53 protein-coding genes and 1 tRNA gene (2 of these 54 running past the window's edge) are annotated in these 56121 nt (G+C 67.2%); 18 read left to right on the forward strand and 36 right to left on the reverse strand.

What is annotated here, in order from left to right:
* The 11 genes from C1878_RS12195 to C1878_RS12245 form a co-directional block, all read left to right on the forward strand.
* Nucleotides 1-625: the 3' portion of an aldo/keto reductase gene (locus C1878_RS12195; protein WP_114601901.1), read on the forward strand. It extends 518 nt beyond the left edge of the window; 625 of the gene's 1143 nt are visible here — the last part of the coding sequence; its start codon lies beyond the left edge, outside the window; it ends in the stop codon at nucleotides 623-625.
* Nucleotides 626-1525: 900 nt separating this feature from the next.
* Complete coding sequence (locus C1878_RS12200; protein WP_114601960.1) at nucleotides 1526-2305, forward strand: carboxymuconolactone decarboxylase family protein; 780 nt, start codon at nucleotides 1526-1528, stop codon at nucleotides 2303-2305.
* Nucleotides 2306-2585: 280 nt separating this feature from the next.
* On the forward strand, nucleotides 2586-3029 hold the full coding sequence (locus tag C1878_RS12205; protein ID WP_199519344.1) for a MarR family winged helix-turn-helix transcriptional regulator: 444 nt from the start codon (nucleotides 2586-2588) through the stop codon (nucleotides 3027-3029).
* Nucleotides 3026-3895, forward strand: a complete 870-nt coding sequence (locus tag C1878_RS12210) for a transporter substrate-binding domain-containing protein (RefSeq protein ID WP_114601902.1) — start codon at nucleotides 3026-3028, stop codon at nucleotides 3893-3895. Before C1878_RS12205 ends, C1878_RS12210 begins: the two co-directional genes overlap by 4 nt.
* A gap of 42 nt (nucleotides 3896-3937) precedes the next feature.
* On the forward strand, nucleotides 3938-4735 hold the full coding sequence (locus tag C1878_RS12215) for an amino acid ABC transporter permease (protein WP_199519345.1): 798 nt from the start codon (nucleotides 3938-3940) through the stop codon (nucleotides 4733-4735).
* A complete protein-coding gene (locus C1878_RS12220; protein WP_114601903.1) occupies nucleotides 4725-5459 on the forward strand; it encodes an amino acid ABC transporter ATP-binding protein in 735 nt (244 codons plus the stop codon). Before C1878_RS12215 ends, C1878_RS12220 begins: the two co-directional genes overlap by 11 nt.
* Nucleotides 5460-5544: 85 nt before the next feature.
* The gene (locus tag C1878_RS12225) at nucleotides 5545-6420 is read left to right on the forward strand and encodes a RimK family alpha-L-glutamate ligase (RefSeq protein ID WP_199519346.1); all 876 of its coding nucleotides are present in this window, start codon (nucleotides 5545-5547) and stop codon (nucleotides 6418-6420) included.
* Nucleotides 6421-6657: 237 nt separating this feature from the next.
* Nucleotides 6658-7344 (forward strand): 4Fe-4S dicluster domain-containing protein, encoded by a 687-nt coding sequence (locus C1878_RS12230; RefSeq protein WP_114601905.1) that lies wholly within the window; start codon nucleotides 6658-6660, stop codon nucleotides 7342-7344.
* Between the two features lie 273 nt (nucleotides 7345-7617).
* Nucleotides 7618-8157, forward strand: coding sequence for a CarD family transcriptional regulator (locus tag C1878_RS12235; RefSeq protein ID WP_114601906.1), 540 nt, complete (start codon nucleotides 7618-7620; stop codon nucleotides 8155-8157).
* 67 nt (nucleotides 8158-8224) lie between these two features.
* Nucleotides 8225-9055 (forward strand): DNA-formamidopyrimidine glycosylase family protein, encoded by an 831-nt coding sequence (locus tag C1878_RS12240; RefSeq protein WP_114601907.1) that lies wholly within the window; start codon nucleotides 8225-8227, stop codon nucleotides 9053-9055.
* A gap of 111 nt (nucleotides 9056-9166) precedes the next feature.
* Nucleotides 9167-9760, forward strand: coding sequence for a helix-turn-helix domain-containing protein (locus C1878_RS12245; RefSeq protein WP_114601908.1), 594 nt, complete (start codon nucleotides 9167-9169; stop codon nucleotides 9758-9760).
* Here C1878_RS12245 and C1878_RS12250 read toward each other — a convergent pair.
* The 3 genes from C1878_RS12250 to C1878_RS12260 all read right to left on the reverse strand — a co-directional run bounded on the left by C1878_RS12250 (nucleotide 9732) and on the right by C1878_RS12260 (nucleotide 11511).
* Nucleotides 9732-10319 (reverse strand): flavodoxin domain-containing protein, encoded by a 588-nt coding sequence (locus C1878_RS12250; RefSeq protein WP_114601909.1) that lies wholly within the window; start codon nucleotides 10317-10319, stop codon nucleotides 9732-9734. The two genes, C1878_RS12245 and C1878_RS12250, sit on opposite strands and share 29 nt — an antisense overlap.
* Nucleotides 10316-10990 (reverse strand): TetR/AcrR family transcriptional regulator, encoded by a 675-nt coding sequence (locus tag C1878_RS12255; RefSeq protein ID WP_114601910.1) that lies wholly within the window; start codon nucleotides 10988-10990, stop codon nucleotides 10316-10318. Before C1878_RS12255 ends, C1878_RS12250 begins: the two co-directional genes overlap by 4 nt.
* 98 nt (nucleotides 10991-11088) lie before the next feature.
* Nucleotides 11089-11511 (reverse strand): DUF488 domain-containing protein, encoded by a 423-nt coding sequence (locus C1878_RS12260; RefSeq protein WP_114601911.1) that lies wholly within the window; start codon nucleotides 11509-11511, stop codon nucleotides 11089-11091.
* A 289-nt stretch (nucleotides 11512-11800) separates the two neighbouring features.
* Here C1878_RS12260 and C1878_RS12265 point away from each other — a divergent pair, with 289 nt between their 5' ends.
* Nucleotides 11801-13486, forward strand: a complete 1686-nt coding sequence (locus tag C1878_RS12265) for a bifunctional diguanylate cyclase/phosphodiesterase (RefSeq protein WP_114601912.1) — start codon at nucleotides 11801-11803, stop codon at nucleotides 13484-13486.
* Between the two features lie 40 nt (nucleotides 13487-13526).
* Here C1878_RS12265 and C1878_RS12270 read toward each other — a convergent pair whose 3' ends face one another.
* A complete protein-coding gene (locus tag C1878_RS12270; RefSeq protein ID WP_199519347.1) occupies nucleotides 13527-14159 on the reverse strand; it encodes a hydrogenase maturation protease in 633 nt (210 codons plus the stop codon).
* A 5-nt stretch (nucleotides 14160-14164) separates the two neighbouring features.
* Nucleotides 14165-14593 (reverse strand): viscotoxin-A3, encoded by a 429-nt coding sequence (locus C1878_RS12275; RefSeq protein WP_114601913.1) that lies wholly within the window; start codon nucleotides 14591-14593, stop codon nucleotides 14165-14167.
* Nucleotides 14594-14768: 175 nt separating this feature from the next.
* Here C1878_RS12275 and C1878_RS12280 point away from each other — a divergent pair, with 175 nt between their 5' ends.
* Nucleotides 14769-15326: an NADPH-dependent FMN reductase gene (locus tag C1878_RS12280; protein ID WP_114601914.1), complete on the forward strand. Its 558-nt coding sequence runs from the start codon at nucleotides 14769-14771 to the stop codon at nucleotides 15324-15326.
* Here C1878_RS12280 and C1878_RS12285 read toward each other — a convergent pair.
* The 5 genes from C1878_RS12285 to C1878_RS12305 form a co-directional block, all read right to left on the reverse strand.
* A complete protein-coding gene (locus C1878_RS12285) occupies nucleotides 15307-16326 on the reverse strand; it encodes a DMT family transporter (protein ID WP_167510331.1) in 1020 nt (339 codons plus the stop codon). The genes C1878_RS12280 and C1878_RS12285 overlap by 20 nt on opposite strands.
* Nucleotides 16323-17153 (reverse strand): AraC family transcriptional regulator, encoded by an 831-nt coding sequence (locus C1878_RS12290; RefSeq protein ID WP_158539807.1) that lies wholly within the window; start codon nucleotides 17151-17153, stop codon nucleotides 16323-16325. Before C1878_RS12290 ends, C1878_RS12285 begins: the two co-directional genes overlap by 4 nt.
* Before the next feature lie 362 nt (nucleotides 17154-17515).
* Entirely contained in the window at nucleotides 17516-18211 is a 696-nt protein-coding gene (locus C1878_RS12295) for a cytochrome b/b6 domain-containing protein (RefSeq protein ID WP_114601917.1), read from the reverse strand.
* 1 nt (nucleotide 18212) lies between these two features.
* Complete coding sequence (locus C1878_RS12300) at nucleotides 18213-19859, reverse strand: nickel-dependent hydrogenase large subunit (RefSeq protein ID WP_114601918.1); 1647 nt, start codon at nucleotides 19857-19859, stop codon at nucleotides 18213-18215.
* Between the two features lie 6 nt (nucleotides 19860-19865).
* Nucleotides 19866-21149 (reverse strand): hydrogenase small subunit, encoded by a 1284-nt coding sequence (locus C1878_RS12305; protein ID WP_114601919.1) that lies wholly within the window; start codon nucleotides 21147-21149, stop codon nucleotides 19866-19868.
* Nucleotides 21150-21576: 427 nt separating this feature from the next.
* Here C1878_RS12305 and pheA point away from each other — a divergent pair, with 427 nt between their 5' ends.
* Nucleotides 21577-22428: a prephenate dehydratase gene (gene pheA, locus C1878_RS12310; protein WP_114601920.1), complete on the forward strand. Its 852-nt coding sequence runs from the start codon at nucleotides 21577-21579 to the stop codon at nucleotides 22426-22428.
* Between the two features lie 15 nt (nucleotides 22429-22443).
* Here the strand turns inward: pheA and C1878_RS12315 are convergent, their stop codons facing one another.
* The 8 genes from C1878_RS12315 to C1878_RS12355 all read right to left on the reverse strand — a co-directional run bounded on the left by C1878_RS12315 (nucleotide 22444) and on the right by C1878_RS12355 (nucleotide 32334).
* Nucleotides 22444-23022, reverse strand: coding sequence for a manganese efflux pump MntP family protein (locus C1878_RS12315; protein WP_114601921.1), 579 nt, complete (start codon nucleotides 23020-23022; stop codon nucleotides 22444-22446).
* 241 nt (nucleotides 23023-23263) lie between these two features.
* The gene (locus C1878_RS12320) at nucleotides 23264-24139 is read right to left on the reverse strand and encodes an adenine glycosylase (RefSeq protein WP_114601922.1); all 876 of its coding nucleotides are present in this window, start codon (nucleotides 24137-24139) and stop codon (nucleotides 23264-23266) included.
* On the reverse strand, nucleotides 24130-24681 hold the full coding sequence (locus tag C1878_RS12325; protein WP_114601923.1) for an Rrf2 family transcriptional regulator: 552 nt from the start codon (nucleotides 24679-24681) through the stop codon (nucleotides 24130-24132). Before C1878_RS12325 ends, C1878_RS12320 begins: the two co-directional genes overlap by 10 nt.
* 5 nt (nucleotides 24682-24686) lie before the next feature.
* Entirely contained in the window at nucleotides 24687-26330 is a 1644-nt protein-coding gene (locus tag C1878_RS12330) for a ribonucleotide reductase subunit alpha (protein WP_114601924.1), read from the reverse strand.
* A 543-nt stretch (nucleotides 26331-26873) separates the two neighbouring features.
* Entirely contained in the window at nucleotides 26874-27623 is a 750-nt protein-coding gene (locus tag C1878_RS12340) for an HAD family phosphatase (RefSeq protein WP_114601925.1), read from the reverse strand.
* Between the two features lie 90 nt (nucleotides 27624-27713).
* Nucleotides 27714-29588, reverse strand: coding sequence for an ABC transporter ATP-binding protein (locus C1878_RS12345; protein WP_114601926.1), 1875 nt, complete (start codon nucleotides 29586-29588; stop codon nucleotides 27714-27716).
* The gene (locus tag C1878_RS12350; protein ID WP_114601927.1) at nucleotides 29585-31747 is read right to left on the reverse strand and encodes an ABC transporter ATP-binding protein; all 2163 of its coding nucleotides are present in this window, start codon (nucleotides 31745-31747) and stop codon (nucleotides 29585-29587) included. Before C1878_RS12350 ends, C1878_RS12345 begins: the two co-directional genes overlap by 4 nt.
* Nucleotides 31738-32334: a MarR family winged helix-turn-helix transcriptional regulator gene (locus C1878_RS12355; RefSeq protein WP_114601928.1), complete on the reverse strand. Its 597-nt coding sequence runs from the start codon at nucleotides 32332-32334 to the stop codon at nucleotides 31738-31740. The genes C1878_RS12350 and C1878_RS12355 overlap by 10 nt, the downstream gene beginning before the upstream one ends.
* A 444-nt stretch (nucleotides 32335-32778) precedes the next feature.
* On the opposite strand from C1878_RS12355, the gene C1878_RS12360 reads away from it, so the two are divergent.
* A tRNA-Asp gene (locus tag C1878_RS12360) sits at nucleotides 32779-32855 on the forward strand.
* A 509-nt stretch (nucleotides 32856-33364) separates the two neighbouring features.
* Here the strand turns inward: C1878_RS12360 and C1878_RS12365 are convergent.
* The 3 genes from C1878_RS12365 to C1878_RS12375 form a co-directional block, all read right to left on the reverse strand.
* A complete protein-coding gene (locus tag C1878_RS12365; protein WP_114601929.1) occupies nucleotides 33365-33772 on the reverse strand; it encodes a pyridoxamine 5'-phosphate oxidase family protein in 408 nt (135 codons plus the stop codon).
* A gap of 104 nt (nucleotides 33773-33876) precedes the next feature.
* Nucleotides 33877-34329 carry an OsmC family protein gene (locus C1878_RS12370; protein WP_114601930.1) on the reverse strand — a complete coding sequence of 151 codons (453 nt, stop codon included), beginning with the start codon at nucleotides 34327-34329 and terminating at the stop codon, nucleotides 33877-33879.
* An 18-nt stretch (nucleotides 34330-34347) separates the two neighbouring features.
* Entirely contained in the window at nucleotides 34348-34638 is a 291-nt protein-coding gene (locus C1878_RS12375; RefSeq protein WP_114601931.1) for a hypothetical protein, read from the reverse strand.
* 183 nt (nucleotides 34639-34821) lie between these two features.
* On the opposite strand from C1878_RS12375, the gene C1878_RS12380 reads away from it, so the two are divergent.
* Nucleotides 34822-35199, forward strand: coding sequence for a helix-turn-helix domain-containing protein (locus C1878_RS12380; protein ID WP_114601932.1), 378 nt, complete (start codon nucleotides 34822-34824; stop codon nucleotides 35197-35199).
* A gap of 227 nt (nucleotides 35200-35426) precedes the next feature.
* On the forward strand, nucleotides 35427-35612 hold the full coding sequence (locus tag C1878_RS12385; RefSeq protein WP_114601933.1) for a hypothetical protein: 186 nt from the start codon (nucleotides 35427-35429) through the stop codon (nucleotides 35610-35612).
* A gap of 488 nt (nucleotides 35613-36100) precedes the next feature.
* On the opposite strand, the gene C1878_RS12390 is transcribed toward C1878_RS12385, so the two are convergent.
* From C1878_RS12390 to C1878_RS12430, 9 genes are all read right to left on the reverse strand, one after another.
* Nucleotides 36101-36823 carry a TIGR03936 family radical SAM-associated protein gene (locus C1878_RS12390; RefSeq protein ID WP_114601934.1) on the reverse strand — a complete coding sequence of 241 codons (723 nt, stop codon included), beginning with the start codon at nucleotides 36821-36823 and terminating at the stop codon, nucleotides 36101-36103.
* Nucleotides 36816-38720 (reverse strand): TIGR03960 family B12-binding radical SAM protein, encoded by a 1905-nt coding sequence (locus C1878_RS12395; protein WP_114601935.1) that lies wholly within the window; start codon nucleotides 38718-38720, stop codon nucleotides 36816-36818. The genes C1878_RS12390 and C1878_RS12395 overlap by 8 nt, the downstream gene beginning before the upstream one ends.
* Before the next feature lie 33 nt (nucleotides 38721-38753).
* Nucleotides 38754-40019 (reverse strand): hypothetical protein, encoded by a 1266-nt coding sequence (locus tag C1878_RS12400; RefSeq protein ID WP_241963728.1) that lies wholly within the window; start codon nucleotides 40017-40019, stop codon nucleotides 38754-38756.
* Nucleotides 40003-41226, reverse strand: a complete 1224-nt coding sequence (gene rodA / locus C1878_RS12405; protein ID WP_114601936.1) for a rod shape-determining protein RodA — start codon at nucleotides 41224-41226, stop codon at nucleotides 40003-40005. The genes C1878_RS12400 and rodA overlap by 17 nt, the downstream gene beginning before the upstream one ends.
* Before the next feature lie 12 nt (nucleotides 41227-41238).
* Nucleotides 41239-43416 carry a penicillin-binding protein 2 gene (gene mrdA, locus C1878_RS12410; protein ID WP_114601937.1) on the reverse strand — a complete coding sequence of 726 codons (2178 nt, stop codon included), beginning with the start codon at nucleotides 43414-43416 and terminating at the stop codon, nucleotides 41239-41241.
* A 10-nt stretch (nucleotides 43417-43426) separates the two neighbouring features.
* Nucleotides 43427-43951: a rod shape-determining protein MreD gene (gene mreD, locus C1878_RS12415; RefSeq protein WP_114601938.1), complete on the reverse strand. Its 525-nt coding sequence runs from the start codon at nucleotides 43949-43951 to the stop codon at nucleotides 43427-43429.
* Nucleotides 43948-44880, reverse strand: a complete 933-nt coding sequence (gene mreC / locus C1878_RS12420) for a rod shape-determining protein MreC (protein WP_114601939.1) — start codon at nucleotides 44878-44880, stop codon at nucleotides 43948-43950. The genes mreD and mreC overlap by 4 nt, the downstream gene beginning before the upstream one ends.
* Before the next feature lie 18 nt (nucleotides 44881-44898).
* The gene (locus C1878_RS12425) at nucleotides 44899-45954 is read right to left on the reverse strand and encodes a rod shape-determining protein (RefSeq protein ID WP_080142680.1); all 1056 of its coding nucleotides are present in this window, start codon (nucleotides 45952-45954) and stop codon (nucleotides 44899-44901) included.
* Between the two features lie 117 nt (nucleotides 45955-46071).
* Nucleotides 46072-47526 (reverse strand): helix-turn-helix transcriptional regulator, encoded by a 1455-nt coding sequence (locus tag C1878_RS12430; RefSeq protein WP_114601940.1) that lies wholly within the window; start codon nucleotides 47524-47526, stop codon nucleotides 46072-46074.
* A 289-nt stretch (nucleotides 47527-47815) separates the two neighbouring features.
* Between C1878_RS12430 and C1878_RS12435 the strand changes: the two genes are divergently transcribed.
* Nucleotides 47816-49693, forward strand: a complete 1878-nt coding sequence (locus tag C1878_RS12435; protein ID WP_114601941.1) for an FAD-binding protein — start codon at nucleotides 47816-47818, stop codon at nucleotides 49691-49693.
* Nucleotides 49694-50094: 401 nt separating this feature from the next.
* Here C1878_RS12435 and C1878_RS12440 read toward each other — a convergent pair whose 3' ends face one another.
* The 6 genes from C1878_RS12440 to C1878_RS12465 all read right to left on the reverse strand — a co-directional run.
* Complete coding sequence (locus C1878_RS12440; protein WP_114601942.1) at nucleotides 50095-51387, reverse strand: Ni/Fe hydrogenase subunit alpha; 1293 nt, start codon at nucleotides 51385-51387, stop codon at nucleotides 50095-50097.
* Nucleotides 51388-51397: 10 nt separating this feature from the next.
* Nucleotides 51398-52183, reverse strand: coding sequence for an NADH:ubiquinone oxidoreductase (locus C1878_RS12445; RefSeq protein WP_114601943.1), 786 nt, complete (start codon nucleotides 52181-52183; stop codon nucleotides 51398-51400).
* Between the two features lies 1 nt (nucleotide 52184).
* The gene (locus C1878_RS12450) at nucleotides 52185-53096 is read right to left on the reverse strand and encodes an FAD/NAD(P)-binding protein (RefSeq protein WP_114601944.1); all 912 of its coding nucleotides are present in this window, start codon (nucleotides 53094-53096) and stop codon (nucleotides 52185-52187) included.
* On the reverse strand, nucleotides 53086-54123 hold the full coding sequence (locus C1878_RS12455) for a 4Fe-4S dicluster domain-containing protein (protein WP_114601945.1): 1038 nt from the start codon (nucleotides 54121-54123) through the stop codon (nucleotides 53086-53088). The genes C1878_RS12450 and C1878_RS12455 overlap by 11 nt, the downstream gene beginning before the upstream one ends.
* 74 nt (nucleotides 54124-54197) lie before the next feature.
* Entirely contained in the window at nucleotides 54198-54602 is a 405-nt protein-coding gene (gene ndk, locus C1878_RS12460) for a nucleoside-diphosphate kinase (RefSeq protein ID WP_015539887.1), read from the reverse strand.
* Between the two features lie 258 nt (nucleotides 54603-54860).
* Nucleotides 54861-56121, reverse strand: the 3' portion of a protein-coding gene (locus C1878_RS12465; protein ID WP_114601946.1) for a tetratricopeptide repeat protein. The gene runs 104 nt beyond the window's last position; only the last 1261 of its 1365 coding nucleotides appear in the window; the start codon falls outside the window, past its right edge; the stop codon is at nucleotides 54861-54863.

The raw sequence follows: 56121 nt of genomic DNA on the forward strand, positions 1-56121 counted from the left end.
CGTGAACCCCGCCTTCGACCTGCTGCCCGCCACAGCCAGCCTGGACGACGCGTTCACGTTCGACTACGACGACTCGCTGGGAGGCATGGATCCCGCCCGCGCCGAGTTCTACGCGCTCTGCGAGCGCGAGGACGTGGGAATCACCGTCATGAAGGGCTACGCGGGCGGCCGCCTGTTCAACGCCGACGCGTCGCCGTTCGGCGTGGCGCTCACGCCCGTGCAGTGCGTCCACTACGCGCTCACCCGCCCCGCCGTCGCCAGCATCATGGCCGGCTTCGACACGGCGGCGCACGTGGCGGACGCCTGCGCTTACGAGACCGCGACCGACGAGGAGCGCGACTACGCCAGCACGCTGGCCGGCGCGCCGAAGCACGCCTACTTCGGCCAGTGCACGTACTGCGGCCACTGCGCGCCCTGCCCCTCCGGCATCGACATCGCCACGGTGAACAAGTTCTTAGACCTGGCGCTCATGCAGGACGAGGTGCCCGCCTCGGTGCGCGCCCACTACGAGGCGCTCGACGCGAACGCCGCCGACTGCCCCGGCTGCCAGTCGTGCGAGCCGCGCTGCCCCTTCGGCGTGCCCGTCGCGACCCGCATGGAGCAGGCGGCCGCGCTGTTCGCCTAACAATCGCTCGAGGGCCGCCCTGTCGAGCGCCCCTCTTCGTCGCCAGCAACGCAATGCATGGACGTCTGCGTCGCAGCATTTTTCGACAGGGTCGGGGTTGGACAGGGTCGGCATCCCATCATCGAGATACGTCTCCTCGAGTTCCGACAGGACGGTCTCGCCTACTCCAACGGCATCACCAACCGCCGACTCTTGAAAGCATATTGCTGAAGAGAGAGAAAAAAAAAAGGGGGGGGGGTCGAACCCACTTCGCTTTCAAGGAACCAATGGAAGCGACCCGCGCGGGCATATCCGCGCAGGTCGCTCAACGACGCGCGATGCTCATCGACCCCAGCCCGAAACCGAATCGTCGTCGGCCGGCATGCGGCAGCCCACGATACCGGTTCGAAGGTGGACATGCCGATCCGTGCCACAAAAACCGAGTTCAGGGAATGCCGGAGTCTTCATGAACAAGCCCCTTTTGACGATCGGACACGAAACCGCAGGTCACGTTTCTCAAACATTGCACGAAAGGACCCCGTGCCTCGACGACGATTACCTGAACTCGGTTTTCGTGCCAAAATGGGGGCCTCCGCCACGCCTTTGCCGAAACGCACAAAGCGGCAGCTAGCGGCTTTGGTATCGCACGATCACGAGGGGTCTGCGTCAACGACAGCCTTAACGCGTCATCCCGGCATGCCAGCGCCCTATAGATAGGAGTCTCCTCGCAAACCTCACGCGTGCAATTCGTTGTCGAAAGGATCGCTTTCGCCCCATTGGGCACAGCTTTTCCGAAAACTTCCCTGTTCGCCATATTCGGCCGGAAAACCTTGAGGAGATTCCGAGCAGTCCCTTGACTTGGAGCATGCTCCAAGGTGTTAACTGTAACCATAACGAACACGCAAGAGAATGGAGCACATCATGCAACCAGCCATCACTGACGCAGCCAAAGCCCGCCGCGAGAGGATGTCGCCCGGCTACGCCGCGTCGTCGTTCCTGGAAACCGACCCCGAGTTCGTCGAGCGCTTCGACAACTTCGCCTTCGACGAGGTGGTGAACACCGAGGGCGCCGGCGGCGACCTCGACGACCGCACGCGCTTCATGGCCATCCTCGCCACGCTGCTGGGCTGCCAGGGCATCGACGCCTTCCGCGGCTTTCTGCACGCGGCGCTCGAGATGGGCGTGACGCCCGTGGAAGCGAAGGAGATCGTGTACCAGGCCACGGCCTATCTGGGAATCGGACGCGTCCTGCCGTTCCTGCACGCCGCCAACGAGGTGCTGGCCGAGCGCGGCGTGGCGCTGCCGCTCGAGTCCCAGGCGAACACCACGCCGGACACCCGTCTCGAGGCCGGCATCCAGGCGCAGGTGGACATCTTCGGCGAGGGCATGCGCGACTTCTGGCAGAGCGGCCCGGAGGATCGCCGCCACATCAACCGCTGGCTCGCCGGCAACTGCTTCGGCGACTGGTACACCCGGGGCGGCCTGACGCTGCCCGAGCGCGAGATGGTCACGTTCTGCTTCCTGGCCGCGCAGGGCGGCTGCGAGCCGCAGCTCGCAAGCCACGCCGCCGCCAACATGCGGATGGGCAACGACCGGGCCTTCCTCGTGAAGGTGGTGTCGCAGTGCGTGCCCTACATCGGCTACCCGCGCAGCCTGAACGCCCTGCGCTGCGTCGACGAGGCAGCGAGCCAAGCGGAGTAACGCGCGAAAGAAGGCGGGGGAAGGCATCGCGCATACCCTCCCGCCTTCCCGGAAACCAGCAACTCCATCCTTGTTGTGCGAATGGGGCGACCGGCACCGCGACGACGGCCCCGACCACGCGGCCCCCAGCGACGATGCGCCCGTTCGACTTCGAGCGAGACGACCGCGGACGCGACCGGCCGATCGCGTCCGGCACCCCCCCCCCCGCGTCGCGGCCTTGACAATACTTTGATGTCAAAGTATGATGCCTGAGCATCCGGCGCATCGAAAGGAGCCCGCCTTGCGCGGCACCGTCAACCAATTGGCCCGCACCCTCGCCCTGGCGAACCGCTATCTGGTCGAGCAGCTCGAGCGGCAGGGGTTGAGCGGCATCGCGCCGTCGCACGGCGATATCTTCGTGCAGCTCTTCGCGCACGGCGAGCTGCCCATGAGCGAGCTGGCCCAGCGCATCGGTCGCGACCCGTCCACCGTCACCGCCCTGGTGAAGAAGCTCGCGGCAGGCGGCTACGTGGCCACCGCGAAGCAGGCCGACGACAAACGCGTGGTGCTGGTGAAGCTCACCGACCGGGGCCGCAGCCTCCAACCTGCGTTCGAATCCATCTCTAACGCCCTCGTCGACGTGCAGCATCGCGGCTTGAGCGGAGACGACCTGGAAGCGCTCGACCGCATGCTCCGCACGATGCAGGAGAACTTCGAAACCGCTCTGAAGGGAGAACCCGTATGAACCTCGAATCAGCCCGTCCCCGCCGCCTAGCGGCGGCCCTCGCCGCGCTCGCGCTCGCCGCGGCCGCGCTTTTCGCGCTCGCCGCCTGCTCGTCGCCGAGCGACGGTTCCGACACGCCCGCGAACAGCGGCAACGGCAAGGACAAGACCCTCACCGTGGCCATGGAGCTGGCCTATCCCCCGTTCGAGACGAAGGACGACGCCGGCGAGCCGAGCGGCGTTTCCGTCGACTTCATGAGGGACTTCGGCGATGCCTACGGCTACGACGTGGTCATCGAGAACACCGCGTTCGACGGCCTCATCCCCATGGTGCAGACCGGCAAGGCCGACTGCCTTATGTCGTCCATCACCATCACCGATGCGCGCAAGGAGTCGGTTGACTTCTCCGACCCGTACGCCCAGGCGCAGCTCGCCATCCTTGCGAACGCCCAATCGGGTATCGGCAGCATCGACGATTTGAACCAAGCGGGCAAGAAGGTGGCCGTGAAAACCGGCTCCACCGGCGACGTGTACGCCACGAAGAACCTGACAAACGCCGAGATCGTGCGCCTGGCCGACGAGAGCGCCTGCGTGACCGAAGTGGTGCAGGGCAAGGCCGACGGCTTCCTGTACGACCAGCTCACCATCTACCGCAACAACCAGAAGAACCCGGATACCACCGAAGCCGTGTTCATCCCGTTCCAAGACCCCGAGTCGTGGGGCATCGCCGTGGCCAAGGGCAACGACGAGCTGCTGGGGCAGCTGAACGAGTTCATCGCCCAGAGCAAGGAAAACGGCGAGTTCGACCGCCTGACCGAGAAGTACCTCTCCTCCGAGAAGGCCGCGTTCGACGAGCTGGGCTTCAAGTGGTTCTTCGAATTCGAGTAGTCCGCAGCCTCCCCGTTCGAACCGTTTGACGAAAGGCCCGCCGTGCACGTACCCTCCCTGCTGTCCCGCCCGTTCACGGCGGCGCCGAAGCAAGCGGCGCCGCCGGTCAAGGCCGCCGCGAACTACCTTCTGGTCTGCGTCGTCGTGATCGCCGTGTTCTGGCTGTCGCTCGGCATGGCCGGCATCACCCTCAACTTCGACTTCGTGGAGCAGTACCGCACGCGCATCGCGAGCGGGTTCCTGCTCACGGTGGAGCTGTCGGCGGCCAGCCTGGTCATCAGCATGCTCGTGGGCATCCCGGTGGCCGTCGGGCAAGGCTCGCGCGTGCTGCCGGTGCGCTACCTGTGCGACCTGTACGTGAAGCTCGTGCGCGGCACGCCCCTGCTCGTGCAGATCTACCTGTTCTACTACATCATCGGCACGGCGTGGGGCATCGACAACAAGGTGGTGGCCGGCGTCGTCATCCTGTCCGTGTTCGCCGGCGCCTACATCGCCGAGATCGTGCGCGGCAGCCTGCTCTCCATCGACGAGGGCCAGATGGAGGCCGCCCGCGCCGTGGGCTTCACGCGAGCGCAGACCGTGCGCCACGTGGTGCTGCCCCAGCTGGTGGCGCGCACGCTGCCGGCGCTCACGGGCCAGTTCGCCACCATCGTGAAGGACTCGTCGCTGCTGTCCGTCATCGCGGTCATCGAGCTCACGCAGACCGTCCGCGAGATCACGGCCACGAACTACAACTTCTTCGGCGGCTTCCTGCTGCTGGGCGGGCTGTACCTGTGCCTCACGCTGCCCATCATGTTCGTGAGCAAGCGCTTCGAGAAGAGGTTCGGCTATGCGCATTAGGATAGAGGGCTTAGCGAAGGAGTTCGACGGCGTCCCCGTGCTGCGCGGCATCGACTTCGACGACGACGTCACCACGCTCGCCGTCATCGGCCCTTCGGGCGGCGGGAAGTCCACGCTGTTGCGCATAGTGGGCGGCCTCATCGCGCCCACGGGCGGCACGGTGGAGGTGGACGGCGAGACGGTGGCCTACGACGAGCGCACGCTGCCGGCCTATCGCGCGCAGCTGGGCTTCGTGTTCCAGTCGAGCGGTTTGTTCCACCACCTGAACGCGCTCGAGAACGTGGCCCTGCCCCTGCGCGTGGTGCACGGCGTGCCCGAAGACGAGGCGCGCGAGCGCGCAGCCGACCTGCTTTCGCGCTTCGGGCTTGCCGCCGAAGAAGGCAAGCGGCCCGTGCAGCTCTCGGGCGGCCAGCAGCAGCGCGTGGCCATCGCGCGCGCCGTGGCGGCGCGCCCCAAAATGCTGCTGCTCGACGAGCCCACCAGCGCGCTCGACCCCGAGTACACCAACGACGTGCTCGACCTCATCCGCGACCTCAAGGATTCCGGCACGCGCTTCATCGTGGTCACGCACGAGATGGGCTTCGCGCGGCACGCCTGCGACAAGGCGGCGTTCCTGCACGACGGAACGCTGCTGGAGTACGGCACGAGCGCGCAGCTGTTCGACCACCCGGCCACCCCGGAGCTGCAGCGCTTCCTGAGCAAGCTTCTGGAATGGAGCATCTGATGACGGAAAGCCTGGCCGAGAACCGCGCGGAACGCGCAGCCGACCCATGCGGCCGAGCGCGCGCATGCGAGAACGGAGGTGCCCGATGATAGGCGTGCTGTACGAGTCCGACGAATGGTCCGACCGCAAGCTGGCGGCCGAGATCGAAGCGTTCGGCGCGCCCGTCCGTCTGGTGAACATGGAAGACGAAACCGCCGAGGAAGAAGCGCTCGCCTGCGAGATGCTGGTCAGCCGCGTGTTCGCCAGCGCCCAGTTCCGCGGGCACATGGCGTCGCTCGAGCGCATGCCCCGCGTGATCCGCGCAGCCGAGGAGCGCGGCATTCCGCTCGTGAACCCCGGACGCGCCCACTTCTTCGAAATCGACAAGCGCCTGGCAACCGAGACGCTGGCCGGGGCCGGCCTCGTCACGCCCGCCGTCCACGCCTGCGGCACGCCGGCGGACCTCGACCCGCAGGCCCTCTCCTACCCCTGCGTCGTCAAGCCGAATTGCGGCGGCCGCACCACCTGCACCGCCATCGCCCGCACCGCCGAAGAGGCCCGGGCGTTCCTGGCCGAGGCGCCCGCCATCGAGTTCATCGCGGAAGAGTACGTGGAACCCGCGCACGGCTTCCTCACGCGCGTCGAGGTGGTGGACGGCGCCTGCGCGCTCGTCGTCAAGCGCTCCGTCGCAAGCAACGGCCTGTCCGCCTACCGCTTCGGTTCGACGTACGCCAGCTACCCCGACGTCCCCCGCGCGGTCGCGGACGCTGCGGAGCGCGCTTCCGCCGCGCTCTCCATCGAGCTCGGCAGCTTCGACGTCATCGAGGGCGGCCGCGGCCCCTGCATCATCGACGCGAACTCCGTGTCGAACGTCTCGGAGGACTGCACCGAGCTGCTCGGCCTCGACCTCATGCGCGCCCACGCCGAAGCCATCGCCCGCCGCTGGCACGCGCTGCAAAAACCACGCCCCTTGTCATCCTGAGCGGAGCGCGCAGCGCGTAGTCGAAGGATCCCGTGCGACGTTAGCTGGGAATCTTATGGCTGGCGCCGCACGGGATCCTTCGACTCCGGCCTTCGGCTCGCCGCTTCGCGGTGCCTCCCTGCGCCCGCTCCGCGTGCTCGGGAGTTCGACAGTCCACTGGACTGTCGAATGCTCAAGATGACAATAGGGAGCCTTCGTCACCTCCGCTCATGACATACGAAAGAAAGGACTACGATCATGCTCACCATCCAAGACGTGTTCGACCGGTTCGACGAGATAGGCTGCTGCAGCTTCGCCACGCCCGACGGGCGCGGCGGCGTGGAGTCGCGCATCGCGCACTTCTTCGCCGCCGACGACGAGGGGCTCTACCTGCGCACCATGGACGTGAAGCCGTTCTACCGCCAGCTCAAGGAAAGCGGGCGCTTGGCCGTGTCGGGCGAGCGCACCGAGGCAAAAGTGGTGTTCGACGAGAACAACCTGCCCCTGTTCAAACCCGGCTACCAGATGCGCGTTTCGGGCGAGGTGCGCGAGCTGTCGATGGCCGAGGTGGAGGCGAAGGCCCCGCACGACCGCAACTTCAACGTGGCCGTGTACGACATCGCGAAGTACCCCGAGACGCGCGTGTTCGTGCTGCACCGCTTCCACGGCGAGCTGTACGACTACGACTACGCCATGGCGAACCGCGACCACAAGCTTTACCGCGAGCGCTTCGCCTTCGGCGGCGACTCCTACGAGGAGCCCGGCCTCTCCATAACGGACGACTGCATCGGATGCGGCTCCTGCCTGGAAACCTGCTCGTTCAAGGCCATCGTGCCCGGCGAGCCCTACGCCATCCTGGGCGAGCGCTGCGACGAGTGCGGCAACTGCTTCCACACCTGCCCCGCGCACGCCGTGGCGAGCAAGGGCGGCTCCCCGGCCGTCTAAGGCGCAACCAGCCGGGTTCCCTCGAGCCGCATGGCTCGCAGGAGCACGCGGTCGGCCCAAAAACACGGAATCGCCGCCGAAACCGTGTTTTTGGGTCGGCGGTGCACCGCATCGAGCCGACCGCTCTGCAACCGCGAAGAACGCGTCGCCGCTCGCCGAGCCGGAACGCGCGCGTTCTTCTTGCGAAGTGGTACAATTGAAAAGCTGATCTGCGACGTCACCGCGACGCGACGGAGCCGCACCCACCGTTCCCACCCAACATCGGAGGTTGCCATGTACGCATGCGGAGATACGGTCGTCTACCGCCATCATGTCTGCGAAGTCACCGCCCTGCGCGAGGGCTATTTCGAAGGCAAGGACTACCTCGAGCTGCACGCGCTGTTCGAGAACTCGCTCAAGCTATTTGTGGCCGTCGACGAGGCCGAGCCGCCCACGCTGCGCCCCGTCATGTCGCGCAAGGAGGCGCTCGCGCTCATCGACTCCATCGCCGACGCCGAGTCCATCGACGAGGAGGCGCTCAAGCCGGGCGCGAACACGCCGACGCTTCTCGAACGCCGGATCAAAGAGGAGTACGACAAATGCCTCAGGACGTTCGCGCCCCAGGACCTCGTCCCCATCATGAAGTCCGTCCGCGAGCGCACCGCGCGCCGCACCGACGCCGGCCGCCGCATCACCGCCACGGACAAGAAGTACTTCGATCTGGCCGAAGGTCTGTTGTGCGACGAGCTGTCCGTGTCGCTCGGCATCGAGCGCGACGACGTGCGCGACTTCCTCGTGGAGCGCGTGAAGAAGGCCGAGGCGCACCGCCGCTGAGCGTGCCTGCTATACTGGAGGCAGCGCGGCCGGATACGTCGTGCGGAACCCGAGCGAAGGAGCTCCCGTGATCGAGTTGCCCGAAGCCCTGACCCTTGCCCGCCAGATGTCGGACGCCCTGGTCGGCCGCATCGTCGTGGACGCCGTGGCGAACGCGTCCCCGCACAAGTTCGCGTTCTTCACGGGAGACCCCGCCACGTACGGCGCGCGCCTGGACGGCCGGCGCATCGAGGCCGCCAAGGCGACCGGCCCCTACGTGGAGCTTCCCCTGGACGACGGCATGACGCTGCTTCTGCGCGAAGGCGTGAACGCGCGCCTCCTCGCGCCGGGCGAGGCCGTCCCCGCCAAGCACCAGCTGCTGCTGGCGTTCGACGACGGGTCGCACCTGGCGTGCACGGCCTCCATGTACGGCCTGTTCCTCATAGCCGACACGGGCGCCGACGACGACGAGTACTACGTCGCCGCGCGCGACGCCGTTCCCGTGCTCTCGGACGCCTACGACGAGGCGGCGTTTCGCGCCCTCGCCGCGTCCGCGCCGTCGAGCGCGAGCGTGAAGGCCCTGCTCGCCACCGAGCAGCGCATCCCCGGCATCGGCAACGGCGTGCTGCAGGACATCCTGTTCAACGCCCGTTTGAACCCCAAAACCAAGGTGAGCGCGCTTTCCGACGACGACCTCGCGCGCCTGTTCCTCGCCATGAAGAGCACGCTGGCCGCCATGGCGGAGCAGGGCGGGCGCGACGTGGAGCGCGACCTGTACGGCCAACCGGGCGGCTACCGCTGCATCCTGTCGGCGAAAACCTGGAAGGACGGCTGCCCCGTCTGCCACGGCGAGATCGAGAAGAAGCCCTACCTGGGCGGCAACGTATACTACTGCCCCGCCTGCCAGCCTCTTCCCTAGGTAACCGCTTTCGCCAGCCGGCCAATCCCGACTCTACGGAGCGTTCATTGCGCGCGACGTCCGGGTCGCGTATCGTGGGCGTCACGCTGAAAACGAACGGGAGGAAGACCGATGGACACCAAGCGCACCGGAGCGCTCATACGATCCTTGCGCGAGGAGCGCGGGCTCACGCAGCTCCAGCTGGCCGCGCGCGTGGGCGTGGGCGACAAGGCGGTTTCGAAGTGGGAGCGGGGCGGCGGATGCCCCGACGTGTCGCTTCTGCCCGCGCTCGCCGACGAGCTGGGCACCACGGTCGAGACGCTGCTGGCCGGCGCCCTCTCCCCCGACGACCGTCAAGGAGGAACCATGAAGCGCACGGCCTTCCGCGTATGCCCTGCCTGCGGGAACGTCATCACCACCACGGGCGACGCCGAGGTGTCCTGCTGCGGCAGGAAGCTCGAGCCCCTCGAAGCGCGCCCCGCCGACGAGGCGCACGCCCTGCGCGCCCAGAGCGTGGAGGGCGACTGGTACGTCACGTTCGACCATCCCATGGAGAAAGGCCACCACCTGGGCTTCGTCGCCGTGGTGGGATACGACCGCCTGGCCGTCGAGAAGCTCTATCCCGAGCAGGGCGGCGAGGCGCTCCTTCCGCGCCTGCCCGGCGGCGTGCTGTACGCCTACTGCACCGAGCACGGCCTCACGAGGCATCCGGCCCCGGGACGCTAGCCGTTGGCGAACCGACCGCGCCGTCCTCTCCGGCCAGCTCGCGAACGCGCTCGATCACCGGCGCGACGGCCGCGCGGTCGGTGGCGTCGAAGCCGCCGCGCATGCCCTCGAGCATCTCGGCGGCGCGCGGGTCGGTGGCGGCCTGCTTCTCCTGCATCTTGAAGAACAACTTCATGGCCAGCTTGTTCGGCATGCTCAAACGCTCGTAGGCGAACCCGCCGCGCAGGTAGAACCGCGGCACCCCGTCGAACTCCGGCGAGGGGAATTCCCGCCCCATCGCCTCGTCCACCATGTCGGTCCACTCCGTCGGGGTCGCGCCCACCGCGAACGCGACGAACCGCGCGCCGGGATGCGCCTCGCGGGCGCGCTTGAGCCATTTCATGCCCACGAGCCCGCCCGCATGAAACCAGCCGCCGAACACGACGACCTCGAAAGCCCCTGCGTCCACCCCGTCGGCCTGCTCGACCGGCACGGCATCGCAGCCCAGCTCCTCGGCGATCCATTCCGCATAGCGCCGCGTGAAACCCGTCTGCGACGCGTACACCACTATCGCGCTCATCGCTCCTCCCCTTCCGTTGCAGCGTCCTCGGACGCCTTGATCGCATGCATGTCGAAGAACCGTCTCAGATGGGCGCGCACCAACGGCTCGGCCTCCGCCCACGAGGCGCCGGACGCCAGCAGCAGGAACACCGGGCCGTGGAACTCGCGCGCAAGCGCCTGGGCGTCGTCGAGCGCGAACCGGCCGCAGGCCATCAGGTGCTCGAACACCGTGCGCTGGATGGCCGTTGGCTGTTCGATGAAAACGAGGCGGTACGCGCTTGCGGCGCACCCGTCGTCGAACTGGCTCATGGTGAGAAAACGGCGCAAGCGGATCATCTCGTCATCCGCGAAGAAGTGGCGGAAGCCCGCCAGCACCCGCCGCTCCGTCTCTTCGAACGAGCCGGCGTAGCCCGTCGGATCGTCTGTCGGCTCCACCATGACGCCCTGGCTCTCGAACACGTCGCGCGTGCGCGCGAGGGCCTCGGCCACCACGGCGTCGAATATGGCGCGCTTCCCGGGAAAATGGTTGTAAAGCGACGCATCCTTGATGCCGACGGCCGCCGCGATGTCGCGCACCGGCACCGCATGGTAGCCCCGTTCCGCGAACAGCGCGAACGCCGCCGCGACGATGCGTTCGCGCGTCGCCGAGGCCCTGCCGCTCGCCGCCGCCCCGTTCGTCTTCTCCGTCATGCCCTCTCCTTAAACTAGCGAATGCTAGTATAATAGCTAGCAATCGCTAGTTTAGCAAGGGGCGCACAAGAAAGCCAAGGCCCGGGCCTTGGCGGAGCCTAGATCGCCTGGGACTCCTCGAGCATCTTTTGCAGCACCTCCACGTGGCTGCGGCGCTTGCGGGTGGCGGTGCCCAGCAGGCACACGCTCTCGTACTCGCCGTAGCGGTCGAAGAACTGCGGCACGGCCTCGCGCTCGCGCAGGGCGTCGCGATAGGCGTCGGCGTACGCGTCCCACCCGATGTTGCCGTGCAGGTAGCGCTCGAACAAAGTCGGAGCGGGGGCGAACAGCTTGTCGTGCACGTAGTCGGCGTGCAGCAGCTTCGGCACGAAGAACGCAAGGTCGTTCTTCTTCGTGAACCCGGCCAGTTGGTTCGTGTTCTTCAAGCGGGTGTCCAGCAGAAGATCGACGTCCCATGACGCCAAAGCTTCGAAGAACCGCTCGGCGGAGGTTTCGTAAGCGCTGATCGTGTTTATCCTCATGATGAAGAGCTCCTTCTTGACAGCCTCGCGGCCGCAGGCTGCGGCTTTTTCACCAAAGCTTACCCGCAGGCTTCACGCTGCGGGCTCCGTTCCGGCCCCTTGTGGCAAAACCGCAGGCGTTTCGTCACGCAATCATCATGGCCGCCCACCGCTTTGGCGCGGCGTTCGCCTCCACTCGAGCATCCGAGCATCGTCGGCTTCTGTTTTTCGCCCATTTCAGAACCCGTTTCCAGTACAATGTTCAACGGTAATTTGACGCGCTCGGTGAGTAGACACGAGGTAAGGCCGCATGGACACGCAGGAAGCGCTGAGTTCGTTCGATCTCGATCCACGCTTGTTCTACGACGCGGTCGCCTACAGCACGGACGACTACCTGTACATCATCGACATGCGAACGGACACGGCGCTCGTGTCCGAGAACATGCTGCGCGACTTCGACCTGCCCGACCGCCTGTTCGAGGGGCTTATCCCCCGCTGGCGCGAGCTCGTGGTGGAACGCGACCGGCCGAGCTTCGACGAGTCCATCGACGATCTGCTGTCCGGCGAGACCGACGAGCACGACCTGGAGTACCAGGTGGTCAACCGCAAGGGCGAGCATGTCTGGATCGTGTGCCGCGGCCTGTTGATGCGCGACGACCAGGGGAATCCCGTGCTGTTCTCGGGCGCCATCACGAACCTGGAGCGCAAAGGCAAGGTTGACGCCATAACCGGCCTGTTCATGCACGAGAAGTGCCTGCAGGTGCTCGACCGTCTGCTCTCGCGCTCGCATGCGGAGGGCGGCATCCTGCTGCTGGGCTTGGACGATTTCTCGCGCATCAACTCCCTCAACGACCACGCGTTCGGCAACGGCGTGCTGCGCCGGTTCGCGCAGGCCACGCTTCGCCTGCTGCCCGACAACGCCACCGCCTTCCGCTTCGACGGCGACGAGTTCGCCATCGTGCTCGACGACGCCGACCGCAACGCCATGGAGGACCTGTACCGCACCGTGCACGCCTTCGCCAACCGCCAGCAGGACATAGACGGCGTGCCGTACTTCTGCACGGTCTCCGGAGGCGCGGCCATGATCGGCGAGGACGGCGCCACGGGGCTCGACCTGATCAAGCACGCGGAAAGCGCCCTAGAGGAGAGCAAGCACCGCGGCAAGAACACCCTTTCGTTCTTCTCGCCCGCCATGTCGCAGGAAAAGCTGCGGCGCCTGGAGCTCAGCGACCGTTTGCAGGCGTCCGTGATGGACGGGATGAGGGGCTTCTCGGTGCATTACCAGCCGCTCGTCGACGCCGACACGCTGCGCGTGGCGGGAGCCGAGGCGCTTCTGCGCTGGAGCGCGGAAGAGTTCGGCGCGGTGAGCCCCGTCGAGTTCATTCCCATCTTGGAATCCTACGGGCTCATCGGGGCCGTGGGCCGTTGGGTGTTCGAGCAGGCCGCCGGCCAGTGCGCCGCCTGGAGCCGCGCTCGGGACGGCTTCGTCATGAACGTGAACATCTCGTATTTGCAGCTGCTCGAAGCCGACTTCGTCCCCTTCGTAGCGCGCACGTTGGCCGAAGCGGGCGCCGACCCGCGGCGCATCGTGCTGGAGATGACCGAGAGCTACTTCGTGACCGACCTCGACGCGCTGCGCGCGACGTTCGACCGCCTGCGCGCCCTGGGCATCCGCCTGGCCATGGACGACTTCGGCACGGGATACTCCTCGCTCGGCCAGCTGTCCCAGTCGCCTGCGGACATCGTGAAGATCGATCGGGTGTTCATCAAGAACATCCACGCCGAGTCGTTCAACCGCGCGTTCATAGACGCCGTCATCGACCTGTGCCACAGCGTGGACATCGAGGTGACGGTGGAGGGCGTGGAGGAAAGCACGGAGCTGGACGCCGTGCGCGCCATCGGCGCGGACAGCGTCCAGGGCTTCCTCGTGTCGCGCCCGCTGCCGGCGGACGCGTTCGAAGAGCGCTTCCTGGGTGCGGACGGCCCGAAAGCCTAGCCTGGCCCCGCCGCCGCGCGCGCCGGTCGCCGCCGCGGGCTTACGCGTCCGCGCCCTCGCGCGGAAGGAGCGGCGAGCCCATGCGGGCGAGCTCGCCCGCCACCGTCTCCACCAGAAGCGGCAGCGCGGCGGCCACCTTCGGCGTGAGGCCCACCGTGACCACGGCCGGCGAGGGGTTCTCCACCTGCATGCCCAGGCAGAGCCCCTCAGCCTCGTAACCCAGGAGCATCGCCGCGTCGAACAGGTCGACGAGCTTCAAATCGTGCAGCGAGGCCGTCGCCCCGGAATGGCGCGCCATAGCGTCGGGCTCGAAGCGGAACACGGTGCCCGGCTCGGCGTCCGTGCCGTCCACGGCGTCCACCGTGACGATCACGTCGAAGTCGCGCACGTACGGCAGCATGTCCATGCTCAGGCAGCCCACGTCGAACAGTTCCACGTTGTCGGGCGTCTCGTACCGCTCCGTCAGCTCCTCGTACACGGCGGTGCCCAACCCGTCGTCGAGCATGAGCTTGTTGCCCACGCAGAGCACCCCGATGCGGCGGGTCTCGACCGGCTTGCTCGCGTCGCAGGCGGTCCCGGCGTTTTCGACGGCTCCGGCTTCGCCGACGTCTCCGCCATGCTCGCGGCCCTCGGCGGCCTCGGCTCCGAGGCTCTCGACATCCGACCGACCCATGGCGCTCACTCCCCCATCGTGGGACGGATGACCAGGTTGTAGTACGTGGCCACCGCTATCATGGCGCAGCCGACCACAACGCTCACAACGGCCCAGATACGCTGTCTACGCAGGTAGGCGTCCTTGTCTGCGCCGCGCTGCGCGGCGCGGTGCGCGGCGAACGGTTGCCCGATGACGGCGAAGGCCACCGTGCCCGCCGTGAGCGTGACGAACACGACAGCGGCGACGACGAGCGCGAGCGGGGTGCGCTCGGTCCATGCCGCGTAGAACGTGTTGTCCGCGAAAAGCCATATGGGGTAGAACAGGATCGCCGCCCACATGCCGTGCGCCGGTCCCCAGATGGGAGGCAAAAACAGCGCCCCTATGTTCAAGCGCGGCACGCCCTCGAGGAACTTCTCTTCTTGCGCGATCTGCTCGTCCGTCAATTCCGCCACCGCGGTCTCCTTCGCTCTCGTGATCGTCGCCTATTATAGCGAAGCCGGCACCCGCCGCTGCGGCACGCGGCCGAGCGGTTTTCCATGACGGTTCAGCGCCAAACCGACCGCGCGCATGACGAACGTGCTATCATATGGCACCAACAAGATAACATTATCGAATCGAGGAACCCTCATGAACATACTCGCCATCGCCGGATCGCTTCGCAGCGCAAGCTACAACCGCCAGCTGGCCGAGGCGGCGGGAGCGGTGCTCGCCAAGCTGCATCCCGAGGTCGACTACCGCATCCTCGCCTGGGACGACGTCCCCTTCATGAACCAGGACGCCGAGCATCCCGCCCCCGCCGCGGTGAGCCGCGTGCGCGACGAGGTCAAGCGCGCCGACGGCCTGTGGCTGTTCAGCCCCGAGTACAACCACGCCATCCCCGGGCCCTTGAAGAACCTCATCGACTGGCTCTCGCGCCCGGTGAGCGACACCGAGGGACAGGTGCTGGCCGGCAAGCCCGTGGCGCTGGCGGGCGCGAGCATCGGCATGAGCGGCGCGGCGCACGCGCAGGACCAGCTCGTGGGCGTGCTCAGCTTCCTGGACGCGCGCATCATGAACCAGCCGCGCCTGGCCGTCCCCCATATCGCCACGCAGGCCGAAGACGGCATGCTCAAGCTGGACGCCTCGGCCCCCTACCTGGAGAAGCAGGCCCAGGCCTTCGTGCGCTTCATCGATCGGCAGGGCTAACCGCAGCACCTTCGCCGTCGTTGACGACCCGCTCGGCCCGGTCGTCGACCGCACGGGGCTCGGACCCCTCGGCCGCGCCGACGGCGGGCGGCGCCCCCTTTCCGCGCTCCGACAGCACCAGCCCGGCGCAGGTCAGCACCACGCCGACGCATATCTGCGGCGTGAGGGGCTCGCCCAGCACCGCCACCGAGGCGGCCACCGTGATGACGGGCACCAGGTAGATGTAGGCGCTCGTCTTCACAGCGCCCAGAAGCCTCACGGCGATGCCCCAGGTGGCGAAGCACGCCGCCGACGCGCCCACGCCCAGGAACAGCATGTTCGCCGTCATGACCGGATCGGCGAAGCGCTCCACGCCGAACTGGAAGTCCAGCAGGAACAGCGCCGGCACCATGAGGACGAGCCCCCAGGCGAACGTGCGCTTCGTCATCTGGATGGTGTCGTCGCACAGCGCCGCCAGCTTGCGCGTGAGCACGGCGTACACGGCCCACACGGCGGCGGCGGCCACCGCCAGAAGGTCGCCCACGACGCTGCCCGTTCCCAGCCCCTCCCAGCTGATGAGCACGATGCCCGCCATGGCCAGGGCGAAGCCGGCGAAGAACACCGGATGCAGCTTCTCGTCGCGCAGCAGCACGGAGGACAAGAGCGCCGTGAAGAACGGGTTCACCGCCACGATCACGCCCACGTTGCTGGCGGTGGTGCTGGTAAGCGCGATGTTCTCGAACAGGAAGTACAGCACGACGCCGGTGAGGCCGGCCGCCGCCACGAGCGCCTCCTCGCGCCAGCCGCCCAGCTTCACATGCCGCGGCCGGCACGCCCACAGCACCAAAAAGCCTATGAGGAAGCGGTAGAACAGTATCTCGATGGGCGCGAAGTTCACGAGCAGAACCTTCGTCGCCACGAACGTCGTGCCCCACACCGCGACGGTGAACAGCGCGAACAGGTGCCCCCGCGCCGCAGGGGATCGCACGCCGGCCGCTACAGCCCGCTCGCGAGCGCTCACGACGCCTCCCCTGCCGAGCAGGCCGAGCGGTAGCGCGCCGGCGTGAGGCCCGTCACGTTGCGGAACACGCGCCCCAGGTGCGCCTGGTCGGCGAAGCCCGTGAGCCCGGCCACCGCCGCAGGGGCGCATCCCCGCTCGAGCAGGCTCTTCGCGTGCATGACGCGCACCGCCGACAGGTAGCGCCCCGGCGTGATGCCCAGCTCCTTCTTGAAGGCGCGCACGAGCGCGTAGCGGCTCGCCCCCACGACGTCGGCCACGTCCTCGAGCGCGATGCGCTCGGCGTAGCGCTCGTCGATGAAAGCGCGCGCCGAGGCCACGAGGGCGCCCGGCGCCGACGGCTCGCCCGGCCCGTCGGCCGCCGCCGCGTCGGCGGCCTCGAGCAAATCGGACACAAGCTCGTCGAGCGCGTCGAGGACGGCCGAGCCGTCGTCCGACGCGGCACGGGCGAACAAGGCGTCCGCCCGGCCGAACAGCGCGGCGTCGCGCAGCACGGGCACGGCGAACCGCGGAGCCTCTTCCGTCGCCACGCCGGCCAGCGCCGCGACCGCGCTCACGGGCACGTTCGCGCAGCGGTACGCGAACGGCTCGTTGTCGAGCGGGTCGCACGCATGGGGTTCGCCGGGGTTCACCAGGAACACGTCGCCCGGCTCCAGCACGTGCAGCTCCCGCCCGCCCATGGTGAGCGCGCGGCGGCTGGCGTTCAGGGCGCCCACCACGTAGTGCTCGTGCAGGTGGTTGGGGAACGCCCGGATGTTCCCGGCGAGCGAGCACACCTCCACCAGGGACCCGTCGGGCCGCGCGAACGCCCGCACCTCGCGCGCGTCCATGCCCCTGGGCTCCTCTTCCGTCCGCGAACGCTCGGTCCGCCCGCCTTCGCATCGCATATGCTCCCTCTCTTTTCGCATCGGCCAAGTATAGTCGAACGACGGAACCCCGCGCTTGTACGATATTGCGCGTCGGCGGGCGGAGGGCCGCGGCGGGCGCCGCCCCGCGATCCCTGGGAACCGCAGACGGAACCGGCCTTGCGCGTCTCCGCACGGCCGCGCGACGGACGATCCCCGCAGGCGGCCTCCGCCCCGCCTCCGATGCCCGTCTCGCCTTTGGCAACCGGACATCGAAAAAGGGAGCCCGGTTTCCCGGGCTCCCTTCAAGCTTCGAAAGCTACGAGCCGTGCGACGGTCCGCGCGCCTTAAGCCTTCTTGTGGTGCAGGTCATCCTCGCCCACGATCACGTGGTTCTCGGGATCGTAGACCAGTCCGCCGTGCTCTTTCCAGAAGAACATGAGCAGCGTCGGGGAGATGCCCTCGATGTTCGCCAGGTAGATGTGGATGAACATGAAGCAGATGAAGACGTACATCATGAAGTAGTGGATGATGCGCATCGACATGAGGCCGCCCACCAGATCGGTACCGGCCGCCATGAAGCCCCAGTTCATCGTGGGAGCCCACAGGCACAGGCCCGTGTAGAACATCACGATGATGAGGATGGGGATGGCCAGGTAGCTGATCTTCTGCGGAACGCCCAGCTTGGCGCCCAGCGGGTGGTCCTTCTTCAGGAACAGGTAGTACTTGATCCACGCGCCCAGCTGGTGGCGGTTGTCGGCCTGCGGCAGCCACGTCTTGTAGTCCGTGACCTGGAAGCGCGTGCCGCCGTCCGGCGAGGACTTCACGAAGAAGGCCATGATCAGACGGACGATGCAGTTCAGGAAGATGATGAAGCCGCAGAACACGTGCACGCCGCGGGCGATGCCCATGAATCCGCCCCAGAACGGGAAGTGGATGCTGAAGCCCGTGACGATCAGCAGGATCATGCAAACGAGGTTGATCCAGTGCGTGATGACGAAGGGCATCGGATGCGCTTCGCGATAGTGTGCCAAGTGCGCCATGTTACTTCACCCCCCAAGGACTCGTGACGGTCTCGAAGCTCTTGCCCGTCGCCGGTTCGGTGATGTGGACCGCGCAGGCCGTGCAGGGGTCGAAGCTGTGCACGGTGCGCAGGGCGTTGATGGGCTTCTCGATGTCGCCCACCGGGTTGCCGATGAGGGCCTGCTCCATCGGGCCGTGCTCGCCGCTGGCGTTCACCGGCGCGAGGTTCCACGTGGTCGGGATGATGATCTGGTAGCCCGTGATCTTGCCGTCCTTGACCTCTTCCGAGTGGTAGAGGGCGCCGCGGGGGGCCTCCCAGAAGCCCGTGCCGGAACCGGTGATGGTGGTGGGCTCGCGGAAGTAGTCGCTGTCGCCGCTCTTGACGGCCTCGCACAGCTCGGCGACCCAGTCCTTCATGAGGCCGGCGATGTAGAGCGTCTCGATCTGGCGGACGGCCGTGCGGCCGAGCGTGGATTGCGCCACGCCGATCTGGCCGGGGGCGCCCAGCGCGTCGAGCAAGCCGTTGACCTGCTCCACGATGAACGGCACGTTGCGCTTGTACGCCGCGAGAACGCGGGACAGGCCGCCGGCCTCGTAGGGCTTGCCGTCGTAGGCGGGGCACTTGACCCACGTGTAGCGGTCGTTCACGTCGTACTCGGTGTAGTCGGGCTCCGTGACGAAGTACGGGGAGGTGTAGGTCTCCTCGCCCTTGTACCAGGAGTGGCCCATGTACTCGGTGATGAGCTCTTCCTTGACGTCCGAGAGGTTGAGCTTGTCGTCGATGACGCCCATAGGCAGGTAGCGGTCGGCCAGCTCCATGCTCTCGTTTTCGAACACGCCCCAGGCCACGTAGCGGCCGCAGCCCTTGCCCCAGTTGAGCGCGTCGATGTAGTACGGCGCGATGGCCAGGGTGTCGGGGATCATCGTGGCCTCGACCCAGTTGTAGATCTCGTCGACGAGGTACTTGAGGTCGTCGAGCTTCTGGTCGGTGGGCACGAACGCCGTGCCGCCCGGGATGAGCGTCATGACGTGCGGCATCTTGCCGCCGATGATGGCGGACACCTGGGAGGCCTTGGCCTGCATCTGCAGCGCCTCCAGGTAGTGGGCCGTGCAGATGAGGTCGAGCTCGGGCGGGAGCTTGTAGCCCGTGCCGTCCTCCGCGTCGAACCAGTTGCCCGAAAAGATGGACAGCTGGCCGTTGTCGGCGAAGTTCGACAGGCGCTCCTGCAGGGCCACGAAGTCGCTGTTCGTAGAGGTGCCGGCAGCCTGGGCGAGGTCGTAGGCGTCCGCCGCGTCGGCCTTGAGGGCGTTGAGCGGGTTCACGTAGTCCAGAGCCGCCAGGTTGTAGAACCACAGGATATGGCTGTGGAGGAACTGGGCGCCTTCCAAGATGTTGCGGATGATGCGCGCGTTGTTCGAGATCTTGATGCCGTAGGCATGCTCGGCCGCGATGGCGGACGAGTGCGCGTGGGACACCGGGCACACGCCGCAGATGCGCTGCACGATCTGCGCGGCGTCTTCGGGCGTGCGGTTCTCAACGACCATTTCCATGCCGCGGAAGCAACCGCCGGACACCCAGGCGTCGGACACCTTGCCGTTGGTCACTTCCATCTCGACGCGGAGATGGCCCTCGATACGGGTGATCGGGTCGATAACTGAACGGGTCATGTAGGCTTACCTCCCTTCTTCTTCATCGGTTTCGACAGGCTTTGCCTGGCTGTTCTTGCTGCTCTTCTCGCACGCGGCCTTGGCTTCCTCGCGCGTGAGGTCGTACTTGCCGATGGACTTGTCGGGATGGTTCTTGTCCCAAGCGCGGACCTTCTCGAAGTCTGCGCCGCCGTCCATGCGACCGGACACCTTCATGCCGAAGCCGTGCACGACGAGCGCGGCGGCCAGGATGCCCGTGATGCCGAGCGCGATCGTGCCGGGCTGGACCATCCAATCGCCGATGCGCAGGTCGCGATGGCGCTTGTAGAACGGGGTGTTGACCTCGACCCAGTTGTGGCCGGGATCGTTCGGAGCCGCTTCGCAGCAGCCGATGCAGGGGGAACCCGCCTGCACGCACCAGCTGCGACGGTCGTTCCACAGCGTCACGCCGCAGTTGGACTTCGTCTGCGGTCCGCGGCAGCCCATGGGGTACAGGCAGTAGCCCTTGGCCTCTTCCTCGGAGCCGAACTGGTAGACGAACTCGCCGTTCTCGAAGTGGCCGCGACGCTCGCAGTTGTCGTGGATCGTCTGGTCGAAGATGCCGGAGGGCTTGTTCTCGCCGTTGAGCGCCGGCAGCTTCTCCAGCAGCACGACGTCCACGAGCACGGACACGAGCCACTCGGGGTTCGCGGGGCAGCCCGGGATGTTGATGACCGGCGTGTCGATGCCGGCCTTCTTCAGGAACGCCTGCACGCCCAGGGCGTCCGAGGAGTTCGGGTGGGCGCCCATCCAGCCGCCGTTGACGGCGCAGGAGCCCAGCGCGACGACCGCGTTGGCCTTCTCGGCAGCCTCGATCAGATGCTCCGTGCCGGGCTTGTCGGCCACGCGCAGCGCTTGGCCGCCCCAGCCTTCCAGCACGGCGCCTTCGTACACCAGGATGTAGTTCCCGGCCTCGATGGTCTGCTCCTTGGCTTCCTCCATCGACCAACCGGCCGCTGCGGACAGCGTCTCGGAATAGTTGAGCGAGATAAGCTCGAGCACGACGCTCGCGGGATCCGGCGTCTCGACCTGGGCGAACGACTCGGTACATCCCGTGCACGACGCGCCTTCGATCCAGATTACCGGGTACAGCTTCCCCTTCGTAGCGCCGATCACGGATTTCTCGAGGGCCTGCGCTATCTGCGGCGCGGCGAGCTGGGACAGCCCGGCAGCCGCGGCAACGGCGCCGCAAAGTTTCATGAAGCTGCGCCGCGTCACACCGCGGGCGGAAAGCATGTTCTGAAACTCTGAAACCGTGGCCTCTGTTTCCATGTGCACACCTCCTCAGGTGCTCTCGTCTGACATTGCACTATTTAGTATTCTCCCCGAGAAATGTTTTAAATTACGCAACGACTGCGCGAGCGCAACGATTGGCCCGCAAATGGTTCAAAAATGTTACGGATACTGTTTGTCGTAACATAATTTATGCAGGTTAATCATGCTTTTATGCAAAAACACGCATAAGAGAGCGCACCCCCTCGAATCATGCGCGATACAAGGCCGCTCATCGAAAAACAGGAGAATTGTAGGATTCCTGCATAAGAAGCGGCCCACCCCTCGGGCGACACCGCACGGAAGGATATCATAAGACGACGCGCCGCGCGACCCGGATATCCCGGACGCGCCCCCTGCGACCGCGCGTCCGCCGCTGCTCTGAGCAACCGGCGGCAACTGCACATCACGACCGAAGGGCACGTCCATGACCGCCACCGAACCCGTATTCGCCTACCTGGGCCCCGCCGGCACCTACACCGACGAGGCCGCCCGCGCCTTCGCCGCGCGCCTCGGCATCGACGAGCCGCAGCTTCTGGAATGCGCGTCGTTCGACGAGGTGTTCGACAGCGTCGACCGCGGCAAGTGCGAGTTCGGCGTCGTGGCCAAGGAGAACTCGCTCGAGGGGTCGGTCACGGCCACGCTCGACAACTTCGCGTTCAAGAGCCCGGCCACCATACTGGGCGAGCAGGTCGTCGACATCCACCACTGCCTGGTGCTGCACCCCGACGCCAAGCTGGAGGACGTCACCTGCGTGGCCTCGCACGCCCAGGGCCTCGCGCAGTGCCGTCGCTTCCTGGCCGAGCGCCTGCCGGGGCGCGCCACCGTCACCACGTCTTCCACGGCGGAAAGCGCGCGACTGGCTCTGGAGAACCCGCACGTCGCCGGCATCGCGAACGCGTTCGCCGCCGAGCTGTACGGGGCGCGCGTGGCGGAGCGCGACATCGAGGACCACTTCGGCAACCAGACGCTGTTCGCCCTCATCGGCCGCCAAGGGCACCCGCCCGTGTTCAGGGGGGACAAATACAAGACGTCGCTCGCGCTGTTCTTGCAGGTGGACCGGGCGGGCACGTTGAACATGATCCTCTCGGAGTTCGCCTACGCCGGCATCAACCTGTCCATGATCCAGTCGCGCCCCACGAAGCAGGCGCTCGGCGACTACATGTTCTTCATCGAGTTCAAGGAAGACGCCAACTCGCTGCCGGTGCAAACGGCCCTCAACTGCCTGCGCCTCAAGCTGCGCGAGGTGAAAGTGCTCGGCAGCTACCCTGTGGCGTGAACAAGCGTCGCGCTTTTAGAACGCGATGACGCCCAGGTGCTCTAGCAGGATCTTCGTGCCGATGAGAATGAGCACGACGCCGCCGACGACGGTGGCGGTCTTCTCGTAGCGGGCTCCGAAGCGGTGCCCCACGGCCACGCCCGCCAGCGACAAGACGAACGTCGTGACGCCGATGAGGGCGACGGACGACACGATGTCCACGCGCAGGAACGCGAACGTGATGCCCACGGCCAGCGCGTCGATGCTCGTGGCCACCGACAGCATCACCAGCTCGCGCAGGTCGAGCTTGCCGTCCGCCGGGCAGGACAGCTCCTCCTCGCCGCCGCGGAAGGCGTCCCACAGCATCTTGCCGCCGATGAACGCCAGCAAGACAAAGGCTATCCAGTGGTCAACCGGCGTGATGTACTGCTCGAACTGCGTTCCCAGCGCCCAGCCCGCAAGCGGCATGAGCGCCTGGAAGCCGCCGAAGAACAGGGCTATGACCACGCCTTGGCGCACGTCGAGGCGCTTCATGCACAGCCCTTTGCACACCGAAACGGCGAAGGCGTCCATGGACAGCCCCACCGCCACCAAGAACAGCTCCACGAATCCCACGATGACCCCCTCGTTCTCGTCCGGCCTCCCACGCCCGTCCTCTCATCCGGCCGTGGGCAAAAAAATACCGACGCGGGCGCGTCGGCTGCGAAAAAGCACGGTGCGACGCCTGCGCCACACCGCGAGTCTTGTCGTTTAAGGCTGGCCAGCTTCCTATGCGAAGCAGTATGTTGACCGGGCCGCGCCCGAAGGCGTCGACTACTCCCTCACGGGATTCGCGTATTCTATCACAGCGAAACGCTCAGGGAAGGAAAACGTCGCCCTCCCGTCGGAAAAAACCTTCCGACACGAGGTCCGCCGCGATCCCCTCGAACACGTCCGCGTCCACCCGGTCGCGGCCGCCGGCCAGCTCGAAGGCGTCCAGGCGCTCGGCCAGCTCGGCCGCGCCGATGCCGGGCGAGGCCAGCACGATGCGCACGAGCTCGGCGCGCTTCTGGCGCCGCGAGCCCTCGAACGCGCTCTGGCGCACGTAGTGGGCGCTGCGCCGCGAAGGATTGGCGACCTGCGTCTTCAGGTGCGCGCCGTAGTCGAGCAGCGCGTAGTACCACGCCCGCGCGTCGTCTTCGGGGCACGTGTCGGCCACGAGCGGCGCGAGCTCCTTGTCGCCCACCTTCTCGCGGTCGGGGAACAGCTCGTGCAGGAACACCGTGCGCACGTTCGTCTCGATGTAGACGGACGGGCGGTTGTAGGCGAACGCCATGACGCCGGCCGCCGTGGCCGGGCCGATGCCGGGCAGGCGCTGCAGCTCCTCGGCCGTGTCGGGCAACGCGCCCCCGCGCTCGGCCGCGCACGCGTCGGCCGTCCTTTTGAGGGCTATCGCGCGGCGGTTGTAGCCAAGACCCTGCCATTGGGCGAGCACGTCGGCCGTGTCGGCCGACGCGAGCGCGTCTATCGTGGGGAACAGCGCCATGAAGCGCTCCCAGAACCGCCCCACGCGCGCCACCTGCGTCTGCTGGAGCATGATCTCGGACACGAGCACGGCGTAGGGATCGTCGAGGCCGCGCCAGGGAAGGTCGCGGTAGAGCGCGGCGCCCTGCTCGCGCACGAGCGCGACGAACGCGTCGCGGTCGGGGTCGTCGCACGGCCACGCGGGCCGCGGCGCCTGCGTCAGCGGCATGAACCCTGGGCGCAGGAGGACGTGCGCATGGGGCAGGCGCTCGCCCGGACCCCCGACGAGGAGGCGGCGAGGGCGGCGTCCCCTCGCTCGCCAGTCGGAGCGTCGCCCGCATCCATGGCCTTCTCGATGGACGGATGGGTTCCGCCCTGCTCGAACAGGTCTTTGAGCGTGATGGACGCGAAGTAGCCGTTGAGCATGCGGTCGGCGCCCTGCCACACCTTGTTGTAGGCGCACTCCGGCTGCTTCTCGCAGTATTCGGGGTCCATGACGCACAGCGAGATGCTCACCGGCCCCTGGATGGCCTCCAGCACCTCCAGCAGCGTGACCTCGGCCGGGTCGCAGTTGAGAACGAGCCCGCCGTGCGCGCCGCGCACGGTTTTGATGAGCCCTCCCTTCACCAGGTCGTGCTGGATGCTGCGCGCGAACGCGTAGGGTATGTCCTCTTCTTCGGCTATGTCCGATACGGATACGTAGGCGTCGCCGCTCTTGTAAGCGGCCCTCAGAATGCGGCAGGCGTAATCGCAGCGTCGCGTGATATCCATGTGTTCTACTCCTCGGTTCCCTTCAGCAAATCGTCAAGATGGTCAAGCTCGCGCCTGAAGTCCTTCACGACGGCGTCCTCGAGAGCGCGGTACTCCTCCGAGTCCAGCGGCTGGTAAGCCGCCAGCTTGTCGAACAGGTTGTCTGCGGTGACGGGCAGGTAGCGCCGTGCCACCAGGCTTGCCTTGTACGCTTCCTCTATGGCTTCGCGGGCGGCCATGTATATGTCGTAGCGGGGCATGCCGGCCGAGTAGCGCACGAGGTCGACCCGGTTCACGCCGCGCAGCGACGGATGCTCGCGCGCGATCTCCATCCAAATGTCCACGCGCTCTTCCGGCGTGGGGTAGTCGATGTCCACGATGGACAGCGGCTCCAGCAGATCGTAGAAGAACGGGTCGATCTCCCCCGCTTCCGCCGCCGTGACCAGCACGAACACGTCGGGGTTCTCCACGGCCGAGCGGATGAGCCCCATGGCCTCGCGCGCGCCGCGCGACAGGCTGGAGAACATGAAGCCGCCGAACTCGTCGCCGACGTCGGACATGGGCGACGCCCACAGGTCCAGATCCTCCAGCATGAGCACGCCGGGGCCCTCGAAGGCGTTGCGCGCCGCGTTGAGCTGGGGCTGGTTGTCGGCCTGGGCCATGACGCAGAGCACCGGCATGCCCTGGAGGTTCTCCTCCATGCGCATGCGGATGGCCGGCATGTCCAGCTCGCCGAGCGTGGCCACCATGAAGCGGTTGGCGTCCTCGCGTGCGGGAGAGCGGAACATGATGGCGTCGGCAGCGGGCATGCGGTCAAGGCCGTGCCGCGCGTTGAGCAGCTCGACGAGGTTCTTGAACTGGGGGTCGTCCTGCATTCCCAGACCGAAGTCGCGCATGAGCGCCACGGTTTCGTTGTAGCCGACGATGTCGGCGTAGGAGATGCGCTCGAGCGCCGAGACGATCGCGTGAGCGTCGGCGTCCTCGCCCACCGCGTCCTCTGCCGACCGGATGGCGCGCGCGAGCGCCGAGGCATCCTCGGCCGGAGCGGCGCTCTTCTGGTCGCCCTTCGAGCCGCCGGCCTCGCGCCGCCACGAGGCGGCGCCCTTTTCGGCGTCCTCGGATTCGACGTCCGCCTCTTCAACCGGCGCATCCTCGTCGCGAATCTCCGCAGGCTCCGTCGGCTTCGGCGCGGGAGCCGCGTCGTCTTTCGGACGCGGGAGCGTGACGTGCTCCACCTTCATGAGCCGGGGCGCGTCGATGCCGAGGAAGTCCTGGGAGATCATGTCGGTCATGTCCTCCAGATCCTCGCGCGTCAAGCCGAACTCCTCCAGCTTGTCCAGCGCAAGGCGCTGCAGCTGCTCGGCGCAGGCGGCCACTTCGTCGGAGGCCAGGAAAGGCTCGAGCTTCTCGAAGATGTACTCGGCGAGCGAGCGCTCCTTCAGCTTGCAGGCGAGCGCCCAGGCTTGGCGCAGCCCGTCCACGGCCTCGTCGTCGGGGGCGTAGGCGTTGCGGGCGCCCTTCTCGAAAGCGGCAAGGTACAGGTGCATGCCCAGCACGGCGTCGCCCGCAGCGCAGGCAAGCGCGGCGCGGCGCAGGTAGTCGGCGGCGGAGCTGTTGTCGTATTCGTCGTTCTGGCTTGGCGAATTGTTCGCGTCAACGTTCTCGAACATGGGCCCCCCTCCTTCTCAGATATGTGAACGTCGCAGATGAATTGCGCAAATGTATATGGTCAAGTCACATTTTACCGGACTGCGCCGCAAGCGCATAGGGCGAAGCGCAAAAACCTCAAATCGTCACGTACCGGTAACAAAACGAATCGAAGGTAACGAACGGTCAACGCCCGCCGCATGGCAAATACCGCCGGAGCCGCCGCGCAGGGCGGGCAGCAGCCTGCCCCTACGTCAACAGGTGCCTTCCCCGGCGCAGCACCGACACCTCGCAAGAACCGTCAGCCCGCGTCAAAAACGCCGGGATGCGGGAAACCGACGGCCACAACTAGCAAGCGCGCCAGCGCGGCTGTCTTCCCCTCTCACCGCGAGACGCAAGGGCCTCTCCCCCAACTCCGTCCAGGGCGGACGGGGGCGGAGGCGCCCATAAAGCGAGTTCCGCACGAGCCGAAGCGTCCAGTGGACGCTTCGTGCGAGCAGGACTGCCCGAGCGACTGGGCGCCTCCGCCCCCGCCCGCCCGTCCCGCAGGTCAAAACAAGAGGCCCCTACCAGTCGAGCACCTTCCAGTGCTTCTCCCGCGCCGTGCGCGCAAGCGGCCGGTCGGGATCGACGGCGAAGGCGTGCTCGGCGGCCCCCAGCACCGCGCGGTCGGAGTGGTGGTCGCCGTAGGCGCTGCCCAGCACCCAGTTGCCCGCGCCGAAGCGCTCGTCGCCGAAGCGCTGCACGGCCGCGAGCTTCTCCTCGCCCTCCACGGGCCGGCCCTCCACATCGCGCGTGTACGTGCCGTCGGGCGCCTTGCGCATGCGCGTGGATATCTGGAACTCGAAGGGATGGTGCTCCATGGCGCGCAGGATTATGGGCTCGAACGTGGCCGAGATGACCACGACCACCTCGCCTGCGGCCACGTGGGCGCGCATGGCGGCGTCGGCGGCGGGACGGAACAGGAGCGCGATGCGCTCGTCGTAGAAGTCGGCCAGGAAGCGGTCGACCTCGTCGGCCGACCGGCCCTCGAACGCCGTGAACACCAGGCCGCGCACCTTGCTCTCGTTCTGCGGCAGGCGCAGCTTGTAGGCCGCCGCCCATAAAAGGATGCGGAAGATCACCCGCTTGCGCAGCATGCCCCGCTCCATGAGGTGCTGCACGAGCAGCACGGGCGAGTTGCCGTTTATGCTCGTCCCGTCGAAGTCGAACACCGCGAGCCGCACAGGCTCGTCGTCCGGCCGCTCCGCAGCGGGACCGGCGAACGGCACGCCGCCCTGTTGATCTTCCGCGATCTGCTCCCCCGGTCGGGACATAGGCCATCCTCGTCGTCGTGACGAGGTGCCCCGGATCGAAGGCCGGGGCGCGAGGGCCCGCGCGGCGGCGGGCCCTTCCCGCAAGTCGCGCTAGTCCTCGATCTCGTCGATTGTCTCAGCGAACTGTGAATTATACAGCTCCGAGTAAAAACCGCCAAGCTCGAGCAGTTCCTCGTGCGTGCCCTGCTCGACGATGTCGCCGTCGCGGATGACGAGGATGAGGTCGGCGCTCTTGATGGTGGAGAGCCTGTGCGCGATGACGAACGAGGTGCGCCCGGCCATGAGGTTGTCCATGGCCTTCTGGATGCGCTCCTCGGTGCGCGTGTCCACCGAGCTCGTGGCCTCGTCGAGGATGAGCATGCGGCGGTCGGCCAGGATGGCGCGCGCTATGGTGAGCAGCTGGCGCTGGCCCTGGCTGATGTTGCTGGCGTCCTCGTTGATCTCGGTGTCGAAGCCCTGCGGCAGCGTGCAGATGAAGTGGTAGACGTAGGCCGCCTTCGCCGCAGCCTCCACCTCCTCGTCGGTGGCGTCGAGCTTGCCGTAGCGGATGTTGTCGCGGATGGTGCCGTGGAACAGCCACGTGTCCTGCAGCACCATGCCGAACATGCTGCGCACGTCGTCGCGCGCGAACTCCCGCACGTCGTGGCCGCCGATGCGGATGGATCCCGACTGCACGTCGTAGAAGCGCATGAGCAGCTTCACCATGGTGGTCTTGCCGGCTCCCGTGGGGCCCACGAGGGCCACGGTCTGGCCTTCGGACACCTTGGCCGAGAAGTCCTTGATGACGGGCTTTTCGGGGTCGTAGCCGAAGTGCACGTGGTCGAACTCGACGTTGCACTCCACCTCGTCCGACCTCACCTTCACCTGTTCGGGCTCCTCCTCGGGCTCGCCGAGGAACTCGAAGATGCGCTCGGCGGCGGCGGCCATCTGCTGCAGCACGTTGGACACCTGCGTGAGCTGCGTGATGGGCTGCGTGAAGTTCTTCACGTACTGGATGAACGCCTGGATGTCGCCCACCGTGATGGCGCCCTGCACGGCCAGGAAGCTGCCCGTGATGGCCACGGCCACATAGCCGAGGTTGCCCACGAAGTTCATGATGGGCTGCATGAGGCCGCTGATGAACTGCGACTTCCATGCGGAGTTGTACAGCCGCCCGTTCGTCTCGTTGAAGTTGTCGACCGTGCCGTCCTCGCGGTTGAACGCCTTGACGATGGCGTGGCCCGAGAACGTCTCCTCCACGATGCCGTTGATCTCGCCCAAGGTGTTCTGCTGCGCCATGAAGAACTTCTGCGAGCGCTTCACCACCACGAGTATCAGCACGATGGAGATGGGCAGGATGACCACGGTGACCAGCGTCATGAGCGGGTTGATGGACAGCATCATGACCAGCACGCCGATGATGGTGGTGATGGACGTGATGAGCTGCGTCACGCCCTGGTTCAGGCTCTGGCCGAGCGTGTCCACGTCGTTGGTGATGCGCGAGAGCACGTCGCCGGTGGAGGTGCGCTCGAAGTAGCCCATGGGCATGCGGTCGATCTTCGACGCGATGTCGCGGCGCAGCTGGTAGCACGTGCGCTGCGAGATGGAGCTCATGATCCAGCCCTGCACGAACGAGCAGGCGGCGGAGAGCAGGTACAGCCCCAGCGTGAACAGCAGGATGTGCGCGATGGCGTCGAAGTCGATGCCGCCCGAGCCGTCGATCTTGGCCACGATGCCGTTGAACAGCTCGGTCGTGGCCGTGGAGAGCACCTTGGGGCCCACGATGTTGAAGATGGTGGAGCCGATGGCGAACGCGAGCACCACGACGAGCGCCACCTTGAAGCGGCCCATGAAGGCGATCATCTTCTTGAGGGTGCCCTTGAAGTCCTTGGGCTTCTCGCCGGGCATCATGCCATGGCCGGGACCGTGCCCGCCCATGGGGCCGCGGCGCGGGCGATGCGTCTTTGCGTTCTCTTGCGCGCTCATGCCGCATCACCCCCCGTCAGCTCTTCTTCCGACAACTGGGACATCGCGATCTCCCGGTACTCCTCGCAGGTTTGCATGAGCTCGTCGTGCGTTCCCTGGCCCACGATGCGGCCGTCGTCGAGCACGACGATCTTGTCGGCGTGCAGGATGGTGGAGATGCGCTGGGCCACGATGACCACCGTCTTGTCGGACAGGCGCGTGTGCAGCTCCTGGCGCAGCGCGGCGTCGGTCTTGTAGTCGAGCGCCGAGAAGCTGTCGTCGAACAGGTACGCGCGCGCCTCCGTGGCCAGCGCGCGGGCGATGGCCAGGCGCTGGCGCTGGCCGCCCGAGACGTTCGTTCCGCCCTGCGACACGTCCGTGTCCAAGCCTTCCTCCTTCGAGGCGACGAAGTCCGCCGCCTGGGCGATGTCGATCGCCTGGTCCACGCGTTCTTGCGGCATGTCCTCGTCGGAGTAGGCGACGTTCGACTCGATGGTGCCGGAGAACAAAAACGCCTTCTGCGGCACGTAGCCCAGCTGGGCGCGCAGCGCGCGCTGGCTCACGTCGCGGATGTCCACGCCGTCGACGGTGATGGAGCCCTCCGTGACGTCGTAGAAGCGCTCGATGAGCTTGATGACGGTGGACTTGCCCGAGCCGGTGGAGCCGATGAGCGCCGTGGTCTTGCCGGGCTCGGCCGTGAAGTTCAGGTCCTCGAGCACGCACTCCTTCGAGTCGCCGTACTTGAAGCTCACGCCGTCGAACGCGATGGTCGCGCCGCCCGCGCGGTCGGCGAGCGCCGCGTCGCGGGCGCGGGACGGATCGGGATCGCAGATGGTGGGCTCGGTCTCCAGCACCTCGTTCACGCGCTGGGCCGCCACGTCGGCGCGCGGCAGCATGATGGATATCATGCCTATCATGAGGAAGCTCATGATGATGACCATGGCGTACGTGATGAACGCGATGAGGTCGCCCGTCTGGATGGTGCCGTTGTCGATGTAGGAGCCGCCCACCCACACGATGAGCACGCTCACGCCGTTCATGACCAGCATCATGAGCGGCATCATGAACGTCATGACGCGGTTCGTGAACAGCTGGGTCTTCATGAGGTGCAGGTTGGCGGCGTCGAAGCGCTCCTCCTCGTAGGGCTGGCGGTCGAACGCGCGGATGACGGGCAGGCCGGTGAGTATCTCGCGCGACACCAGGTTCACGCGGTCGATGAGCTTCTGCACGATCTTGAACTTGGGCATGGCCACCTTCATGAGCACCATGATGAGCACGAAGATGACGGCCACGGCAAGCACGATGATCCAGCTCATAGCCAGGTTCGTGCGCGAAACCATGATGATGCCGCCGATGGCCAGGATGGGAGCGTACAGCACCATGCGCAGCAGCATGACGGTGACCATCTGCACGAGCTGGATGTCGTTCGTTCCGCGCGTGATGAGCGAGGCGGCCGAGAAGCTCTGCACCTCGGCGTCGGAGAACGACACGACGCGGCGGAACAGCTTGCCGCGCAGCGTGGCGCCCACCTTGGCGGCCGTGCGCGAGGCGATGAAGCCCACGCCGATGGCCACCACCATGCCGAGCGCGGCCAGCCCGAGCATGATGAGCCCGATGCGCACGAGGTAGTTCATCTGCAGGTCGGACAGGTTGTAGCCGAGGGATTCATACTCCTGCTTGGCGGCGGCGATGGCCTGCTGGTCGACGATGGAGTCGCCCATGTCGCCCATCTTCTCCTTGGCCTGGTCCAGCATGTCGAGTATCTGGTCCTTCGTCACCACGCCCGCTTGGTAAGCCTGCATGACCTGGTCGAGGTCGAGATCGGGGATCTGCTGGGAGTAGTGGATGGCCACTAGCGGCATGGCCACCATGCGGTCGAGCTCGTCGATCTCCTTCTTGCCCTCGTCGTCGAGCTTGTACGTGCCGTCGCCGGTCTCGGTGTAGGCGTCGCGGAACGTCTGCTCGTCCTGCTCGGGCAGCATCATGGCCACGAGGTCGTGGGTCTTCGCGGTCATCTCGTCGGTGGCCGCGTGCTCCACGCCCGATTGCTGGATGCCCACGTCGACGATCTTCGACGTGTAGTTCGGCAGCGACAGGTCGGTGAACGCCTGCACGATGAGCAGGCACACGATGAGCAGCACCGCGATCTTGGAGTTCTTGAGATAACGGACTATGCGCACGGGGCATCTTCTCCTTCGATGGCGCGCGAGGCAGAGGCGTCCGCGCCCGTGTGCTCACGCGCTGCGGAATCCTCTCCGACGCCGGAAAGCTCGTAGGCGGCGGCGTCCTCGGGGTTGCAGGGGCACGAGGGCGCCGCCGCGCTTGCGTCCGCCCGATCGTGGAACTCGACGACCCGCTTCAGAATACGCACGAGATGCGCCATGTCCTCCTCGCCGACGTACGCCATGACCTGCTCCATATGCTCGTTGTGCAGGCGGCGGCCCTCGGAGGCGAATTGCCGGCCCTCGTCGGTGAGGCTCACCGTGACGGCCCGGTAGTCGTCGCTCGTGCGGTGCCGCTCGATCAGACCCTTCTCTTCGAGCGCCTTGAGCGTCTGCGACAGCGCGCTCGGCGTGGTGTGCGATATCTCCGCCACGCGGCCCGGACGTATGGGCTCGCCGCTTGCCTCCAGCTTGTCCACCGCCATCATGGTGCGCGCCTCGGTCGGCGTCACGCCCTGCGGCGTGGGCGGCATGATGCGGTCGTGGCGCATGCGCTGCGTGAGCTCGTACAGCTCGCGCTTCATATCCGCGAACGAATCGTCCATGGCTCTCCTTCCCTGCCCTTCGATTCCCGGCCTTACAATTTAGCTGCTAAACTATATCACTTCGTAATTTTTGTGCAATGAAAATTTTAAGAACCTGTGAACGTCTTTCATAGAACGACCATGCGGTCGCAGGATCGTCGTGCGGCGAGGGGACGACTCGGCACCGCACGGCACGTCGCCGCAGGCGCATCGGAGCCCGACGATGCGTTCGCCCTACTCGGCGGAGACGCGCACCTTGCGGCCCGCCTGGCGCCCGCAGACCGGCCGCCAGGCACGCGCCCCCGACCCCGCGCGCAAGGCGCGGGCCGCCGCAAGCCTCCCGGGCGAAACGGCGTCTCGCACGCGTCTTTCGCCCTTCGTTGATCGAAAGGCGAATTTTTTTGAAAATAGGGTATTGCGTCGGCTTGAACTTCCCGGTAGAATAACCGTCGCTGCTTCAAGCACGGGGTGTTAGCTCAGTTGGTTAGAGCGCCGGCCTGTCACGTCGGAGGTCGCGAGTTCAAGTCTCGTACATCCCGCCATTAAAACTAAACGGCCGCCGGGTTCGCCCGGCGGCCGTTTTTGCATTGTCATCTTCGGGCATCCCGGCGGACGCCCTCCCGTCATCCCGGACTTATAACCCTCATCCCGTCCTCTCGGAACCCGCAAACTCCTTTGATTCTTGCAGGCGTCGACGATCCCGAGTGCGAATTGCAAGCGAAATGCGCGCGGCTTCGACAAGTGCGTCTCGAATGCCGATTTCCGAGCAGAATTGACGGTAGAAAACGGATTTCGAGCCTCCGAGCACTTCTGGAGAATGGTTTTGGAGGCGATTCGAAAAACACGGGAATCACGACCTGGGAAAACGCGCTCCATCCCGCTGGGAACCAAGGCGGGGCGCGTTCCCTACCGTCATTTCTGCTCGGAAAACCAACCCTCGCTTGCATTGGACGGGAAGGGCATCGAGCCGACCGAAGCCGCCAAGCCGCCCCTGGCTACGTCCGATTCGGACTCGTTCTTAGCCGCCTCGTCGCACGGCGCGCGTTCCGCCCTACGCCAGCCGCTCGCCCGCGTGCTCGCCGGGAGTGACCGAATAGACTTCCTCCACATGGATGTAGCACACGCCCTTGCTGGTGAAGTCGTAGCCCATGGAGCTCAATATCTCCTTCACCTGCGCGGCCACGGCCTCGTAGCGCGGGCCCTCGTCCTCGTACGTCGCGCTCCCCTTCACCTGGAAGCCGCCTTCGTCGTCCCAAACGGAGAGGGCGACGTGCGGGTTCTGGCGCAGGTTGGCCAGGCTCTTGCCCATGTACTGGTCGGAAACCATGACCGTCTCGTCGTCGATCACCTGCTTCATGCTCACCGGCACCACGTTGGGCACGCCTTCGGCGCAGGTGGAGAACGCCGCCGCGTACGCGTTGTTGATCATGTCCTGACAGGCTTGCGGCATCTTAGCCATGGCAAGCGCCCCTTTCCGCTCGCTTTCTTCCGGCCAAGCGGAGCGCAAGCGAGGCCCCTCGGCCCCGTCGGCTCCACCGCCGGCCCTCACGTTGCCCTTGCAGCTTACTCCCCTGCAGGCGCTTCGACAACAACCTCCGTGCAAACGAGCGGCACGGGGTTCTTCAGGCAGTCGCCCACGGGGCAGCGCTCTGCAGCCAGCGCCGCCAGCTTGCGCGCGGCGTCCTCGTCGCCGCACATCAGGCGCACCTTGCAGCGCACCTCCTGCAACCCGTTGCGGATGTCGGGGTTGCCCATGAAGCCCTCGGGGTCGATGTCGCCCTCCAGCTCCATGCTGACTCCTTCCAAGGGGATCTGCTGCGCACGGGCGAATATCATGGACGCGATGGACTGGCACGCCCCGAGCGAGCAGAGCAGGCCCTCCACGGGGTTCATGCCCGCGTTCGTGCCGCCCATGTCCTCGGGCTCGTCGAACGTGATCTCGAACCCCCGGCAGTGGGCCCTGACCTGCAGGCCCTCGCCCGTGCTCGAAACTTCGATGCAGCTGGTGCTTTTCATGCTTCCTCCTTCGCTCTCCTACGCGACCTCGTACACGACCACGCTGGGATCGGCGTCCCACGTGGGCTTCAAGCCGGCGACCACGTCGTCGGCGAACAGCCGGCTGCCCAAGTAGGCCCGGGCGTTCTCCACGCTGTCGAAGCCGTGCAGCACCTGCACGTCCTCGGGGCGGACGAGCAGCCCCTTGGTAAGCGCGCCGGGGACGGTGTCCAGGAACGGCTGGCGGTACGCGGCGTACACCTGGGCGGCCGCAGGGCGGTTCTCGTCGGATATCTTCATGGTGATCTCAAGGTAGGCTTTCGCTTCCATGGTCGGTCCTTTCACTCGATGGCTTCGATACGGCTGAACTTGCGCGCCAAGTCGCCCTCAAGATACGACGCCGGCTCAAGAATCGGAAGTGGTTAGCAAAAGATTAAGCGACTCAAAATTTTCATAGCTACTTCTCTCTTGCGTTGCATGCGCTATGCTGTGCGGAGGGAGAAAGGACGCCGCATGGCCCGCAAGCGCAAACTCGAGAAGGATATCCGCTGCCCGCTGGAGTACGGGCTGGACGTGTTCGGCGGCAAGTGGAAGTCGCGCATCGTGTGCGTGCTCTCCGACGGGCCGTTGCGCTACAGCGCCGTGCGCAGCGAGATGGCCAATGTGACCGACGCCGCCCTGGCGGGCGCGCTCAAGGAGCTGGCGGAGCAGGGCCTCGTGCAGCGCATCCAATACGAGGAGATCCCCCCGCGCGTGGAATACCGGCTGACCGAGAAGGGCCGGTCGCTGCTGCCCGTGCTGCAGCACATCTGCCAATGGTCGGGTTCGTTCTTCAAGGAGGAGAGCTCGCTCGAACTGGCCCGCTGCCAGCGCTGCGACTACCGACCGTAGAACGCCGGCCGATGCGTCTTCCCTGGTGAAAGCTGCTTTAAAAAAGTTGAGCCGCTCTAGTTTTCGCGGACGCCTTTCCAACGTTGGCGGGATTTTCTATACTTCAGAGCAGAGACGAGGCGGGAAAGCGACTTCGCACGCGCCCGCCTCGAAAGTTCGACGGCAGGGACGACCCGGCCGTCGAGCCGCAGGATCCATCGGACGGCATTCGCAAGGCAGGTGATCGCATGGCAGAAGCATCGACCCCGACGACGCACGGCGCCGCGCCCGGCAACCCTGCCGGGGAGGCGGAGCGGAAGGCCGCCGCGCCGAAGCCTCAGCGCAAGAACTTCCCCTCCCGCAGCGACAAGGAGGCCTATGCGGCCTGGCTCAAGGAGCTGGAGGCTCCCGACCGCTCGAACTGCCGAGCTTGATAGCCCCTGCGGCATCGGTCGATGCCGACGAGAAAAGGCTCCAACCCCTCTGTAATGGTTTTCCCGACCCCTCGGTGCAACTTTTTCGAACCTGTGATGGCTCGGCAGGTTCTGTTGAGGTCCGCTGTCGAACATGCGCGAACGTTTGCCCAGCTCGCGTTTTCCGGCTTCCTTTCGAAAACCCTTACGAGCCATCACAAGCTCGATTTTTTTGCACGGCATGCCCGATTCGCCGCAAGCCCGGCGTTCCTCCGCCGCTGAACCGGCATCGGAGCAAGCCCGCCGTCCGCGAAAGCTGATCGGGTGCGCGAGGACGCCGCACAGGCGGGCTGGCGTTAGCCGGCAAAGCCGTCGGGCACCGGCCCGCCGGCTTTGCCGCACAGGCGCGGACGCGCAGCAGGAAACCGCGGGTCGCGAGGCATCCTCGGCATCGGCGCTGCGCATATGCGCGCGAGGCGCGCTGAAAGGCCCCTTTGCAGGGCGGTTCGTCAGGCGCGCTGGTCGATGCGCGTGACGGACACGATGCGCAGAAGCTCGTCCGGGGCACAGAGAGACGCCTGCTGCCCGTCGGCGGGAGGAACCGCGGCGATCGCGGCGGCGGCGCCGGAGGGAGCCTCCGCGAGCCCCTCCCCCGCGGCGTTGTACGCGTCCACGCAGGCACGCAGCAGCACGTCGGGGCGCAGGGAGCCCGTGGGCTTCGCTTCGAGCGTGAACGTGGCCACGGCGCCGGCCACCCGCATCTCCCCCACCAGGAAGTCAGACACGCGCAGCACCTTCTCCTTCTTCTTGCGTACGACGATCACCTCGTCGGGCACGGGCAGCGCGGCGGGCGCGCAGGACAGCAGCGCGCGATAGGTGCTCAGCGGGTACGCTACGGAGGCGGCGGGCTCGCCGGGCTCGATGTAGCGGCAGTCCTTCACCATGAGGTCGGGCGGGCTCGCCGCCTGCAGGGCCTCCAAGGCCCCCTCGGGAGACACGTAGCGGGTGAGCTGCAGGTCGAACACCTCGTGCAGGCCGCCCACCCCCACGGGAAGCGCCGCTCCGAAGGCGATCTTCATATGCGGCGAGAACCCCTGGCTGATGGCGAACGGAAGCCCCGCGCGGCGCACGGTTCGCTCGAGCGCGCGGGCCACTTCCAGGTGCGACAGCAGCGCCAGGCGCCCCTGCTTGCAAAACGTCGCCCGCAGGCGGAAGTTGCGGGGATCAGACATGGGGGGCCTCCTGTTCCTCGACGGCCGCAGGTGCCGTGCGGGGTGCGGCCAGCTCGTTGTCGACGCCGAGGGAGGGGCAGGCGCCGCACGCCGAGCACGTGCCGAACGTGCAGTCGGGCGTCGTGCGGTCCTCGTCGGCCAAACGGCGCTCCCGCGCCAGGAAGCGCGCAGACACGCCTGTGGAGATGTGCGCCCATGGCATGACGCGGTCCGTGGGGTAGCTCGTCTGCGCGACGGCCTCGGGGTCGATGCCCACCTCGTCGGCGGCCGCGCGCCACGCCTGGCCGTCGAAGCACTCCGTCCACGCGTCGAAGCGCGCGCCGCGCCGCCAGGCGGCCTCGACCCACGCGGCGGCCTCGCGTCCGCCCCTGCTCATGACGGCCTCCACGAAGCTCGTGGACGGATCGTGCCAGTGCACGTCCACGGCCTTGTGCTTCACGCTGCGGCGCAGGATGCCCACGCGGCGCAGCGCCTCCTCGGGCGTTATCTGGCCGTCCCACTGGAACGGCGTCTGGGCCTTCGGCACGAACAGGGCCACCGACACGCTCACTCGCACGTTGCCGCGCTGGTCGGGCGCCACGGCGGCCTTCGCGCGGTCGTAGGCGCGGCTCGCCAGGCTGGCGATGCCCTTGATGTCGTCGTCGGTCTCGGTGGGCAGGCCTATCATGAAGTACAGCTTGCACCGGCGCCACCCGGCCGCGAAGGCCGCGTCCAGCGCACCGAACAGGTCATCCTCGGTCACGTTCTTGTTGATGACGTCGCGCAGGCGCTGCGTGCCGGCCTCGGGCGCGAACGTGAGGCCGCCCTTCTTCTGGCCCGCCACGAGCCCGGCCATGTCCACGCCGAACGCGTCGAGGCGCTGCGAGGGCACCGATATGCGCACGCCCTTGCCCTCGCAGGCGTGGTTGAGGCGCGTGAGGATGTCGGCAATCTGGGAGTGGTCGGTGGACGAGAGCGACGTCAGGCTCACCTCGTCGTATCCCGTGTTGGCGAGCCCCGCCAGCACGGACGTGACCACGTTGTCGGCCGATCGCTCGCGCACGGGGCGGTACATCATGCCGGCCTGGCAGAAGCGGCAGCCGCGGGCGCAGCCGCGCAGGATCTCGACGTTCAAGCGGTCGTGCACCACTTCCGTGAAGGGCACGATGCACGGCTCCCAGCCCGGGCTCTGGGCGAAGCCCTCGAACAGGCGCTTGTCGATGCGCGCAGGCAGGCCCGGCTCAACCGGGTCGATCCACGTGCCCGCCTCCTGGGCCTCCGCCTCGTCGCGCCAGCGGTAGAGCGACGGCACGTACCAGCCCGGCTCGTCCGCGAGCGCCCGCAGGATGGCGCCGCGCGGCGCGCCCTCGGCGCGCAGACGGCGGATGAGGGCGAGCGCCTCGGGCACGGCCTCCTCGCCCTCGCCAATGCTCACGGCGTCGAAGAACGGCGCGTAGGGCTCGGGGTTGTAGGCGCAGGGGCCGCCGCCCAGCACGAGCGGGTCGTCCTCGGCGCGCACGTCCGCGCGCAGCGGGATGCCGGCCAGATCGAGCGTTTCCAGCACGTTGGTGGCCGCCAGCTCGTGCGGCAGCGTGATGCCCACCGCGTCGAACTCGGCCACGGGAGCGCAGCTTTCGATGGAGAACAGCGGCAGGCCCTCGGCGCGCATGCGATCGCAGAACGCGGGCGCGGGCAGGAACGCGCGCTCGGCGGCCATGCCCTCGGCGGCGTTCACCGCGTTCACCAGGATGCGCACGGCCTGGTTCGCCTGACCCAGCTCGTACGTGTCGGGGTACACCATGCAGAAGCGGAAGTCCGCGTCGGGCTTGTACACGCAGCCCCATTCGCGGTTGATGTAGCGCGCGGGACGCTCCGCATCGCCGAGCAGCGCCTCGAGGCGCGGCCAGAGATCCGTCATCGGATTCGACCTTCTTTCGTTAGAATCCGCGCGCTAGCGCGCGGCGGGACGCGCGCCCTTGAGGCGCGAACGGGCGGCGTCGGCCACGGAGCGCGCGGCGCTCTTGGCCACCTCCGGCGCGTCGACGCCTGCCGCCTGGGCACCCGCCCGCACCACCGACGAGGCGAACGGCACGGCGGAGGTGGCGGCGCGCCCTGCGGCGCCCTTGACCTTGGTCGCGGCCGAGCGGGCGGCGCCGGCCACGCGCGCGGCCCCCTGCCGGGGCTCGGCGACGGACGCGGACGACACGCCGTCGCCCCGCACGACCTCGCGGGCGTCCTCCGCCAGCTCCACGGCCTTGTCGCGGGCACGGGCGACCACGCCCGCCAAACCGGAGATGCTGCCGCCCTCCTCGAAGTACTCGATGGCGGCGCGGCCCATGGCCTGGGTGCCCGTGTAGCCGATGGCGGCCTTCACGGCCCAGCCGAGCGCCGGCACGAACGCCACCACCTGGCGCGCTGCCGAGCGCAGCGCGAACGCGCCGCCCACCACGGCGGCCAGCTCCTTCACGCGCTCCATGCCCATGGGCTCGCCGTAGGCGGCGGCTATCTGCAGCAGCATCTTCGCCTGGTTGAGCGTCATGATGGGCATGTCGGCGCCGGGAATGAACACCACGAGGCCGATGCCGGCGTTCTGCACGGACGTGGCGTTCACGGCGTCCACGGACAGGGGACGGCGCACGAAGGGGAACGCCAGCGCGAACGCCAGGCGCTTGTCGTGGCACGCGGCGATGATCCACTCGCCCATGCGGCGGTCGAGGGCGGCCGCGGCGCGCTCGTCGAGCGCGTAGGGCTCGCCGACCTCGTCCGCAGGCGCACCTGCCGCGTCGGCGCCCGCCTTGGCGGGCAGCGCGCGGGAAGGACGCGGCGGCGCGGGGGGCGCAACCACGTCGGCGTGCGGGATGGGGTGGCCTTCGGACCGGGCGATCTCTTGCACGAGCGCGGGCATGGTGGTGGCCACCATGACGGGCACGCCGGCGGCGCGCAGCTCGTCGGCGTGGGCGCCCACCTCGGGCAGGAACCCTGCCACGATGACGGCCATGTCGTCTCCGGAATACGGCGCGAACGGACGGCCGTCGAGGTACGTCATGGACACCCGCGCATGCGGGCTCGCGCTGGCGAACGCGCCGCGCACGCGCGCGACCACGTCGCCCGGAGCGCTCTCGTCGATGTACACGCTCACCGACAACGGCGTGGTGCGCGCCTCGTCGATGTTCGTCGCCTCGTCGATGACCGCCTTGACGTCAACGGGTATTTGCATAGCCGCCCTTCTTTCCGGTCGCAGTGTTATGGGCCCATACCGAGCCGACGAGGCCCAGCATGATGAAGTTCATTATCGTGCCCGTCGAGCCGTAGCTCATGAACGGCAGGGGTATGCCCGTGATGGGCATGAGCCCGCAGGTCATGCCAATGTTCTCAAGTATCTGGAACAGCCACATGCCAACGACGCACATGACGATGAGCAGGCCGAACAGATCGCCGGCGGAACCGGCTATGCGGAAGCTTACCAAAACCAGGGCCACGTACAGCGCCAGCAGCACCGCTACACCGAAAAACCCGAGTTCCTCGGCCAGCACGCAGAAGATGAAGTCGGTGGGCGCCTCGGGAAGGATGCCCAGCGCGTGCTGGGAGCCCTGCAGGTACCCCTGGCCGAACAGGCCGCCCGAGCCGATGGCGATCTGGGCCTGCTTGAGGTTGTAGCCGTCGCCCGTGGGGTCGAGCTCGGGATCCAGGAACACGAGCAGGCGGCTGCGCTGGTACTCCTTGAGCAGCTTGTACTCGCCCGTCGAGTTCTTGACGACCTCGTCGAGAGCGAACACGCACGCCACGGCCACGATGCCCGCCGCCAGCGTGACGAGCAGGAACTTCGGCCGTGCCCCGCCCACCACGAGCGCCACGGCGCCGATGAACAGGTACACGAGGCCCGTGCCCAGGTCGGGCTGCGTCATGATGCACAGAAACGGGATGAGCATGATGCCGAGCGCCTTGCAGTACTCGCGCACGTCGTCGAGCTTGCCACCGTAGCGCGCCATGACGCTCGCGTCGAGCAGGATGACGGTGATCTTCGCGAACTCGCCGGGCTGAACCTGCGGGAGCGGACCCAGCTTGATCCACGACTGGGAGCCCATGCCCGCATCGGTGCCGAGGCCCGGGATGTGCGGCAAGAGGATGAGCACGACGTTCACGATGAGGAACAGCGTGGTGAACTCCGACAGGCGCCGGTAGTCGAAACGCCAGAGCAGGATCATGACCACGGCGCCCACCGCCACCAAGGCGGCTTGGCGCGAGAAGCTGTAATCGGGGTCGCCTTGAACGGCCGAGTACACCACCACCAGGCCGTAGCCCGCGAGCAGCGCCACCACCACGATGAGCGGCAGGTTCAGCGAGGGGAACCTGCGCGAGCGCGTGGCGTCGACGACGGCCTTGTCGGGCATCTTCACCGAATGTATCTGCGGCGGCTGCGCCATGGTGCCTCCTCCCTAATCCGTTCGCCCGGCGGAACCGGACGTCTTGAGTTCCTGCGACTTGCCCGTGGATCCGGCGACGGCGGCCACGTCGGTGAGCTCTCCCGCATCGGCTGCGAGCGCGGCGGCCAGCACCTCGATACCCAAAGGCGCGCCCACGGCCGAGCCGCCGCCGCCCTGCTCCACGACGCACGACACGACGAACTTCGGGTCGTCGTAGGGCGCGTAGCAGGCGAACCACGCGTAGTCCTCCTTGCCGGACACCTCGCCCGTACCCGTTTTGCAGGCCACGGTGGCGGGGTCGAGGCCGAACCGGTTGAACAGCGTGACGAGCTCGGCATTGTCGGTGGACACGCCCCGAAGCGCGTCGCGCATGATGGCCAGGTTCTCGGGCTTCACATCGGGCGTGCCGGTGACCACGGGCTCAAAGGAGGCCGCCGCGCCGCCATCGCCGTTGCGCACCTCTTTGAGCAGGTGCGGTTTCATGAGGTTGCCGGTGGCGATGGCCCCGTAGGCCACGGCTATCTGGATGGGGGTCACGAGCACGTCGCCCTGGCCGATGGCCATGTTCGTGTTGAAGCCGCCCTTCCACACCGCTTCCGAGGGATAGTCCCTGAAATGCTCGGCACGCCACTCCGGCGTGGGGATGCGGCCCGTCTCCTCGATGGCGCCCAGGTCGATGCCCGTCGTCTTGCCGAAGCCGTACTTCGCGATCTCGTCCTGCATGGCGGTGTCGCTGATGGAGCCGCCTTGGCTTTTGCTAGCCTGGAAGAACTGCTTGCCGATATCGTAGAACACGACGTCGCACGAGTTGGTGACGCCGCCGCGGAAATCGAGGATCCCATGGCCGTTGTGGTTCCAGCACAGCTGCGGCTGACCGGTGTCGAAACCGTCCCACGAACCCCCGCAGTCCCACGTCCTCTTCGTGTCGGCGAACCCGTAGGCCAGCGCCGCCAAGCCCGTGAAGGCCTTGTACGTTGACGCGGCCGGGTACGTGCCCGAAACCGCGCGGTTGAGCATGGGGTGGTACGACTCGTCGGTGTTGAACAGGTCCCAGGTGTCCTGCGAGATCGATCCCGTGAACGTCTCGGGCGAGAACGTGGGATAGCTCGACAGCGCCACGACGCCGCCGTCCCGCACGTCCATGACCACCACGGCCCCGGCGCAGCCCTTGCCCGTGCCGATGACGCCGTTCTCGGGCGCGATGAGCGCGGCCAGCGCGCGGTCGCACACGTACTGCACGGGCGCCTTGATGGTGAGGTACACGTCGGATCCGCGGGAGGGCTGCGTCTCGCTGGCCACCTCCTGCACGTTGCCCTGCGCGTCGGCCACGACCGTGCGCTGGCCGTGGTCGCCCGCGAGCAGGTCGTCGTAGACGCTCTCGATGCCCGCCTTTCCAACCGTGTCGCCGAGCTCGATCTCGCGGCCGTCGGGAACGGAGGCGAGGTCAGTTTCGTCCACGGCGCCCGTGTAGCCAACGGCGTGCGCCGCGAGCGCGCCGTAGGGGTAGTCGCGCACCGTGCGCGTCTGCACGGCCACGCCGGGGAACGCGTCGGCGTGCTCGGATATGAAGGCCACGTCGCGCAGGCGCACGTCGCTCGCCACCACGCGCTGGCTCTGCGCGCCCGACGTGGCGTCCTGGATGCGCTGGCGCACCACGTTGTACGGGATGCCCAGCACGGTGGACAGGCGCTGCACCACGTCGCGGTCGTCGGCCACGTCGGCGTCGGCCAGCACGGTGAGCGACGAGCGGTTCTTCACGATGGCCACGCCGTCGGCGTCGTAGATGTAGCCGCGCGGCGCGGGCGTGGGCACGACGGTGAACTTGTTCTTCTGGGCGGCGCTCGCGTACGATTCCGACGACAGCACCTGCATGCTCCACAGCTTCGCGCCCAGCGACCCGAAGATGGCGGCCGCGAGCACGCCCATGGCCAGGAAGCGGGACTTGAGCCCCTCGGAGGCCGCCTTCGACGCGGGCTGCGACGAGCTCACGCGCGGGGCCGAGGCGCCGCCGCCCGCGCGGTGGCCGCCCTTGCCCAGCGACGAGGACACGCCCACGTTGCCCACGGAGCGCACGTCCTTCTTCTGGCCGGCGTAAGGCGTCTTCGTGCGGCTGCGCACGACGAGCACCACGACGATGAGGACGATGGCCGCCACGAGCGTGACGGCGGCTGCGATGAGGGCGGCGATCATGAGGCGGCCCCTAGCGCAAGCGCGGCGTGCCGGGTTGGGCCGGGGCGGCGCCAGCGAGGACGCGCGCGGCAAGCGGGTAGAGCACGAGCCCGATCACGCAGTCGTACAGCGCGCACGGCAGCGCGCGGTACACGAACGCGTCGAGGGCGCTGGCGTCGAAGCCCAGCGCGAGCAAGAACGCGCCGTAGAGCGCCTCCACGAGCACGGTGGCCGCCACGAAGATGACGAGCGGCATGAACAGCGTGTCGTTGTCGAGCACGACGAAGGCCCGCGAAGCTAAAAACGCCACGAGCACGAGCAGGAACGCCATAGCCCCCACAGGCCCGCCGGACACCAGGTCGAACACGAGTCCCAGCACGAACGGAAGCACGGGGCCGGCCGTTCCCGGACGCACGATGGCCACGAGCAGCACGTAGGCCACCACGAAGTTCGGCATGGCCGAGAACAGGGCGATGTTGGGAGCCACGACGATCTGCAGGATCACCGCCACCACGGCGCCCACCGCAACCGCCACGCTGTCGCGCGTCACGTTCATGCCTCGTCGCCTCCTTCCCCGTCTCCGCCGTCGGTCGTTCCGGAATCGGCCGCCTGCCCGCCCGCCTGCGGCGTCGCGCCCAGCGCGCCCTCGGAGTTCAGGCCCTTGACCACGATCACCTCCGAAAGCGAGGCGGCTTTGTCGTTCGGCGTGACCACGATGCGGCCCGTGGCGTTGCCCTTGTCGGCGTCCACCCGCACCACCGTGCCGATGATAAGGCCGCGCACGTAGCTGCCGCCCAGACCCGACGTCACGATCACGTCGCCCACCTGGGGCATGTAGGCCTCGTCCACGTCCTCAAGGTACAGCAGGCCCTCGAGCGAGCCGCGCACGATGCCCTCGCCGCGGTTCGATTGGATGATGGCCGCCGCGCCCGACTGCGAGTCGGTGAGCAGGCGCACCTCGGAGGTGCGCGCGTCGGCCTTCTTCACCTGGCCGACGACGCCGGTCGACCCCATGACGGTCATGCCGCTCTCCACGCCGTCGTCCGTGCCTGCGTCGATGGTCACGGTCTGGTTGTACGCCTCGATGCTCTTGCCCACCACGCGCGCCGCCACGCCGTCGATATCGTACGTCTGCTTCATGTCGAGCAGCTCCTGCAGGCGCTCGGCCTCCAGCTTGTACTCGTCGGCTTCGGCGAGCCGCTTGCGCAGCGCCTCGTTGCTCTCGCGCAGGCCGGAGAGCGTCGACTCGTCGGCCGTGAGGTTCTCGACGCCCTCGCCGGCGGACGACACGCCCGCGTCGACCGCGGCGCCCGCGAACTTGAAGGGCGCGGCCACGGCCGCCGCGGCGCCCTGCACCGTGTGCAGCGGCCCGTTCTCGCCCTCGCGCGCGTACAGCGTGGCAAGGGCCAGGGAGGCCGCGAGCAATACGACGAGCAGCACCCGCTTCGCCGATGCCGATCCGCTCTGTTGGAAGTTGAGGGCCATGCGGTGAGGGGCGCTGCCTTACTTCGACCGCATGAGCGTCTGCTTGAGCGCCGTGGGCGTCTCGAGCACCTTCAGGCACCCGGTGACGACGTTCGTGAGGGCCGTCTCGCTCACCCACACCGGAATCTCCAGCTTGTCGGTGAGGTAGCGGTCCAGGCCCGAGAGCAGGCCGCCGCCGCCCGTGAGCAGGATGCCGTTCTGGATGATGTCGGACGCGAGGTCCGGGTTCGTCTTCTTGAACGTCTCCTTGATGTGGATGACCATCTCCTCGCACGGGCCGATGAGCGCCGCGCGCACGTCCTCGGACTGGATGGTCACCTCCTTCGGCTGTTCGGTGATGACGTCCTGGCCCGAGATGATCATGTCGCGCTCGCGGCCGTCCTCGAACGGCAGGATGGAGCCGATCTTGATCTTGATGATCTCGGCCGTGCGCTCGCCGATCTTGATGCCCAGAAGGTCGCGCAGGTGCATGGCGATGGCCTCGTCCATGCGGTTGCCAGCCAGGCGCAGCGACGAGGACGTCACGATGCCGCCGAGCGATATGACGGCCACTTCCGTAGTGCCGCCGCCGATGTCCACCACCATGGAGCCCGTGGGCTCGGTGACGGGCAGGTCGGCGCCCATGGCCGCGGCCATGGGCTCCTCGATGAGGTAGGCCTGGCGCGCGCCGGCCTGGATGGCGGCCTCGAACACCGCGCGCTTCTCCACCGAGGTGGCGCCGCACGGGATGCAGATGACGATGCGGGGCTTGGCCTGCCAGGGGTACTTGCGCACGGCGGCCTTGTTGATGAACGCCGACAGCATGGCCTCGGTCACGTCGTAGTCGGCGATGACGCCGTCTTTGAGCGGATGCTCGGCCGAGAACGCCTCGGGCGTGTGGTTGATCATGTTCTTCGCCTCATGGCCCACCGCGAGCACGCGGTGCGTGCTCTTCTCGATGGCCACGACGGAGGGCTCGTTGATGACGATGCCCTCGCCCGTGATGGCGACCAGTGTATTGGCAGTCCCGAGGTCGATGGCCATATCCGTGGACATTTGGCCGGTCAGCCCGGAGAACGCGTCTAAAAAGGACATAGAGGCAAACCCCTTGAGTCTCGATTCCAAGTAAACACGCATTCTAGCACAGGCGTTGCTTCGCCGTGGAAAATCCACGAGGGGCACACCCGGCCCGGTGGCCGGTGCGAACGGCCCTCAGGCGCGCCTCGCGTCGGCCTCGAAGCGGCTCATGAGCTCCTGCTTGTCGTGGACGTCCAGCTTCGCGTACACGCGCTTGACGTGCGCCCACACGGTGTTCTCGGAGATGACGAGCTCCTCGGCGATGAAGCGGGCCGAGCGCCCGCGCGCCAGATATCCCAGTATCTCGGTTTCGCGCTTCGTCAGCCCGTACGTCTCGGCGTAGCGCCCGAGGCAGCGCTCGAACGCGGCCTCGGCCTCGCGGGGCGCCGGTTCGGGGGACGCCGCCCCGGTAGGCGCCTCTTCGCGCGGAGGTTCCGCGTCGGCGCGGCCGCGCCGCAGCACCACCATGAGCACGACGGCCAGCGGGTAGATGGCGGCGAACGCCAGCAGCGTGAGCAGCGACAGCCCGTAGTCGGCCGACACCGCACCGAGGCCCATGCCTATGGCCAGCCCCACGAGCAGAAACAGGCTCGAAGCCACCATGTACAGGCTGGTAAGGAGGTAGCTCGACACGCCCAGGCGCCGCGACTGCTCGACGATGAACAGCAAGAACACCATGCCGCACACGTCGTAGCACGTGATCATGACCGTGCCCGCCACCGGCCCCAGGAAGCCGCCCAGAAACGGCAGCAGCGACAAGATGACCAGCATGCAGGGGAAGCACACCTTGTACACCGACACGGGGTCGAGCCGCTGCACCATGAGCATGGCGACGAGCGCCGTGATGGCCGTGGACGCCGCCAGCGGCACGCCCATGTTCACGTCGCCCACGATGTGCTCGAACGACGACCCCAGAACGGAGGTGTGCAGGATGCCCACCACGCCCACCACCACGGCCAGGCACAAATACGCGTGGAACAGCGTGAAGCGGTCCTTGCGGTCGGCCACGAGCACCCGGCTCTCGGGCGGCGGGCCCAGGCGGCCCTTCGCCCAGGCGAGCACCGCGGCCGACACGAGCAGAAACGCCACGGACACCACCGCCGTGGGCAGCGCCGGCACCAGCAGCAGAAGCGACGCGAGCACCGCCTGCACGATGAGCGCGCACACGATCTGCACGATGGCCGCCGACGTGTCGCCTTCGGCGGCGAACGCCTCGAGCCACGCCGCCATGAGCACGGTGAGCGCGTAGCCGCACAGCCCCCCGAGCAGCAGCGTGGCCGCCCAGGCGGGAAGGCCCGACAGGACCCCGGTCGACCCCAGCAGGAAGCCCGCGCACAGCGCGACGAGGGCGGGCGTCTGGCGCAGGCTCCACGGGGCGATCCTCCCCGCCCGCACGAGCGCGATGACGACGACGGCGGTGACGATGGTGGCCGAGGTCATGGCGAACATGAACCCGAGCTGCGAGACGAACCCGACCGAGGTGGAAACCGACCCCATGGCCGTGATATAGGCGAGCGACGTCGCCGTCTTGCACAGGCCGAAGCCCGCCGCCAGCGCGACGGAGAGCAGGGCCGCATCCTTCGTGCGCATAAGCATCCAACCTCCCGGACCCATTGTAAACGTTCGAGGAGGCGTTCGCGGCGTCAACCGCGATCCGAAACCTTTCGACGAATGCAACCGCAAGCTTTTCATCAGGCGCTTTGCAGAAGATAACCGATAATCGGTGATCCGTCGGACGCGCGCCGACGCGAAGTTCGCCGATTATCGGTCACGACAAGGGCGCCCCGGGAGCCCATACTGGCCGCAGGGTTCGGGCAAGGCGCGACGGCTCGCGCAGGACCCGGAGCACGATCGATTCGGATCACGGAGGGAGATCGACATGGAACTTGACCGCAGGAGCTTTTTGAAGGGGTCGCTTGCGTTCGGCGGCGCGGCCGCGCTCGGGCTGGCCGGATGCGCCGCGCCCAAGCAGGCCGACAGCGCCAAGAAGGACCAGGAGGGCGAGGCGAAGAAGAGCGTGCCGGACAGCTTCACCGACGGCAAATGGGTGGGCTCGTCCATGGGCCACGACGACGAGCTGTTCGTGGAGGTGACCGTGGCGCAGGGCGACCTCGCCGGCGTGCGCGTGCTGCGCTGCGACGACACCATCGGCATCGGCTCGGTGGCCGCGCCGCTCATGGCCGCGAAGATACTCGAGTCCAAGAACCTGGACGTGGACGCCGTCTCGGGCGCCACGACCACGTCGATGGCCGTGCAGAACGCCGTGAAGGACGCCATCGAGAGCGCCGGCGGCAAGGCGAAGGACTTTTCAAAGGGCGCCGTCGCTCCCGCCGGAGGCGCCGCCCAGACCGCCGACGTGGACGTGGCGTTCATGGGCGCCGGAACCGCCGGCCTCGTGGCCGCCACGCGGCTGCTCGAAGCCGGGAAGACGGTCATCCTGTTCGAGAAGCAGGACATCGCGGGCGGCTCCATGCCCATGACCTACTCGGGCGTGGCCGCCGCCGAGTCCCAGCTGCAGACGAACTACGCGCTCGGGCGCATGGACGACAACCCCATGTACAACAAGCAGGGCATGCTCGGCGTCATGCAGAAGTACCTGGTGCCGGAAAACGACCGCTTCGGCGGCGCCATGCCCTACCAGACGGCCATGTACTCGAACTCGGGGCAGCTCGTTGACTGGATGCACGACATGGGCGTCGGCTTCTACAGCCTGGGCGTGAACAAGGCCTACGGCGTGACGCCGTATCTGGCCCCCGGCTGCTACATGGGCGGCTGCGGCTACGCCAAGGAGTTCCTGGTCGACCGCATCGGCGCGCTGGGCGGCCAGATAGTCTACGGCACGAAGGTGACCGAGCTCGTGCAGGGCGCCGACGGTCGCGTGAGCGGCCTGGTGGCCGAGGGCAAGGACGGCTCGACCTGGACCGTCTCGGCCAAGGCCGTGTGCCTCACCTCGGGCGGCTTCGCGGCGAACCAGGACATGATCAAGCAGTACTACCCGCAGTACGCCGACCACAAGTTCAACTGCGCGCCCGGCTCCACGGGCGACGGCATCGAGCTGGGGCTCGCGGCGGGCGGCGCCGTGGAGTGCATGGGCCGCGAGCTGGGAGCGTTTTTGTCCACCACGAACCAGGCCGGCTCGAACTTCGAGATAGCCTTCCTGTACCAGACCACGCCCGGCATCATCGTGAACGCCTCGGGCAAGCAGTTCGGCAACCTCATGTCCGACAACCACGGCATGTTGGGACGCGGCCTCGTGGACGAGGCCAACGGCGGCAAGTTCTTCTACATCACCGACGAGTCGGGCCGCATCACCACGAACAAGAACGAAGCCTACGCCATGGACACGTACAAGTGCCTGGAGCATCGCGGCGACATGGTGCACTACGACTCCGTCGAGGAGGCGGCCGAGAAGCTGGGGCTGCCCGATCTGGCGGCCACCATCGAGACGCACAACGCCCATGCGCTGGCCGGCGAGCCCGACGAGTTCAAGCGCAAGAACCTGCCCTACCTCGACACGCACGACGGCGTCTGGGTCGTGTCCTGCATACCCACGTTCTACCTGACCACGGGCGGCCTCGCCATCGACACGGCCGGGCACGTGCAGAAAGAGGACGGCACGGCGGTGCCCGGGCTGTACGCCGCCGGCGACGTGTGCGGCTCCATCGAGGAGAAGGACGGACGCCCCTACGCCATGGGCTTCGACGCCGCCATGAACTACGGCTACCTCATGGCCGAGACGGTGAAGGGCGAGATCTAACCGAAACGACCCCCTCCCGCCGAACCTCCCCTTCCTTCCCGGCGGGAGGACCTCCCACGCAGGGGCGGCCGCGCGATGCGCGGCCGCCCCTGCTGCTTTTTCGAGAACGACGAGCTACCAATCCACCACCGCCCAATCAATGGAAGAAAACCGAGCGTTCGGGTCGGTGCGCTGGTCGACCGTAGGGGCGCTCTCCAGAGCGCCCGTTCGCGCGCAAGCGCGAAAACCGCCGCCCAGGTTGGCGCTAGTAAGCCAGCGAGGCCCGCCCTCGTGCCCGAGATCGTGGGGATGGCGGGGGCGAAGCGTACTTCGGTACGCGAGCCTCCGGGATCGCATGAAGATCGGGCGCGAGGGGGCCTCGCAGCATCGGCTCGTTCCGGCGGCCGGCAGGCCGCCGGAACCTAATGAACGCTGCAGCTGAGACAGGGGTCGTAGGCGCGCACGAGCTTCTCTATCTCCATGCGCACGGCGTCCTCCCCCGCCCCTTCCGCCACGAGCTGCTCGGCCAGAAGGCGCATGTCGGCCTCGAGGTTCGCCACGTTCTGGGCCGTGGGCGTCATGATGGACGCGTGCACGACGCGACCCTCGTCGTCGAACTCCAGATCGTGGAACAGCGCGCCGCGCGGAGCCTCGGTGAAGCCCACGCCGCGCCCGGCCTTGACCTCGAATTCCACGGGCTCGCTCGAGCCTTCCACGCCGCCCGGCTCGGCCAGCGCGCGGCAGATGCCCGCGCAGCGGTCGAGCGCGTCCACCAGCTCGACGGCCTGGGCCACGTTGTTCATGAAGGGGTTGCGCTCCGGCGGGCGCAGGCCCGCCTTGGCGGCGGCGACCTTGGCGTTCTGTCCCAGATGCTGCCACGAGGCGTTGATGCGCGCGAGCGCGCCCGTGAAGAAGGGCGACCCCGTCTCGCGCACGCGGGCCAGCAGCGCCGCGGAGTGCGGCATCTCGTACTCCTCCAGGTGCGCGGCCACGTCGTTCGCGTCGAACTCGATGCCGGCGTCCAGGAAGCGCGCCGTGTTTGAATCCTCCACCGGATAGTAGTCGGGCTCCACCATGGCCAGCATGTCGCCCGCCGTGGTTATGCTCGGCACGGGGAAGCCGGCGAACAGGTCCACGGCCGCCGCCGCGAACGCGGCAGCCTCGTCCATCTTGTCGGCCAGCGCGAGGTACTCCCCCGCCTCCAGTTCATGGGTGAAACCGCCCGTCACGGCCGTGATGGGATGGATGCTGCGGCCGCCCACCTTCGTGCACAGCTCGTTGCCGAGGGCCTTCAGGCCCAGCGCCCTGTCGAACAGCTCCGGATCGGTCTCGGCCAGCGGGAACACGCTCTTCTGGCCCACGAAGTCGGGCGCGGCCAGCACGAACAGGTGCGTCGCGTGGTTCTGCAGGTACGAGCCGTACACCAGAAGCTCTCGCAGGGCGTTCGTGCGGGGCGTGACCTGCACGCCGAAGGCGCGCTCGATGGCCTTGAGGTCGGTGACCACGTGGCTGGCCGAGCAGATGCCGCAGATGCGCGAGGAGATGTAGGACACCTCGCGGTAGCTGCGGCCGCGCACCATGCTCTCGAACAGGCGCGCCGGCTCCACCACGTTCATCTCCACGGTCTTCACGATGCCGTCCTCGATGACCACGTGCACGTTGCCGTGGCCTTCGATGCGGGCGATGTGGTCTACGTGTATAGCGGTTTTCGTCATGCTCGTTTCCTCACTCGCTCGTCTGCAGGGCGGGGTTCACTTGGTTGAACATCTCGAGCGCCTTGTCGAAGTCCGCCACCGAAACGCCGTAGCGCTCGCACGCCTCGCGCGCCGAGGGCAGGTTCGCGTCGGGCGACAGGCCGCGGCAGCCGTTGCAGGGCCGCCCCAGGTTCACGCAGCGCGCACCGCATCCGGCACGCGTCACCAGGCCCAGGCACAGCTGCTGCTTGCCGAAGAAGCAGCTCGTCTCGTTGCGCTTGCAGTCGCCGCACATCGTGCGCGTGGGCACCGCCTTGTTCGAGCCGTACAGCGCGCGCTGGAGCACGTCGACGAAGTCGAGCGAGTCCACCGGGCACGTGCGCACCTCGAAGTCCACGTCGATCACGGCCTGCACGGGGCGCGGCGCTATCATCTCGCCGCAAGCCGCGGGCACGTGGTCGTACACCTGCGCGGGGCGCTCGAGGAAACCCGCCGCCGCCATGCCGGGTATGCCCGCCGTGGTGGCGCACGCGCCGATGGTTATGACGACGCCGGCTCGCTCGCGCAGCTGCCGCACGGTCGCCTCGGCCTCCTCGGTGGTCACGGCACCCTCGATGACGGCCACGTCGAACTCCTCGGGCATGGGGTCGCTCGAAGCCAGCTGCCAGTAGCGCAGGTCGATCTGGCCGAGCACGTCCAACAGGTGCGCCTCGACGTTCGTGATCTGCAGCTGGCAGCCGAAGCAGCTGGCCAGCCCCACCACCACGACGCGCGGCGTCGCCGGTTTCTCTTGACAGGCTATGCAGTATCCGCTCATATCACATCGACCCCTGAATGTTCTTGGCTTCCCAGTAGTTGAACACGGGCCCGTCGATGCACACGTACTGGTGCCCGATCTGGCAGTGTCCGCACTTGCCCATGCCGCACTTCATGTGCCGCTCGAAGCTCACGTAGATATGGTCGTAGCTGATGCCCTTCTTGCGCATCTCGTCGATGGCGAAGCGGTACATGACCGGCGGGCCGCACAGCGCCCCGTACGTGTTCGAGGCGTCGATCTCCAGATGCTCGAACGGCTTGGTGACCAGGCCCACCTCGCCGTCCCAGGTGTCGTCGGGATGGTCGACGGTCAGGTAGAGGTCGAAGTCCTTGCGGTGGCGCCACATCTCGAACTGCTGGCGGAACATCACCTCGGAGGGGTTCTTCGACCCGTAGATAATGGTGACCTTGCCGAATTCGGAGCGCTCGTCGTGGATGTTGTTGATGAGCGAGCGCAAAGGCGCGATGCCGAGGCCGCCCGCCACGAGCAGGATGTCGTGGCCCTTCATGTCCTCGATGGGGAAGCCGCGGCCGAACGGCCCGCGCAGCCCCACGATGTCGCCGCACTGCATCTCGTGCAGCACGTCGGTGAACGCGCCCGTGCGGCGCACGCACAGCTCGATGAACCCGCGCTTGGTGGGCGAGCTCGATATGGAGATGGGCGCCTCGCCCACGCCGAAGATGCTCACCTCGACGAACTGGCCGGGCTCGTGGTGGAACGCGTCGCGGATGCGGTCGTCGATAAGGCGGAACTCGAACAGCTTCTCCGTGGCCGTCAAGTCCACGATGGACGTGATGCGGGCCGGCCAGGGCCGGTACGGGTTGGCCGCCATCATCTCGTCGCCCGTCAGCACCGCGGGCTCCTCATGGAACGGCCGCACCTGGACGGTGGAAACCGCGCAGCTACTCGGCATCGTCGGCCCCCTTCCTCTCGAAGAACCTCAGCACCTCGATGGGGTTGATGTTCGCCTTGCACGCCGTCACGCAGCGCCCGCAGCCCACGCAGAGCATGCGGTCGTGGTTCGCCAAAAAGCCGTTGAGCTTGTGGTACATGCGGTGCCGCACGCGGTTGCGCCCGTCGGCGCGGAAGTTGTGCCCGCCGGCAACCTGGGCGAACTGCGGCGACGTGCACGAATCCCACGTGCGCTCGCGTCGTCCCGTCTTGCCGTCGGGATCGAGCGTGTCCTGGATGTCGAAGCAGAAGCAGGTGGGGCACACGGCGGAGCACGCCGTGCAGGCCAGGCAGCGCCCGCCCAGCTCCTCCCAGTAGGGGTCTTTGTGGAACGCGTCCATGAGCATGGCGACGTCCTGGATGTCGGGGATCTCGCCGTTGAAGGCGTCTTGCCGGCGCCGCGTGGCGTGTCGGAACTCGATGCGGTCCTCGTCGGTGGCCACGCGCGGGTTGCACGCCGCCTCCAGGATGTTCGCCGCCTCCACGCTGGATATGCTCACCAGGTACTTGTCGCCCAGGTCCTGCAGGAACAAATCGTAGCCGAAGCGCGCCTCGTCGGCGCCCCACAGGTTGCAGAAGCACGTGGCGTCGGGCGTGCAGCTCACGCCCACGATGAGCGTGGCCTTGCGCCGCGCCACGTAGTACGGGTCGGGATAGCGACCGTCGCGGAACACCAGGTCGAGCCGGTTCAGCGCGTTGATGTCGCAGGCGTGGGCGCCGAAGATGACGCGCGGGGTGATCTCGGCCGCGAAAGCCGCCACCTCGTTGTCGCGCGCGTCGAAGGGGAACAGCGTCTCGGTGGGCGGAAGGAAGTACTTCTTGGGCGATGAGACGGTCGTGTCGTAGCCCAGCTCGATGTCGTCGAACGATTCCACGGCCTCGAACACGTAGCTCCGGTCACGCTTGACCGGAGCTACCACTTCGTAGGTTTCCATGAACGCCGACACGAGCGAGGGAAGTTCGGAGGCATCGATGACGCGATACAGCATGCTCTCGTCCTTTTCTCGTCTGGTGACCTGCCAATGTGCAACAGCGTACTCGCCCGATGGGCTGGCAAGGAGAACTATTCAAAGAAGATGCCGATTTCTCGCTCAGCGGACTCGGGGCTGTCGGAGCCGTGAATGACGTTCTCGTCCATGATGAGGCCGAAGTCGCCGCGAATCGTGCCGGGGGCGGCTTCCGCCGGGTTCGTGGCGCCCATGAGCGAGCGGCACTTCGCCACCGCGCCCTCGCCGGACACGACCATCTTCACCACGGGGCCGCTGGTGATGTAGGAGATGAGGCCCTCGTAGAACGGCTTGCCCTCGTGCTCGGCGTAGTTGGCCTTCGCCTGCTCGTCGGTGACCATGCCCAGCTCCATGCGCTCGACGGTCAGGCCCGCGCGCTCGAAGCGGTTGACGATCTCGCCGATGTGGCCGTTGCGCACGCCGTCGGGCTTGATCATGGTGTAGGTCTTCTGCACTGCCATGTGGTTCCCTTTCTCTCTTTGGTATGTTGTCATCCTGAGCATTCGACAGCCCGGTGGGCTGTCGAACCCCTGCGCCGCGAAGCGGAAGCGCAGGGAGGCGTTTGGGGCGGCCGCCCCTGCGGCGGAGTCGAAGGATCCCGTGCGGCGCACTAGCGCGAACGGCCTATCGGCCCGCACGGGATCCTTCGACTCCGGTCGCTTCGCCCCCTGCGCTCAGGATGACAAAAAACAGCGGCGCGAACACGCCGCTGTTTTTTGTCAATTTTGGCTCGGGAAGTAGAGCTCGACGCTCGAGATCTTCCAGCCCACCATGTCGCGCACGAGCGACACCTTGTACTGCACGTCGCCGCCCTCGGCGGTCTTGGCCGTCACGTACACGGTGGAATCGCTCATGGACTTGTCCACGCCGTTGATGGAGGGGTTCGCGTCGGCCACGAGCGGCTCCACCATGGTCTTGGCCTTGTCGGCGTCGACCTCTTTCGCGAACACGGTGGAAGCGGCCGCGTCGGGGTCGGCGAACAGCTCTTTGACCACGGTGTCCTGCGTCGGGTAGCCCCAGCCCTGCGTGTACAGGAACACGGCCGCGCCGAACGCCACCAGCACCAGCAGCACGACGAACACGAGCACCTTGAGCCCCACGTTGCGGCGCTTGCGGTCCTGCTTGGCCAGGCCCTTCGACCATTTCTCCAGCTCTTCGTCGCTCGCGTTGAAGAAGTGGTCGCCCGCCTCGGTGCCGGCGTACGGCTGCTCCCCGTACGCGTCGGCGTAGTAGTAGGGGTCCTGCTGCCCGTAGGCGTAGGCGCCCTCGTCGGGGTACATGGACATGGGGGCGCCGTCGGCCGCCACGTCCAAGCCGGACATGTCGGCGGCGGCCACGGCCGGTATGACCTGCGTGATCTCGGACGTGCCCTGGGCCACGGCCGCGATGGCGCGCTGGTAGTCGACGCTCGCGGAGTCCGACAGGTAGTACGTCTTGTCGGCGATGGACTGCTCGAAGGCGTTCACGGCCTTCTGCATCTGGCCGCACGCCACGTAGGCCTGCCCGAGGTTCGCGTAGAGCTTGTTCTTCGTGTCGGGCTGCATGCCGAACTGCAGGGCGCTCTCGTAGGACGCCACGGCGTCGGCCGGACGGTCGAGCGCCATGAAGCACACGCCCAGGTTCAGCAGCGCCTTCGTGGGGTCGGGGTTGCCCTCGTCCAGCGCGGCCTCGCGGAACGCCACGCCCGCCTCGGCGGACTTGCCCAGCTTCAAAAGCGCGTTGCCCATGCCGCTGTAGGCCTTGTAGGGCGTGTCGTACTTGGCATCCGACACGGCGATCTCGAAGTGCTTGACCGCGTCCTCGTAGTCGTGCAGCGCCGCGTAGGCCATGCCCAAGTTGTAGTTCACCGCGCCGCACGCGTCGTAGGACGCGTCGGCCGTGGCCTGCGTGTAGGCGTGGATGGCCTCGTTGCAGTCTTTGAGCTTGACAAGGCAGTTGCCTATCTGGTGATAGAGCAGCCCCATCTCGCCCGGAGCGAGC

The organism is Gordonibacter sp. 28C (assembly GCF_003339845.1).
In the GTDB taxonomy this organism is placed as follows: domain Bacteria; phylum Actinomycetota; class Coriobacteriia; order Coriobacteriales; family Eggerthellaceae; genus Gordonibacter.

Bases quoted from the DNA above. Each gene is read 5' to 3' on its own strand.
- C1878_RS12385 (WP_114601933.1), top strand. From the start codon at position 35,427: ATGGCAGAAGCATCGACCCCGACGACGCACGGCGCCGCGCCCGGCAAC.
- C1878_RS12400 (WP_241963728.1), bottom strand. From the start codon at position 40,019: ATGCAAATACCCGTTGACGTCAAGGCGGTCATCGACGAGGCGACGAAC.
- C1878_RS12345 (WP_114601926.1), bottom strand. From the start codon at position 29,588: ATGAGCGCGCAAGAGAACGCAAAGACGCATCGCCCGCGCCGCGGCCCC.
- C1878_RS12305 (WP_114601919.1), bottom strand. From the start codon at position 21,149: ATGGAAACAGAGGCCACGGTTTCAGAGTTTCAGAACATGCTTTCCGCC.
- C1878_RS12395 (WP_114601935.1), bottom strand. From the start codon at position 38,720: ATGACGGATCTCTGGCCGCGCCTCGAGGCGCTGCTCGGCGATGCGGAG.
- C1878_RS12440 (WP_114601942.1), bottom strand. From the start codon at position 51,387: ATGACGAAAACCGCTATACACGTAGACCACATCGCCCGCATCGAAGGC.
- C1878_RS12340 (WP_114601925.1), bottom strand. From the start codon at position 27,623: ATGTCCCGACCGGGGGAGCAGATCGCGGAAGATCAACAGGGCGGCGTG.
- C1878_RS12380 (WP_114601932.1), top strand. From the start codon at position 34,822: ATGGCCCGCAAGCGCAAACTCGAGAAGGATATCCGCTGCCCGCTGGAG.
- C1878_RS12325 (WP_114601923.1), bottom strand. From the start codon at position 24,681: ATGGATATCACGCGACGCTGCGATTACGCCTGCCGCATTCTGAGGGCC.
- rodA (WP_114601936.1), bottom strand. From the start codon at position 41,226: ATGGCGCAGCCGCCGCAGATACATTCGGTGAAGATGCCCGACAAGGCC.
- C1878_RS12425 (WP_080142680.1), bottom strand. From the start codon at position 45,954: ATGTCCTTTTTAGACGCGTTCTCCGGGCTGACCGGCCAAATGTCCACG.
- C1878_RS12355 (WP_114601928.1), bottom strand. From the start codon at position 32,334: ATGGACGATTCGTTCGCGGATATGAAGCGCGAGCTGTACGAGCTCACG.
- C1878_RS12445 (WP_114601943.1), bottom strand. From the start codon at position 52,183: ATGAGCGGATACTGCATAGCCTGTCAAGAGAAACCGGCGACGCCGCGC.
- C1878_RS12280 (WP_114601914.1), top strand. From the start codon at position 14,769: ATGAACATACTCGCCATCGCCGGATCGCTTCGCAGCGCAAGCTACAAC.
- C1878_RS12455 (WP_114601945.1), bottom strand. From the start codon at position 54,123: ATGCTGTATCGCGTCATCGATGCCTCCGAACTTCCCTCGCTCGTGTCG.
- C1878_RS12200 (WP_114601960.1), top strand. From the start codon at position 1,526: ATGCAACCAGCCATCACTGACGCAGCCAAAGCCCGCCGCGAGAGGATG.
- C1878_RS12245 (WP_114601908.1), top strand. From the start codon at position 9,167: ATGGACACCAAGCGCACCGGAGCGCTCATACGATCCTTGCGCGAGGAG.
- C1878_RS12230 (WP_114601905.1), top strand. From the start codon at position 6,658: ATGCTCACCATCCAAGACGTGTTCGACCGGTTCGACGAGATAGGCTGC.
- pheA (WP_114601920.1), top strand. From the start codon at position 21,577: ATGACCGCCACCGAACCCGTATTCGCCTACCTGGGCCCCGCCGGCACC.
- C1878_RS12270 (WP_199519347.1), bottom strand. From the start codon at position 14,159: ATGGGTCGGTCGGATGTCGAGAGCCTCGGAGCCGAGGCCGCCGAGGGC.
- mreC (WP_114601939.1), bottom strand. From the start codon at position 44,880: ATGGCCCTCAACTTCCAACAGAGCGGATCGGCATCGGCGAAGCGGGTG.
- C1878_RS12290 (WP_158539807.1), bottom strand. From the start codon at position 17,153: ATGGACGCGCGCGAGGTGCGGGCGTTCGCGCGGCCCGACGGGTCCCTG.
- C1878_RS12295 (WP_114601917.1), bottom strand. From the start codon at position 18,211: ATGGCGCACTTGGCACACTATCGCGAAGCGCATCCGATGCCCTTCGTC.
- mrdA (WP_114601937.1), bottom strand. From the start codon at position 43,416: ATGATCGCCGCCCTCATCGCAGCCGCCGTCACGCTCGTGGCGGCCATC.
- C1878_RS12235 (WP_114601906.1), top strand. From the start codon at position 7,618: ATGTACGCATGCGGAGATACGGTCGTCTACCGCCATCATGTCTGCGAA.
- C1878_RS12220 (WP_114601903.1), top strand. From the start codon at position 4,725: ATGCGCATTAGGATAGAGGGCTTAGCGAAGGAGTTCGACGGCGTCCCC.
- C1878_RS12370 (WP_114601930.1), bottom strand. From the start codon at position 34,329: ATGAAAAGCACCAGCTGCATCGAAGTTTCGAGCACGGGCGAGGGCCTG.
- C1878_RS12430 (WP_114601940.1), bottom strand. From the start codon at position 47,526: ATGCGCACGAAGGATGCGGCCCTGCTCTCCGTCGCGCTGGCGGCGGGC.
- C1878_RS12300 (WP_114601918.1), bottom strand. From the start codon at position 19,859: ATGACCCGTTCAGTTATCGACCCGATCACCCGTATCGAGGGCCATCTC.
- C1878_RS12260 (WP_114601911.1), bottom strand. From the start codon at position 11,511: ATGAGGATAAACACGATCAGCGCTTACGAAACCTCCGCCGAGCGGTTC.
- C1878_RS12390 (WP_114601934.1), bottom strand. From the start codon at position 36,823: ATGTCTGATCCCCGCAACTTCCGCCTGCGGGCGACGTTTTGCAAGCAG.
- C1878_RS12450 (WP_114601944.1), bottom strand. From the start codon at position 53,096: ATGCCGAGTAGCTGCGCGGTTTCCACCGTCCAGGTGCGGCCGTTCCAT.
- C1878_RS12375 (WP_114601931.1), bottom strand. From the start codon at position 34,638: ATGGAAGCGAAAGCCTACCTTGAGATCACCATGAAGATATCCGACGAG.
- C1878_RS12365 (WP_114601929.1), bottom strand. From the start codon at position 33,772: ATGGCTAAGATGCCGCAAGCCTGTCAGGACATGATCAACAACGCGTAC.
- C1878_RS12250 (WP_114601909.1), bottom strand. From the start codon at position 10,319: ATGAGCGCGATAGTGGTGTACGCGTCGCAGACGGGTTTCACGCGGCGC.
- ndk (WP_015539887.1), bottom strand. From the start codon at position 54,602: ATGGCAGTGCAGAAGACCTACACCATGATCAAGCCCGACGGCGTGCGC.
- mreD (WP_114601938.1), bottom strand. From the start codon at position 43,951: ATGAACGTGACGCGCGACAGCGTGGCGGTTGCGGTGGGCGCCGTGGTG.
- C1878_RS12435 (WP_114601941.1), top strand. From the start codon at position 47,816: ATGGAACTTGACCGCAGGAGCTTTTTGAAGGGGTCGCTTGCGTTCGGC.
- C1878_RS12265 (WP_114601912.1), top strand. From the start codon at position 11,801: ATGGACACGCAGGAAGCGCTGAGTTCGTTCGATCTCGATCCACGCTTG.
- C1878_RS12210 (WP_114601902.1), top strand. From the start codon at position 3,026: ATGAACCTCGAATCAGCCCGTCCCCGCCGCCTAGCGGCGGCCCTCGCC.
- C1878_RS12320 (WP_114601922.1), bottom strand. From the start codon at position 24,139: ATGCCGCTGACGCAGGCGCCGCGGCCCGCGTGGCCGTGCGACGACCCC.
- C1878_RS12255 (WP_114601910.1), bottom strand. From the start codon at position 10,990: ATGACGGAGAAGACGAACGGGGCGGCGGCGAGCGGCAGGGCCTCGGCG.
- C1878_RS12330 (WP_114601924.1), bottom strand. From the start codon at position 26,330: ATGTTCGAGAACGTTGACGCGAACAATTCGCCAAGCCAGAACGACGAA.
- C1878_RS12225 (WP_199519346.1), top strand. From the start codon at position 5,545: ATGATAGGCGTGCTGTACGAGTCCGACGAATGGTCCGACCGCAAGCTG.